A 56,530-nucleotide genomic window follows, 5' to 3' on the forward strand; every position below is an offset into this window, starting at 1 on the left:
CTGAACCCCTGCCGCGTTCCGGTTTGGGAGTGCAAAAGTGCACGGTCGAAAGTTAACTTCCAAACCCATACCCCATCTTTTTCGTTTAAGGCCGCTCAACATTTTTGAGCAGGCTACTTAGACATCAGTTTGGCAAACACTTAGCCTCCGAAAAAATGTTCCAGTGGAAACAAAAAAAGACTCCTGCTACAGGCAGGAGTCTTCGGTATTGCTCATAAACCTAGTTTAGGGCCTGTATGACTCTACATACTGCTGTACTTCCCGAATGCTTGAAGTATACTGCAAGGCTTCATAGACACGGTAGAAGTTCTGGCGGTCAGCAACGCGGGAATACATGAACTTGGCTAGCTCAATCTTATTCCGATCAAAGGCAATGGTAGAAACTAAACGGCGAGCATCATCAGCGGGGAGGCTGGTTTCACGCAATGCTTCGCGGATAATAGCCAGTTTGCCATCATCGAACGATTGGCGCTGAACCGCCTGGAAGAGTCCTTCTACATCGCGAGGCGACATTACATAGGAGTCGGCTGGATAGGCAGGCTCAACATCATATCCTTCTTGGTTGGGGTAAGGGGCATCATAGACGGGAGCGGGCGGAGGCGAAACGGGCGGATAGTTTCCGCGGGGGCCGTTGCCGTAGCCAGGGCCATATCCTCCTCGAGGCAGTGGAGACGCCGACACTTTACGTAGTACAGGAGGGTAGCCATTGCGGGTCACCAGCACGAAGTTCGTTTCGAGGCCACCATCCAGGAAAACCCGGGTGCGGTAATTGATGCTTCGGCCGTATCCGGTAGGAATCAGAAACTGGGCTGAATGGTAACCGGGGGCTAGGCGGTCGAGGTAGACTTGGCGAGCACCATTGCGGGTGAGGGCCCGGCCATCGAACACCAACTGGAAGATCACTCCACGCTCAGACGTGAAGGTGGCATTGGCGGGAGCAGCCTGGACTTGGCCGGCTAGCAGCAAGAAGAACCCAACGCAAAGAAGTAGAGCCTTTTTCATGGCGGTAGTAGATAAGACGCCGGTCATCCGACGGCTGAGATGCTAAAGCCAAGGATTGTGCCAATTCTATATTTACTCCTCTCCCACTCTATATAGAGTAAGCGCTTACGCGACACGTATACTATGAGCGCTCTACTCACTAGGTAGGAGTAGAGGCTAAACCGACGTGAGTGGGGTGCCCACTACCCCGCTAAAAAGCAAAAACCCAGGCTATGCTAGGCACAACCTGGGTTTTACTAGTGCAAGAGCACTTACTCAGCAATCTTGGTCACTTTGAATTCAGTGCGGCGGTTGCGCTGATAATCTTCTTCGGTCTTGGCTCCTTTTATGACGGGGCGAGACTCCCCGTAGCCTTTGGCTGTAATACGCGACTTGTTGATGCCTTTCGAGACAATGTACGCTACTGCCGACTCCGCCCGACGCTGCGAAAGGGCCATGTTGTAGGCGTCTTTACCGCGGGAGTCGGTGTGGGAGCTAAGTTCAATGGTGATTTGCGGATTGTCGTTCAGGGTTTGCACGAGCTTATCCAGCTCCAGGGCTGCATCCGGCCGAATATTCGCCTTGTCGTAATCGTAGAAGATGTTGTCTACGACGATGGCCTTGTTCTTCACGATTTTGGTGAGCGTAAGGGTTACGGGTACCCGAACGTCATTCATAAAATCGGGCAGGGCCTCCTGGGGCGGACGACGCCCGATAGTGCTCAGGGAATTGCGCGCCGTGAAGTAGCCGGCACGGTTTGCAATGAGAGCATACGCTGCCGTGGCCGTATCGAGCTTGAAGCTGAACTTGCCATCGGGGCCGGAAGTGGTTTCCTGCAGCTTCTGACCGGTGCTGCTGAAGAGCGTTACTAGCTCACTGCCGACGGGAGACGTCTGGCCGGTTTTGTCGTTGCGCTCTACTAGCGTGCCATCGGCGTAGAAGGTCACGAACTTGTGCGGCCGCTCACGGAACAGGTACAGGTCGTCGGAGCCTTTGCCGCCGGCGCGGTTAGAAGCAAATACCCCCATCTGTGGGCCCGTGAAGAATGGGGCAAAGTCGTCGCCGTTACTATTAATAGGAGCGGCTAGGTTAACTACTTTTCCTTTCTGCACCTTAAAGATGTCTAGCTTGCCTAGGCCCGGGTGCCCGTCAGAAGAAAAATACAGGGTGCCATCGGGGGCAATAGCCGGGAAGTTTTCATTGCCGGGCGTATTGATTTGGTCGCCTAGGTTCTCCGGAGCCGCAAACCGACCGGGGCTTTCCATGGTGGCTTTGTACAGGTCGTTGCCGCCTAGGCCACCCTTACGGGTAGAGGTGAAATACAGCGTCTGGCCATCGGGCGAGAAAACTGGCGAAAACTCATCGGCTGTACTGCTGTTCACGCCGCGCAGAATTTCGGGCTCCGTCCAGGCGCCGTTCCGGAAGTACGATACCCACAAGTCAACGCTGAGGTAGCCTTTCTTGGAGCCGTCGTTGGAGCGGGCAAACACCATCATCTTGCCATCGGGCGAGTAGGTAGCGCTGGCTTCGTGACGGTTTTCGGAGTTGAAAATGGGTTCCAGCTTCCGCACGGTGCCGCCGGTCAGTTTTTGCTCGTCCTCAAATTTGATAGCGTAGAGGTCATTGAACCCTTCGCCGTTGCCCGAAAACACTTTACCCTCGCGGCCGGAAGCAAATACAAGCTCTTTGGTATCGGGCATACGGGTAGCACTGAACTCGGCGGCCGGCGTATTGATCTGGTCGAGGGGCGTTACCTCGTCGTTGGTGCGCAGGGTGAGCAGCGCCGTAGAGGCCTTGGCCGTTTTGGCTTCAAACTCGGCCTGGTCGGCTAGGGTACGGTTGCTGCCCGCTTGGGCGTAGGCTTCAAACTGGGTAGCGGCTTCATCGGTCTTGCCGGCGGCGCGTAGTGCCTGGGCGTAGCGGAAAGCCGCATCCGTGCTTTTTACTTTTCCATCCAGCGCCGCTTTATAGTACGACTCTGCCTGATCCAGCCGATTGGAAAGCCGAAACGACTCTCCGATGCGGTAATTGGCTTGGGCTATATCCTTGCCTTTGGCCACATCCTTCTTATATAAGGCTATTGCTTCTTCGTATTCGCCTTGCGTAAATCGTTTATCAGCCTTGCTTAGTTTGCCTGATGTAGCACAGCCGCTCAGCAGAACGGTTGAGCCAGCAAGGGCACCTAGTAGTATATAGGTTTTCATGGAGAGCAGGAATGGATGGGTGCAATACCAAAACGAATAACGAACATTTTGGCATCAAGTATATCAAGATAAAACGGCTCGGTGAATTTGCTGCCCTAGGAAGCTACCACTTTGAAGTACTTAGCCAGCCATGTTGAGCTAGCCGGCGCCGGCCAAGCCGTGCGCAGTTGCCCCACTGTACCAATGGTGTTATCGAAATACGGAGTTTCCGGAAGCAGCGTGCCGGCCGCTACGGCTGCCCGCAGCTCCAAGCGGTCGAGCAGCTTCACTTCGTCATTCATCAGAAATGCTAGCTTGGCTTTTTCAAGCAAATGCACGCCTAGGTGTTGCTCTACTTCGCGCACAAAACGAACGGAAGCATCAATGGAGCAGCCGCTGGCATCGGCTACGGCTTCATCCAGCCCAATTACCAAAAACTGCTGGTGCCGTATTTCTGCTGAGGCCGCCAGGGTGCGGCCGTGGCTGGTCCAGTCGGCAGCGAACTGGCGAAGGGCGGGTTGCAGCGCAGTTACCTCAGCTTCGGTGAGCGGGCGTTCGGCTTGGTAAATCCAGAGGCGAGCTGAGTCAGGCAGTTGAGAGAAGGGAACGTACATACAGGTCAGAACAGGAACAGGAAAGCTAGCACTTTACTTCGCAGACGAAGCTAGTGACTACGTATTATCTACAAAGAAACAGCCCCGCCCGGAAGTTCCGGCGGGGCTGTTTCAATAGTTACTTTTAAACGCCGTAGCAGGCTAGGCATTCAGGCCCTCCGCTGAGGCGATCAGCTCGGCCAGGTCAAACACCTGCACGTCGGATTCGCGCTCTTTGTTTTTCACGCCGTCGGCCATCATGGTCATGCAGAACGGGCACGCTACGGCAATAACGCTACCCCCGCGGTTGGAGCCAGCCGGCATAGGCGGCGCGGTGCTTTCCACTCCCTGTAGATTCAAGAGCACATCGGCTTCGCCATCGAGAGTAGCTAGTGCTTCTTCGGCGCGCTCAATGTTAATGTCTTTCTTGCCGGGCTCGGGCTCTTTCCACATCTGAGCACCTCCAGCACCACAGCACAAGCCGTTGGTTTTGCAGCGTTTCATCTCCAACAGGTCGGCGTCCAGCACTTCCAGCACGGCGCGGGGTGCCTCATAGATGTTATTAGCGCGACCCAGGTAGCAGGAATCGTGGAAGGTAATGCGACGCCCTTTGAACGACTCCCCACCCTCGGCCTTCACTTTGCCCTCATTGATGAGCTGCTGCAGGAAGGTGCTGTGGTGGATTACCTCGTACTCGCCTCCTAGGGCCGGGTATTCGTTTTTGATGGTGTTGAAGCAATGCGGGCAGGCCGTTACTACCTTCTTGATGCCGTAGCCATTGAGGGTGGTAATGTTCTGCATGGCCTGCATCTGAAACAGGAACTCGTTGCCGGCCCGCTTGGCTGGGTCGCCGGTGCAGCTTTCTTCCATGCCTAGCACGGCATAGTTTACGCCTACGTGCTCCAGAATCCGGACGAATGCCCGCGTTACGCGCTTGTAGCGGTCATCGAAGGCGCCGGCGCAGCCTACCCAGAACAGTATTTCCGGCGTTTCGCCCCGAGCAGCCAGATCGGCCATCATCGGAACATTTACTTGGCGCTTGGCAGTTTGCTCAGCCATTATATCAGTCGACAAAAGTCAGTTAGAATTGAAATTTGCTAGGGTACTGCCGGGCTTGAACCGCTCTGCCCCCTAGCTAGCTTAAGCTACAGTGGCCGTGGCTTTATCCGCCACGAACAAATCATCAGCCCAGTTGAAGCGGTCGGAAGGCGAGAAAGCCCACGGTGCTCCGTTGTTTTCGATGTTGCTGAACATAACATTCAGCGAGTTGGGAGCAGCCGATTCTTCCAGTACCAGGTAGCGGCGCATTTCTACAATGCTCTCCAACGGGTTAATGTTCACAGGGCAGGCCTCTACGCAAGCATTGCATGTGGTGCAGGCCCACAGCTCCTCGGGCGTTACGTAGCCACGCAGCAGGGTATGGTTTTCTTTATCCAGCTGCTCCTGCTCGCTGTGCTTGGCTTCCTTACCGTACAGGTTCGGGTTGAAAATCAATGGCGAGTTGTACTTCTCCTCTACCCTGTCGCGGGTATCCATGATGATTTTACGGGGCGACAGGAGCTTGCCGGTAAGGTTAGCCGGGCACACTGAGGTGCATCGGCCACATTCGGTGCAAGAATACGCGTTCAGCAGGTTCGTCCAGGCCAGGTCATCCACGTCTTTAGCACCAAAGGGGGTAGGCGCCATGGCGGAGCCATCGGGCTCAGTGGCCGGAGCTGGTACCTGGTAGCTGGGGTCCATCATGGCCTTCACCTCGTGGGTGATGCTTTCCACGTTCGAGAACTGCCCCTGCGGTACCAGCCGCGAGTAGTACACGTTCGGGAAAGCCATAATGATGTGGAAGTGCTTCGAGCTGGGCAGGTAGTTCAGGAACAGCAGAATCCCGACAATATGCGCCCACCAGCCAATGCGCTCCAGCACGTGCAGCGCCGCCGGGCTATCGGGCAGCAGGCCCGTCAGGAACTGGCTAACCGGGAAAGCGCCGGGTAGGCTGTCTCCATGCAACTTCAGGTCGGCCGCGTTCATTGTGAACAAGGCTACCATCAGAATCACCTCTACATACAGGATGATGTTGGCATCAAGCTTAGGCCACGCCCGTAGCTCAGGGCCCGTGAACCGCCGAATGGTGTTCACGTTGCGGCGCCACCAGAAGGCAACAACGGCTAGGACCACCAAGGCACCTAGCACCTCGTTGGTAGCGGTAAGCGCTGAGTACAACGGCCCCAGAAACTGCAGAAACCGGTGCGTACCAAACAGGCCGTCGACCATGATTTCGATGACTTCAATGTTGATGACAATGAAGCCCACGTAAACGATGAGGTGCAGAAAAGCCGGTGTCAGGCGCTTAAACATTTTCTGCTGTCCGAAGGCGACCAGCAACGTCTTCCACAGACGCTCGTTCACGTTGCCGCTCATATCCCGGTCGCGCCCGACGAGAATATTGGCCCGGATCTTCCGCGCTTGCCAGATGAACAGGCCGAAGCCCGCCACTGCCACCAGCAGGAAGAGGAGGTTTTGAATAGAGAAGTGCACGGGAATTGGGTAGGTTTGGGGTTTAAGCCGAAATATAGTCGTTATGCATAACAAATGACAGGATTTGCACTGCTATGTTTCCGGCAGAAAGATTTTTTTGAGATACGTCTTGCAGGTTAAAAATGGTTTATTACTTTTGTGCTCCCCAACGGACAAAGCGCCTAAGGGAACCAAGAGCTGGTAATGTAGCTCAGTTGGTAGAGCACAGCACTGAAAATGCTGGTGTCGTTGGTTCGATTCCAATCATTACCACAGAAAAGCCCCTCAGTAGTACACTGAGGGGCTTTTTGTTGTTTAGCGGTTTTGGTGGCGCAGAGGCCTAGCAAGCACAGTCGTGGTTGGCAATAGCAGAGTGAGGCAAAGGCATTGCGCCGCCTCGCGTCCGAAAGAAGGCATCAACTTCTTGCCGCAAATTGTCAAAGTCATCGTTTTCCAGCTCGGCTACTATCTGGTTCAAATGCGCAATATGCTGTTCCGTGCTAAGCAAATAGCCCGGCTCTTGCACCCAAGAGTAGGCATACAGGTATGCGCCATCAGGAGCCTGCTGCTCATGCTGATAACGGACATCTACAATAGGCGTGAAAGCTGCTTCGGCGGTATTGAGAGGATAATCCCAGGAACGATAAGAAGCTAAACGGATAAAGCCAAGCTGCCGTAGGTAGCCGTCTTTTACATCAGAGGGAAACATAATAAAGCAGCATAGGCACCGAAAGGAATGAGCCCTGCCAGCGCCTGCAAGTTCGGTTACTGTTGAGCATGCGACAAGGAAGGAACAGCCCGATTTGTGACTCGCCTATACCAGACCGTGCACGCTAAAAGAAGGCCCCATTACACAGAAACACCGAAACTCCGGCAACCGCTCCTTCCTTTTGTGACTTATCGCCAGGCTCCTTTGGGTAGGTCAACTGGCATAGGCCTGCTGCAAGCGGCAGGTAGCAGCGCTGGTAAAGCACAAGCTGCACGAGTTGCACAACCCAGTATCAGCTAGGGGCGGCAGGTAGTATCCCGGGCGGCTTCGGCAAACCGATACCCCTGCACTACGGCCCGCCGGAAAAACTCGCAGGCCTCTTGGCGGCTTCCCTCTTGCTGCGCCACCCGGCCCAGTAAAAAATAAACCCTAGCCTGATTGGGATAAATAGCCAGCACCTGCCAGTAGTCGGCGCGGGCGGCGCGGTAGTCCTGTTCCTTAAAATTGACTAGGCCCCGATAAAGCAGCAACCGAGCGATGATGAAGGAGGGGAAAGCTCGAGCATGGCGCAAGCCCGCTTCAAACTCGCGGTGCGCCGGAGCATATTGATTGCTGAAAAGCAGTGTTTCGCCCTTTAGCAACCGCGCCTGCGCCTGTGTAGAGTCCAGCACTAGTGCTTGCTGTACTGCCTGCTGGGCCAACTCCGGGCGTTGCATCGCTTGATAGCACAAACCTATTCTGACCAGCAAGTTGGCGCGCTGCTTAGGCAGAGCGGTTTTGGCTAAGGCATCTATATAATCCGTAACGGCAGCCTGAGGCCGCTGATACCCTAGTTCCTCTACCTCTCCGCGCCGCCAAAACGCCTGCGTATATCCAGAGCGCAGGCGGATAGCCTCCGAAAAAAAGCTGTGCGCGGCACTCCACTCCCGACGAGCGTAGGCACCTAGCCCGCTCTGATAAGCTCGGCTGGCAGCCATCCGGTCAAGCCCTAGCTTCACTACCCAGCCAAACAGTAGCATAGTCAGCACAATGACAGCAATAAGCTGAAAGTCTCGGCGGGTAAATCGGGCCCGTTGGCGCGGAATAGTGCGGTAGTGCCGCTCGTGGGAGCCGGCCGGCCGGCGGGTTCGGAGCGGTGCGGGCGGCGGCATAGGCACTCCGTATACCCGCTGGCCCTGTTGCCGAAACTCCTGCTGGCGCCGTACTTCTGCTGCCCGCCGCACCGCCACTTGCAGCTGAAAGTCGTACTGGGCCCTACGGCCTGGGTCGCTGAGTACGCGGTACGCAGCGGCTACCGCCTTGAACAGTTCTTCGTGAAGCGCACTGCCACCGTGCTTATCCGGATGGTACTGCACGGCCAGCCGCTTGTACGCTTGCTTTATCTCGCGGGCAGTTGCGGCAGCGGATACCCCTAGTACCTGGTAATGATTCTGACTCAAGATATGGCCGTGTGAAGTAAAAGTAAGGCAAATTTCAGACACGATGTCGCCTTTTCCGTAAGAAAGGGCTACCTCAAAAATTAATGCTACCGCAGTTTCATTACTTGCGAACCTGTAACATTGTTCCCTGCAAAAACTCTCCCCTATGGGCCTGTTCTCCACTGAAGACGACGCAACTAAAACGCCTGCTTCCGATTCTCTCATCGGAAATCTGAAAGGCTACCTTGACACGCGCCTGGACCTAGTGCGTCTGGAAGTCCAGGAGAAAGCCAAAACTGCTTTCGTCGGGACCCTGCACGGCGTTACACTGGCTACCATTGGCCTGATGTTCTTCCTGTTTTTGAACATCTTCCTGGGCCTCCTGCTCAACGATGTACTTGACAGTAGCTACTGGGGCTTTGGCATTGTGGCTGGCTTTTATCTAGTGCTACTTATCATCTTCCTTGTGGGAGTTGACAAGAAACTGTTCCAGGGCCTGGCTGATAAGATGCTGAACAATACCATCTATAAATCCGACAAACGTCAAGCCTAACCGTTCTATGGCCGATCTGCATAACCCGCTGTTTGAAGACGAGAAAGAGTTTCTGGAGCACCAGAAACTGGAATATGAACGCGCCTTGCTCGGCGACGTCGAGGAAATCAAAGCCAAAACTCAGGAAGTCGGCAAGTACGTAGCCATTGGTGCCAGTGTACTAGGTGGCATCTGGTTGCTTTCGAAAGCCTTCGGCGGGAAAAAAAAACACGCCCTTAACAACGACCAGGAGTACCAACGCCACCTAGCGCCTAGCCCTAGCCGCCCCCGGCGCCCTACCGTCCCAACGGGTGTGGATACTGCCGTAGCAGATGACCTGGGCTTTGGCACCGGACACTTCTCGCGGATGGAGCGCCGTCCCAAGAGCAAACGCGCTGACATTGCCCCCGACGTGTACCACACCGATGCGGATCCGTTTCAGCCGCTAGGTTATGAGGCCTCCACAGGGCAGCATCCGGTTCAAGCCTATCAATCTGCTAATCAGCCACAATCCGACGCTTCTTCTATTGTAGCCTCGGCCTTCCGGGCGTTTCTGCAGTCAGATACCGGCAAAATGCTGGTGGCACAGGCTTCGGCAGTGTTGATGGCTTATGTAGCAAAGAAGGCCAGCGAGTATTTGCCAATGCTTAAAAATCCCGACCTTGCATCTTCGGCCGCAGTTCATACTGAGCCCGAGACCAAGGATATCGAGTTTACTTATCACCACGACGACGCGGATGCGCCTCACCAGCCTGTATGATGCCCTGAGCAAACGCCGGACGCACGGCCAGAAGTCTCTGGCTGTATTGCTGGATCCCGATACTATCGATGAGGCCAGCTGCCGGCACTTGCTTGGGTTAAGTGAGCAACACGTAGTAGATTACTTTTTTGTGGGCGGCAGCTTGGTGATGAATACGCGCCAAGCTGCCCTCATTCGTTTTATCAAGAGCCACTCCAAGGTTCCGGTATTGCTTTTCCCTAGCCATAGCCTGCATTTAGATGACCAGGCCGATGGAATTTTGCTGCTGTCCTTGATTTCCGGCCGCAACCCCGACTTCCTGATTGGCCAGCACGTTATTGCGGCTCCGTTGCTGCGCCAAAGCAACCTCCAGATTTTGCCCACCGGCTATATGTTGGTAGACACGGGCCGGCAAACCACGGCCAGCTACATGAGTGGCACTACCCCCCTCCCCTACGACAAACCGGCCATAGCCGCCTGCACGGCCATGGCCGGCGAGCAGTTGGGCCTGCGCCTAATGTACCTGGATGGCGGTAGTGGCGCTATGTACCCAGTAGCGCCCGCCATGATTAAGGCCGTTCGCCAAGCCGTAGAAGTGCCCCTCATTGTAGGCGGCGGCATCAATACCACTGAAAAAGCACAGGCTGCCCTTACTGCTGGCGCCGATGTTATTGTAGTAGGCAACCAGATTGAGAAAGCGCCGGAGTTCTTGGCTGAAATGTCGAAGGTCGTGAGCAGCTTCAACAGCGTGCTACTTACCGAATAACAATTACTACCCCTACACCAACAGAAAAGGCCACCTGAGTAGGTGGCCTTTTCTGTTGGTGTAGCTGAGCGGTTTGCGAGAAAACGGCCCCTAGTCTTTATATCTTCTTACAAGATTAGATATTCATGGCAGACTCCCGACGACGCATTTTGCCAGCCGGAATACCAAACATCATCTTGAAGCGACGGCAGAAATACGCGGTGTCTTTGTAGCCCACTTCTTTCCCAATGTCGCGGATGCTCTTTTTGGTGGTGCGCAGCAAGAACACGGCGCGCTCCATGCGCTGGTACTCGATGTAGTCTTGGGGGTTAATGCCAGTCAGCATCTTGAAATACTGGCCTACATAGTCTTCGCTCACGTTAGCCACGCCCGACAGCACCTTGTTTGAGAGGTCGCCACCAATGTTCTCCTTGATGTAGTTGAACAGATCAATGAGGCGTGGATCTTTGAAGTACGTGCTGTTGGTGGCCAGTTGCTCCACAAACATCTTGTTTTTCAAGATGTAGCGCACGATTTCCACCACAATGTTTTCGGTGTAAATCGTGATAAGCCGCTCACGACCGGGCAGCTCCTGCAGACTCTCTTCTACTACCTTGATGACCAGGTTCGCTAGTTTGGAGTTACCGGTGATTAAGAAAGCCGGCACGTCCAGGGAGGCAAAGAAGTTCACCGAGTCGAACACCTTGGCTTCAAAGCTCACAAAGGAGTGGCTCTCCTCGGCATCTCCAATCAAGTCTAGGTCAGAGTTCGAGTGGAAGAACTTGTCCTTATTCGTGATAAGGTCATCGTTGGTGATGCTCTTATTGGAGGTTTCGCCGTAGGTTACTTTGGTAGCCCGACCACCTGGAATGAAGAGCATTTCGCCTTCCTCAACTACCTGATCTTCATCGCCAAACGAAATACGCCCTTTGTGGAGCAGGATAAGGTTATTGCCTACGTCATAGGAATTGCGAACCGTAAACGGCTGTTGCAATACTAGGTTCTTTGCCTTGATGTACCGGACACCCAGGGACTCTATCACTTTATTATAATCTTCCATCTTCGGCGGGCGGTTAGCTAGTACGAGTGTTGCCGGGAAATGGTACCCCGGACTTATCTAATGCAAAATAACATATAAAAATTCACACAAACACAAAACCCAACCTAAAAAAGGCTGGGTTTTGTGCAATACTTCTGACTTTTAGGCAATTCGTTATTTATTTCAGGATTTCCCGCGAGATTACAATTTTCTGAATCTCGGAAGTTCCTTCATAAATCTGCGTGATTTTGGCATCACGCATGAAGCGTTCCACATGGAATTCCTTCACGAAGCCATAGCCTCCGTGGATTTGAACGGCCTCTACAGAGGCCTCCATAGCCGTTTTGGAAGCGAACAGCTTGGCCATAGCGCCTGACTTAGCGTAATCGGCGTGTGCATCTTTATCGGCAGCAGCCTGCAAGCACAGCAGACGAGCCGCATCAATGTTAGTAGCCATATCAGCCAGCTTGAACTGAATGGCCTGATGCTGAGCAATTGGAACACCAAATGCCTTACGCTCTTTCGAGTACTTCAGGGACAGCTCGTAGGCGCCTGAAGCAATGCCCAGCGCTTGCGCCGCAATACCAATGCGGCCGCCAGCCAGCACCTGCATGGCGAACTTGAAGCCGAAGCCGTCCTCGCCGATGCGGTTTTCCTTGGGCACTTTTACGTCGTTGAACATCAGGGAGTGCGTATCAGAACCCCGAATGCCCAGCTTATTTTCCTTCAGGCCTACTTGAAAACCAGGAGTATCCTTGTCCACGATGATGGCATTGATCCCGCGGTGCTTCAGCTCTGGATTAGTTTGCGCAATAACGATGTATACCGAGGCCGAAGAGCCATTGGTAATCCAGTTTTTGGTGCCGTTGATGAGGTAGTGGTCGCCTTTGTCCTCGGCGGTGGTGCGTTGCATGGTAGCGTCGGAGCCAGCTTCAGGCTCAGAGAGGCAGAAAGCGCCGATAATTTCGCCGGAGGTCAGGCGGGGCAGGTACTTGCGCTTCTGCTCCTCGCTGCCATATTGCTCTAGGCCCCAGCATACCAGCGAGTTGTTCACTGACATAATTACCGAGCAGGAGGCATCTACCTTGCTGATTTCTTCCATGGCCAGCACGTAGCTCACCGTGTCCATGCCGCCGCCGCCGTACTCAGGGCTAACCATCATGCCGAGGAAGCCCAGCTCCCCCATCTTCTTGATTTGCTCAGCAGGAAATTTTTGATGCTCGTCGCGCTCGATTACGCCGGCCCATAGTTCAGATTGAGCAAAGTCACGGGCGGCGGCCTGAACGGCTAGTTGTTCTTCGGTGAGCTGAAAGTTCATGCGGTAAGAAAAGGGGGTGGGATGGGAAATGCGCAAAAAATGCCGAGCGTAAATTCGCTGGTGCCTCAAAATTAACCACTGCCATTGCAGAATGCGCAGATAGTACCATTTTTTTCTGGCAGGCTGGCTTAGTAAGGCTTTTGACCAGCTTTTTGTTTCAACTGGAGCTAGTATTCTCTTCTTGATATACAGTGCTAATCTGAGGTTTAGGAACTGAGCCAACCCAGTAAGCACTTGCCATCGGCTACTAGCCCCTGGCTAAAAGCAAACCGCCACCTTAACTAATAAGGTGGCGGTTTGCTGGTTCTCGGTCAAAGGCCGCAACGGTTTAACGACGGTCGCGGCTTCCCATAAAGATGCTGACATAGTACAGCAAGGTAGCCAGGGAGCTAAGCGCCGCTACTACGTAGGTCATAGCAGCCCACCACAGGGCATCTTTAGCCATAGCATGCTCCTGCGTCGTCACGATACCGCGCTTGTCAATCCAGGCCAGGGCGCGCTTGGAGGCGTCGAACTCAACCGGCAGGGTCACAAACGAAAACAGGGTGGTAAGCGAGAACAGCACGATGCCTAGGCCCAGTGGAATAAGCGTAGTGCGAATCATGAGCACCCCGGCTAGCAGGATAAACGGCATGAACTTCGAAACGGCACTGAGAGCGGGCACCATGGCCGACCGGAATTGCAGGGCACTGTAGGCCGTAGCGTGCTGCACAGCGTGGCCGCATTCGTGGGCCGCTACTGCGGCGGCGGCGGCACTACGCTCCGCATATACCGCCTCGCTCAGGTTTACCGTTTTATCAGCGGGGTTGTAATGATCGGTCAGGCGGCCTTCGGTGCTGATAACGCGCACATCGGTAATACCGTGGTCGGCTAGCATTAGCTCGGCAATCTGTTTGCCGGAAAGCCCCGACTGCAATCCGATTTGGCCGTACTTGGTGAACTTGCTCCGTAACCGCCATTGAATTAACCAGCTGACAACCATTGCCAGGATAAGGATGAAATAAATGGGGCTTGAGTTATAGTACATGATCGTGCGTGATTAAGTGAAGAGAGAGGCCAGCAAGTGCAGAAAGAACCAGAAGGTCGGGTAGCACACCTACCGTTTCTCTGCTCTTTCCTTACCGTTCCGTACCCAAAATTCGCTCGACAATACGCGTGGTGCTATAGCCAGCTACTAGGGGTACGGTCAGGACTTGCCCGCCATGTTGTAACACTACCTCGTGGCCTACAATTCCACTAATCTGATAGTCGTCGCCTTTCACCAGAATATCGGGCTTCAGGGCTTCAATCAGAGCTAGAGGCGTTTGCTCGCCGAAGAGGACTACAGCATCTACAAACAAAAGAGAGGCCAACACCCTTGCGCGTGACACTTCGTCTTGCAGCGGCCGGCCGGGCTTAAGGCAGCTTACTGAGGCGTCGGTGTTGAGCCCTACTACCAAGCGGTTCCCTAGGTGCCGGGCCTTCTCCAAATAATCAACGTGGCCCAGATGCAGCAGATCAAAGCAGCCGTTCGTGAATACTACTTTCTCATGGGCCGCCTTCCAAGCTTCCACTAGGGGCAGTAGCTGGCCAAGCGGCAGTATTTTATCCTTCGTCCACATGGGCTCCCTTGTTTAGGTTACGGCAACCTGCTCGACCTTTTTACCCGATTTCGTCATGCTAGCCACGAAGCTAATGCCCCCCATCAGCACCACAAGTAAGGTTTGGGAGCCGTGCACTACTAGGGCATATGCAATGCCAGCCTCTTTGCTGATGCCATATACCAGCAAGGTGCTTTGCACCATCAAGTGAAAAGCACCAAAGCCGCCTTGTACGGGCGCGGCCATACCAAAAGCCCCAAACGTCAGGACTGCTAGGCCCGCCCCCAGCCCCAACCCCGATGTAGCGGGGAAGGCAAAGAAAGCCAAGTAATCCATTAGGTAATACACCAACCAGGTAAAGGCCGTATGGAGCAGAAACAGGCCGGGGTTGCGGAGCTTACGTACGCTAAATACCCCATCCAGCATGCCGCGCACAAAGTTTTCGATCTTCAGAAAGAAAGTCCGCTCGCGCAGCTTCTCCAGATTCTGAAACAATAGGTAGCCTGTTAGGGCCAAGAGCAGGATGGCTACTACCGCTACGGACAACAGCAACTGTTTGTGCTCGGCCACAGAGTTGTAGCGGTCAGAAAACAGACTGACCACAAAGGCCCAGAACTTATGCAAATCCAGCAGTAATGTCAGGCCCAGTAGACACACCAGTACCAGCACATCAATTACCCTTTCCGTAATAACGGCCCCTAGTGATACCTGCACTGGTACTCGGCTTGTGCGGTGTAACACGGAGCACCGGATAACTTCTCCCATTCGGGGTAGTACCAGGTTGGCCAAATAGCCCGCCATCATGGCATGATACACGTCCCAGTAGCGCGGATTCTGGCCGCTGGCTTCCAGCTGCATCTGCCACCGGTGCGCCCGGCTAAAATACCCCAGCGCTGAAAGTACCAGCGTGAAAGCCAGCCAGCCGTAGCTTGCTTGCCGCAGATAGCCGCCAATAAGCGCCAGGTTCTGGCCCCGTAGCGCGTACCACATCAGCAACCCCGATAAGGCTAGTAACAGGCCGTATTTCAGAACGTTTAGCAGTTGCTTCATGCAATAAAGGAATAAGCAGGTGGCTGGTTGCACCGCAAAGCATGGGGCAGCAAGCAGCTGAAACCCTCCTTTCCGGCGCAACCAGCCACCAATATATACCCGAGTCTAGCTGACCCGATTGTGTTGGTCAGGAAAGATAACCGTAGGCTTGTGCGTTTTGGCCTCCGCGAAATCAATTAAGGCATAGGAGATGATGATAATAATGTCGCCAACGGCCACGCGCCGGGCAGCCGGGCCATTCAGGCAAATCATGCCCGAGCCTCTTTCCCCCTTGATAGTATAGGTTTCGAACCGCTCGCCGTTGTTGATATTTACGATGGTCACTTTCTCGTTTTCCACCATATTGGCTGCGTCCAGCAGGTCTTCATCAATAGTGATGCTACCCACATAGTGCAGCTCCGCCTGCGTAACCTTAACGCGGTGAATCTTGGACTTGAGAATCTCGATATGCATGAGCTGAAAAAGCCGGTGAATTTTGGGCCCTAAAGATACGGAAGCCTAATTTGGGAGCCGGTTAAACGAGTTGCACCTTTTCCGTACCTAGTGGCGCTTCATCAACTGCTGCTGATCTGCCTTGGATCTGCCGCTCTACCACTACATTATCTATCAACCGCACGCCCCCTAGGTGCGCCGCTAGGCACAACACCACGGCGCGACCGGGCTGCCACTCCGTAAAAGGCTGTAGCGTTTGGGCATCGGCCACCTCTAGGTACTCTAGCTCGATGGCCGGCACCGCACTTAGGAAATTTGCCACAGCGCTTTTTACTTCATCAACCGTTGCTTGCCCAGTTTGCACCAGCTCAGCGGCTAGCTGCAGGGCACGATACAGATAGGGAGCCACGGCACGAGCATCAGCGGAAAGACGGCGGTTTCGGGAGGACATGGCCAGCCCATCTGCTTCGCGTACCGTTGGAAAAGACACGAGCTCTACATCAAAGGACAGGTCTGCTATAAGCTGGCGCACCACCGCCACTTGCTGGTAGTCTTTCTGCCCGAAATATGCCCGGTGCGGGCGGCTCAGATGAAACAATTTGCTTACTACCGTGGCTACCCCGTTAAAGTGGCCGGGGCGGTGCGCTCCTTCCATTACCTGCTCCAGGGGGCCAAAATCAAAGCGCAATACGGTGTTGCGCCGGTACATCTCCTCCACTGGGGGCATAAAGAGGGCTGTGCAACCGGCGGGACCTAGCAAATCGGCATCTGCCTCAGGTAGACGCGGATAGAGTCGGAAATCCTCGGAGTTATTGAACTGGGTGGGATTCACGAAGATGCTTACCACCACCACATCGCACTCCTGCGCCGCGGCCCGGACCAGTTGCAGATGTCCTTCGTGCAACGCTCCCATGGTGGGCACTAGCCCAATGCGTTTGCCTTCGCGGCGCCAATTCTCTGTTTGGGCTTGCAACGCCGCGGCGGTATTTAGTATCTGCATAGAGGTTAAAGGCCGATTCGACGAGTAGCGGACCGGGTTAGGTTGAAATTTCCCTCAAAAATGTTTAATTTTGTGCATCCCAAAGTGTTGCCCTTTCCTAATCACCCCAACTGACTCTATATGTCCAAGTTGAGAATACTCTACGCTGCCACGGAAATCAACCCGTTTTTGCAGACCACCAAGGTAGCGGAGTTTTTGCGGCGCCTGCCGCAGGGAATGCAGGAAATGGGGATGGAAATCCGCATTTTCGTACCGCGTTTCGGCATTATCAATGAGCGGAAAAACCGCTTGCATGAAGTTGTGCGCCTCTCCGGAATTAATATTGCTGTTGGCGAGGATGAAAAGCCGCTCATTATCAAAGTTGCCTCTATTCCGAACGCGAAGCTACAGGTATACTTCATTGATAACGAAGATTATTTTCACCGCAAGTCCGTGTTGGTAGACAAGAACGACAAGTTCCACGCTGACAATGACGAGCGGGCCATTTTCTTCTGCAAAGGTGTGTTGGAAACGGTAAAGAAGCTAGGCTGGGCGCCGGACATTGTGCATTGCAATGACTGGATGACGGGCCTGATTCCGATGTACCTGAAAACGACGTACAAAAAGGACCCGATTTTCAAAGATGCCAAATCGGTATTTACCATCTACAATAATGAGTTCGACTTCAAGTTTGAAGGCGATATTATTGAGAAGGCGAAAATGCTGGACATTGACGATGACATGCTGGCAGCGCTGAAAACAGCTGACTTCGGTGGCTTCATCAAAGTAGGCATGGAGTACGCTGACACGGTAGTGAAGTCTGATGAAGACTTCAGCGAGAACCTGAAAACCCTGTTTTCGGAGTACACCGGCAAGAAACAAATTGAGCAGGTCGGCGCCGACGACAACCTGCTGACCTCATACTACGCTCTATATAATGAATTGGCCAGCTAGCGCCAGCCGACTCGCTTCGGTTTCCCTTATTGCCGCCTCTTTGCTTGGTATTGCTACCAGCTGTGAGGAAGCCAACGACCTTGGCCTCGAGTTGCCCGGCACATCTCCTATTACATCTCAGTACCTTGATATTCCGGTAACGGCCTATACGGTTCGTCAGCAACCGGTAGAAACAGCGAAGGCAAATCACCTGCTGGTGGGTCGGCTCCGCGATAACCTCGTGGGTACTACCACCGCGCGGGCTTACACGAACATTCAGGTAGAGCCTTATCTGACTACTTCGCTGCCTGATTCGTTGCCGGCCAAGTTCACTAATGTCAAGCTCGACTCAGTCGTTTTCAGCATGGCATTTGATGAGGTATATGGTACCGCCGCGCAGCCATTCCGGTTTGATCTTCATACGCTTCAGGAGCGTATGGATGACCGAGCGGTATTCAACTCTAGCTCATCGGTAGCTACCAGCACTACATTGCTCTCTAACTTTTCGGCCCCGCTCAACCGCGACCGAAAAGTCAAGGTGCCGCTGTCGACCAATACCACTACCACCCAAGATAGCGTACTAGTAACGGTACCAGATCGGGTAATTCGGGTACGCATGCTGAAGTACCCGGGCACGGCAGCACTGGCTAATTCGGTATTTGCAGCCATGCAAGATGCCGGCTTCAACCAGGAAAAACTGAATGCTGTGTGGAAGGGCATTGCGATGACTCCCGCAGCGGACTTCTCCGGCACTATTGTAGGATTCAACCGGACTGTAAATAGCCGGGTAACCTTTTACTTTACTGGAGCCAATAGCGCTGGCAAGACCGGTAAATACCACGTTTACTCGCTTTATTTCGGGCATATTCCCATCCAGCCCCTAGTAACGGATTCAAAGTTCTTCACCCAGCTCACTACTGATTTTAGCGGCTCACCACTTGCCACGCTCACTGACCCTATTCAACAGCTGGCCGCTAGTGCTACCGATGGGTATACGTACATGCAGGAAGGCACTGGCTTGGCTACGCGCATAGAGTTTCAGGGCCTCGAAAGCATCCGTAACAACAACGACTTAGTAGTTAACCGCGCTGAGCTGCGGATTCCAATCAAGCCGCTAAGTAATGGCCTGTTTCCATACCCTAACAACCTCTATCTATATGAGGTGAATAGCAACAACCAAGTGCTGACCCGTACTGTTGGGCCTACGGTATACGAGCGTTTGGTACAGCGAGAGGGCAGTAACCAGGCCGGTCCTATAAGACCTACCAGCGTAGGTGAGCCAACCTCGGCAGTATTTCCAGCTGATCAGGATCCGGCTCAGGAGTATCGCGTTTCAATAACAGAGTATCTGCAGGCCTACCTGCAAAACCGTCTGGATGGGGAACTGCCTACGGGTCTGCTCCTGTCGCCAATCCTGCGCAGTAACTTTGCGCTAACTCTGAACCGAGCGCAGGTTGACGCCAATAAAATCACATTACGCGTATACTACTCCAAGTTACGCTAGCGAGAACAACTTAGTCTTACTTGCTTTTAAGGGCGGCACAGCTTTTGCTGTTGCCGCCCGATTTTCTTTCCTTTTCGGAGGTTTCTGCTCTGCCACAACTAAATAAATTATGTGCGGAATTGTCGCTTACATTGGACACCGTGAGGCTTGTCCTATCATCATCAAAGGCCTGCGTCGCTTAGAGTACCGCGGCTACGATTCTGCTGGCGTAGCGCTGCTGAACGGCCAGCTTAGTGTTTACAAGAAAAAAGGTAAGGTAGCTGACCTCGAAGCCTATATAGCTGAAGAGGATACGCACGCCAATATTGGCATGGGCCATACCCGTTGGGCTACCCACGGCGAGCCAAACGACGTGAACGCTCACCCGCATTACTCTACTTCTGAGCGAATTGCCATTATCCACAATGGCATTATTGAGAATTATGCGGCGTTGAAAACGCACTTGCAGCAGCAGGGCCACCAGTTTCATTCTGATACGGACACCGAAGTTTTCGTTAATCTGATTGAAGAAGTCCAGAAGCAGAACAACTGCACGCTAGAGGAAGCTGTTCGTCTGGCATTGCATGAGGTAGTAGGTGCCTACGCTATTGTGGTGCTAAGCAAAGACGAGCCTGGCCAGCTAATTGCAGCTCGTAAAGGCTCACCTCTCGTAATCGGGGTAGGCAAAGACGAATTTTTCTTGGCTTCGGATGCTACTCCAATCATTGAATATACCAATGAAGTAGTCTATGTAAATGACTATGAAATTGTTGTTATCCGGGATGGTAAGCTGGACATTCGGACCAAGGAAGACGTGCAGCAGACTCCTTACATTCAGAAGCTGGAGCTTGAGCTCGACAGCATCGAAAAAGGTGGCTATGAGCACTTCATGCTGAAAGAGATTTTCGAGCAGCCCCGGTCTATCCTCGATTCGATGAGGGGTCGTTTGGAACTCGAGGCAGGGCACCTGAATATGGGCGGCGTGCGGGCTTATGAGCGTAAGTTTGTTAACGCTGAACGCATTCTGATTGTAGCCTGTGGCACTTCGTGGCATGCTGGCTTGGTAGCTGAATACCTGTTAGAAGACTTAGCTCGTATTCCAGTTGAAGTAGAGTACGCTTCGGAATTCCGTTATCGCAATCCTATCATCACAGAACGCGACATCGTAATTGCGATTTCGCAATCCGGTGAAACGGCGGATACCTTGGCGGCTATAGAACTGGCCAAGAGCCGCGGTGCTACCATCTTTGGTATCTGCAACGTGGTGGGCAGCAGCATTGCGCGTGCTACCGATGCAGGTGCCTACACGCACGCAGGCCCCGAAATTGGCGTAGCTTCAACTAAAGCCTTCACGGCCCAGGTAACGGTTCTGACGTTGCTAGCCATGATTGTTGGCCATAAGCGCGGTACTCTAACGGATACTCGTCTGCGCGAATTGATGGTGGAACTCAGCAGCATTCCAGCTAAAGTTGAGAAAGCATTGCTGTTGAATGATGAAATCGAGAAGATTTCTGAAATCTTCAAGGATGCTACTAACTTCCTGTACCTAGGTCGGGGTTACAACTTCCCGGTAGCTTTGGAAGGCGCGCTTAAGCTGAAGGAAATCAGCTACATTCATGCCGAAGGCTACCCGGCTGCCGAAATGAAGCACGGGCCTATCGCCCTCATTGATGAGAACATGCCCGTAGTAGTTATTGCTACCAAGGATAGCTCGTACGAGAAGGTGGTAAGTAACATCCAGGAAGTGAAGGCCCGCAAAGGCCGCATCATTGCCATTGTAACAGAAGGCGACGATGTAATTCCGGCTATGGCTGAGTTCACGATTGAAGTGCCTGCTACGAGCGATGCGCTGATGCCTTTGGTATCGGTGGTACCGTTGCAGTTGCTGTCGTATCACATTGCGGTTCTGCGGGGCTGCAACGTCGATCAGCCACGTAACTTGGCTAAATCGGTAACGGTAGAGTAACCGTTTGCGAGAATCAAAAAAGGCCGCTTCGAGCAATCGAGGCGGCCTTTTTTAGTTATTGTTTACTGGTACTAGCGGTCAGCATAAACGTTTCGCCCCGCAGATGCATCCTTTTAAGTAAAGAACACGGCTTATAGCGCTGCTCATGGGTATCCTGATATACGCGTTCTAGCGTCTGATACACACGGCTTATTCCAATATAGTTCGCCCAAGTGCATGGCCCGTATGGACTACCTGCCTGCAGCATAAGATCTATTTCCTGGGCCGACGCTACCCCTTCTTGCAGCGCAAAGCATGCCTCATTGATACTTTGGCACACTACGCGGGGTAGCAGAAGCGCCACGCGGTCCTGCACCACGCAATAGCGCGTACCGAGGGAGGCACACACGGTAGCCAGTTGAGTAGCATCCTCAGCACGGTACCAGGCGACCTCCATGATGGGTCGGTTTACTAGGGTGGGCAAACCGCTAAACCCAAAAACAGGCCCGAACGGTGGGGCCTCGTTGTGGAAGAGTTCGGCCAGGCTATGGGAAGTCGTACTATAAAAGAGGGGCTGCCGAGGCTGCTCGTAATGTAGTTCAGGCCACTCACGCAGATCAAAGGCAACATCGGCGGCACCCAAGCGGGTGAGCAGATCGGGAGCCGATGCCAGGCAGAAGTCGTAGGTATGGCCTGGCCCGAACTTGCGCCGGAACTCCTGCTCTAGGTGCTGGCCCTCGACAATAAAGAGATGCATCTTTTTTCAACTTACTTTCGCTGAAAGATACTGGTTCCTCTCCCACCAACGACTTCGCCCTTGCTATGGCCAACTCAATCGTTTATTCCGACCAAGCCCCTGCTCCTATTGGCCCGTACAGCCAAGCTATTCAGGCAGGCAATACCGTGTACGTATCCGGCCAGATTGCCCTAGATTCCACCACCGGTCAACTAGTTGGTGATGGCGACGTGGCGCAGGAAACCCACCAAGTAATGCGCAACATTGAGGCGGTATTGCAGGCCGCGGGCTTCACGTTGCGTGATATCGTGAAGTGCAGCATTTTTGTGAAAGACCTCGGCAACTTTGGCCTTATCAATGAAATCTACGGCAGCTATTTTTCTGCTGATTATGCCCCTGCCCGGGAAACGGTGGAGGTAAGCCGCTTGCCCAAAGATGTACAGGTAGAAATATCCTGCATTGCGGTGAAATAGCAAGGAAAGGCCGCTCGTTGCGGCTTTTCTACTCTTCTTTCTTACCTCATCATTCTACTCCTTATCCTGTATGAAAGAGTTGGGCATATTTCTGTTTCTGGCGGGCCTGCTTTCCATGCTGGCGCCGTTACTGCTGCCGGCTAATTTCCGGTTTCCGTTACTGGACTGGATTACAACCTGGGGCCCGACTATAGCTTGGCTAATCCGGGGCGGCATAACCTTGCTGGGACTGGGGCTTTGGCTTCGTTTCAAGAATCAGGAGTAGATGCGGCGCCCTACCCCTCGCAAGCCGGTTAAGCTCCTGATCAAGCCTAGTAATTTCCCGCCGCAAAACGTGCTCACGCGCGCCATGCCTCCGGAGCTAGTGGGCCAGAAGGAGTTTGAGCACTACCACTTCATTGGGTTTGATTTAAGTCAAGCTGATTTGGCCGGCCGCCTGTTCAGCGACTGCCTATTTGAGAACTGTAACCTAGCGGGTAGCACTATTGCCAACGCTTCGCTTCAGAATGTAGCTTTTGAAGGCTGCAAGCTACTGGGCGTGCAGTTTGAGGTGTGCCGGGATATGCTGTTCGGAGTACATTTCGATAAGTGCCAGCTCGACTATGCCTCTTTCCACGGCAAAGTCATGCCCAATACCCGCTTCGTAGGCTGCTCATTACAAGAAGCCAATTTCACGCAAACTGACCTTTCCGGGGCCGTTTTTCATAACTGCCAGTTGCGCCGCGCCGTGTTTAGCCGGACTCGCCTGATTGGCGCCGACTTTCGAACGGCACAGGAGGTACTGCTAGACCCGGAACAGAACGAGATGAAACAAGCTCGCTTCAGCTTGGAAGGCCTACCGGGGTTGCTCAGTAAGTACGACCTAGTGATTAGCTAAGCAATGCCGCATCAGGAGGTGGAATAGCTCAGTCATTCTGCTTCTGATGCCAATTTTATATCCTATTAGCTCCCCTGCTAATTACCTACCTTTGCGGCGCGTTTCGGACCTGAATCGGACGTGAGAATTAGCTGTTTGTATGGAAAGAGAAGTACGGGTACGTTTTGCACCCAGCCCCACCGGGCCGCTGCACATTGGCGGCGTGCGCACTGCGCTATATAACTATCTGTTGGCTCGCAAGCTGGGCGGCAAAATGCTGCTCCGCATTGAGGACACCGACCAGAACCGCTTTGTACCCGGCGCCGAGGATTACATCCGTCAGAGCCTGGAGTGGTGCGGCATCACGCTGGACGAAAGCCCCTGGAACGGCGGCCCGCATGCCCCCTACCGCCAGAGTGAGCGCAAGCCCATGTACATGCAGTATGCCCAGCAGCTGATTGACAGCGGCCATGCCTACTATGCCTTTGATACCCCCGAGGACCTAGACGCCATGCGCGCGCGCCTCACGGCGGCCAAGGTGCCTAACCCACAGTACAACAGCATCACGCGCGCCCAAATGCGCAACTCGCTTACCTTGCCCGCCGAGGAAGTAAAGCAGCTGCTGGACAGCGGTGCGCAGTATGTCATCCGTTTGAAAGTACCCCGCAAGGAGGAAATTCGCTTCAACGACCTCATTCGTGGCTGGGTGGTGGTGCACTCGTCATCGGTGGATGATAAAGTGCTGATGAAGTCTGATGGCATGCCAACTTACCACTTGGCCAACATCGTCGACGACCATCTGATGGAAATCACCCACGTTATTCGGGGTGAAGAGTGGCTGCCTTCCGCGCCTTTGCACGTGCTGCTGTACCGCTACCTGGGTTGGGAAGACACTATGCCTCAGTTTGCCCACTTGCCGCTGCTGCTGAAGCCCGATGGTACCGGCAAGCTCAGCAAGCGCGACGGCGACCGACTAGGCTTCCCGGTATTCCCGCTGGAGTGGCACGGCAAAGATTCCGAAACCGGCGAGCCAACCGTGAGCAGCGGCTACCGCGAAAGCGGCTATCTGCCCGAGGCTTTTATCAACTTCCTGGCTTTTCTGGGCTGGAACCCCGGCTCGCAGCAGGAACTGTTCACCATGGACGAGCTGATTGAGGCTTTCTCGATTGAGCGAGTGAGCAAGTCGCCGGCCCGCTTCGATCAGAATAAAGTGCGCTGGTACAACGAGCAGTATCTGCGGGCGAAACCGGATGCTGAACTAGCAGGCTACCTCACCGCCAGCCTGCAGGCCCAGGGCGTGGAAGTTGCCGCCGATAAAGCCGAGCAGATTGCGGCTCTGGTAAAAGAGCGCGCTACCTTCCCCGCCGACCTAGCCAAGGAAGCCCAGATTTTCTTCCAGCGCCCCACTAGCTACGATGAGCAGGTAATCAGCAAGAAATGGAATGCCCAGGTGGCCGCGGCGCTTGCCGAGTTTGCCCAGGAGCTGCCCACCACATCTGACACTCCCCCCGAAGGCATCAAGAACCTGCTGACGCAAGTGTTGGAGCGCCAAGGCATCAAAATTGGGCAGGTGCTGCAAGCACTACGCGTGGCCGTAACAGGCGCCGGCGCCGGCCCCGACCTAATGCATATCATGAGCATTTTGGGTACCCAGGAAACAGCAGCCCGCCTACAGCAGGCGTTGGCTCAGTTGCCCGCCTAGGTTCCGGAGTTGTTCTAACTGGTTGTAAAAAGCCTGCCCGACCGTATGTGTCGGGCGGGCTTTTTTGTTGGTGGCGTGCGGTTTAGTATCTGGTTCTAAGCTTCCGCATCAACCGGCTGGCGGGTGGCCTCGTACTATCATCTTCAGGCCTGCTTGTTCCGTGGGCCACCTGCTGTTGAACCGACTATTGCCTATACTATCATGGCCAAAAAACCAGTCAACCCCAAAAAGAAGAAAAACGACCCCGAGAAAAAGGCTCGCGTGCATAAGGAGCTGGAAGGCTTTGAGATTAAAGTAAATCCGCTCGGCGAAATCACTTCCAATTATTCCATCGAGGATATTAACCTGTTTCTGAATCGCCACGTGCGGGATAAGAAACTGGTAAACCGGGATGGGCAATTTGGCGAAAAGGACGAGGAAGAAGACTTCCCGCTGGAAGAAGGCGTGCAGGAGCCCGAAGAGTCGGATGAGGACTTTATGCGTCGCACAAGCCGCGAGGCAAAGAAAAAAGGCCCAAAAGCAGAAGCTGAGCCCGACGTTGACTTACCAAAAGAAGACGACGAGGAGTAGGTTTACGCCCGTTTAATACCTAGTACCAAGAGCCTTTTCTTACCTCTGTGCCCACCGGAATTATTGGGTGCTATAGGTAAGGAAAGGCTCTTTATGCTGATTGGACGGTGGCAGCCGCCCATTTCTATGCGGCTTTTGCTATACTTGGGGGTAGTATTTCATCCTTCATACCTCAGGTCCTTTTATGCAATCCCACGACGTTGACTACAAAATCCTTGGTACGGATATTCAAGTATTGGAAGTAGAGCTTGACCCCAACGAAACCGTTATTGCCGAAGCCGGGGCCATGGTATACATGTCGGAAGCCATTGCCTTCGAAACTAAAATGGGGGACGGCTCCGAGCCCGATCAAGGCCTAATGGGCAAACTTTTCTCGGCCGGTACACGCCTGATTACCGGCGAGTCGCTGTTCATGACGCACTTTACGCACCGCGGTGGCTATGGCAAGGCCCACGTAGCCTTTTCTGCCCCTTACCCCGGCACCATCATCCCCATTGACTTACGCGAGCTGCCGCAGGGCCTGATTGTGCAGAAGGACGGCTTTTTAGCTGCCGCGAGGGGCACCAAAATGGCCATTCATTTCAATCAGAAACTGGGCGCCGGCTTGTTTGGGGGCGAAGGCTTTATTCTGCAGAAGATAACCGGCGACGGCAAAGCCTTTATTCACGCCGGCGGCACCATCATCGAAAAGCGCCTCAACAACGAATTGCTGCGCGTTGATACGGGCTGTGTAGTAGCCTTTGAGCCAGGCATCGACTTCAACATCGTCCGGGCGGGTGGGTTGAAATCAATGATATTCGGGGGCGAAGGCTTGCTGCTAGCCACGCTGCGGGGCACCGGCCGCGTATGGCTGCAGTCGATGCCCGTGAAGAAGCTCATTCAGGCCTTGGCACCTACCGGCGGCAATGCCCGCAAAGAAAGCGGTGGACTATTTGGCAACCTGGTTGGCGGCGTTATGGATCAATAGAAAACCAGGGTTCGGCACCCTGCCTACCCTAGCAAACGAATGGCCCTGCCGGTGGAGCAATTCCGCTGGCAGGGCCATTGTATTATAACAGGCTGACGAATACTAACCGCTGAAGGAAGCTGCAATAACCCCGAGGCTGGCTAGGAGCGCCAACAGCAGCAGCCCCAGTATGCCTACGGCGAAGCTGGTACCGCGCTCAGATTCCTTATCATCGGTTTGTGACCGTCGCCGGCGACGTCTACCGTCGCTGGAACGGTAAGAGGGAGAAGTAACTGACATAGGTGGGATTGTGAGATAGAACGGATGGGAAAAGATAATCTACTTTCTATTAAAAATCCAGTATTTGAAAAGTATTTTTATGCAAATAAGCCAAGCACTGCACTAGCCTATATATGCATGCCCAGTTGGTGGAATAGCCAAATTTTCCAGCCCCAAAAAGCAAACAGCAGCAGCCCCAATCCAATTTGGGCAGCACGCGCGTACTATTTACGATTTTGAACCTTATCTAGATTGGGGTGCGCGGAAGCGGCCTGCACTTTTACGCCTTCGTGGTACCATTCTGAGGGGAGCCGCTGACCGGTTGTTGAGTAGCATTTCCATTCGCCAAACCAGAAAAATCGTGCGCCACTAGGCTCAGCACGGTACCGGGCCTGGCCTTGCTTGGCTAGTTGGTTATTGGGGTGGAAGTAGTTGATGGTTACTAGCCCGTACGGACGGCGGTAGAATTTCTCGGTGCGCTCCAGGGATCCGCTGGGCTGGTACGTGCGCCACTTCCCTGCCGGTAGCCCGTGCCGGTATCGGCCCCGGGTGGCTAGCTGCTGTTCCTCTTTATCATAGTACTCGCGCCAAGGCCCGTGCCGTTGCTCGCCACCACGGTCGAAGCGGTTACGCGACCAGAAACCGACGGGGCCAGACCGCACGTGTACGCATCCGGAGCCCAGCAAGCCTAGTAACAGCAGCATTACAAACGTTACCTGTCTGTTCAGGTAAAGACCAAGGTATCTGTTTAGTACGTGCATCGGAGATAAGGATTAGTTAGCTCCGGAATGTATAACTATTTTTTTAGTTGTTCCAGAATTTCATTCAGCAGCTCCCTAGAATTGCTAAGCCGGGGAACCTTGTGCTGGCCGCCTAGCTTGCCTTTGAAGGCCAACCACCGCTCAAACGTGCCGCTTGGCGCTACGGTGAGTTGCGGCGGTGTAAGAGCAAGGTCGCGGTGGCGCTTGGCGTCGTAGTCGGAGTTGAGTTGGCGCAACGTATTATCGAGCACAGTGGCGAATGCCTGCACATCGGCGGGAGGTTGCGTGAACTCCACGAGCCATTGGTGGCCCCCGCGCGAGGCACCATCATCGGAGGAAAAGTAGATGGGGGCAGCAGTATAGTCGCGGACGGTGGTGCTGGTAGCCAGGCAGGCGGCGGCAATGGCGGCATCGGCGTTTTCTACCACCACTTCTTCGCCAAAGGCGTTGAGAAAGTGCTTGGTGCGGCCGGAAATCCGGATGCGGTAGGGTGCCAATGACGTGAAGCGCACCGTGTCGCCGATCTTATAGCGCCACAGGCCCGCATTGGTGCTGATTATGAGGGCGTACGTTTGGCCCAGCACCACGTCTTCCAGCCCAATGGCTTGTGGTTCGGCTACATCCCATTGGTCGGGCGGCAGAAACTCATAGTAAATACCGTGGTTGAGCAACAGCAGCAACTCCTCGGAGTTGGGTTCGTCCTGCAGGGCGAGGTAGCCTTCGGAGGCGTTGTACACCTCCAGATAGTTCATCTGTGAGCTCGGAATCAGCTGGCGAAATAACTCCCGGTAGGGCCCAAACGCCACGGCCCCGTGCAAAAACAGACCTAGCTTGGGCCATACTTCCAGAATAGAGGCGGCGCCAGCCAGCTCCGTTACGCGGCGCAGTAGCACAATCATCCAGGTAGGTACGCCGGCCAGCACACGCACATCTACGTCCTGCACGTGGCGGGCAATACGCTCAATCTTTTCCTCCCACTCATCCAGCAGGGCCAGCTCCAGCGGTGGCGTACGCACAAACTCGGCCCAGCCCGGCAGGTTCTGCATAATTACGGCCGATACGTCGCCGACCCGGGAGCCGGCATCGGGGGTACGGAAGGGGTTTGGGCTGTGCGTACCCCCTAGTGAAAGGGTTTTGCCGCCCAGAATATTGACCTCGGGGTAGTACAGCGTGGCTAGCGCCGTCATGTCGCGGCCGGCGCGGTAGTGGCCTTCCTGCAACGACTCGCGCGTGACGGGAATAAATTTGCTGCGGGCGTTAGTGGTGCCGCTGCTCTTGGCAAACCATTGCACCGGACCGGGCCACAGCACATCAGCCTCTCCGCGCAGCACCCGCTCTAGTTCCGGGTACAGTTCTTCGTAGCTGCTGATGGGCACGCGCTGGGCAAACTCACGGGCCGTAAGGCCATCTGCAAAGCCATACCGTTGGCCCCATTCAGTGGCGCGAGCGGTGCGCAGCAGACTCTGTAAAACCTGTTGTTGCGCCTCGTGCGGATACTGTCGGATGTGCTCCACGTTGGTCAACCGCCGCTGTACAGCCCAGGTCAGAAGAGTACTAATCACGACGACGTAAGAACAGGTGGGACATAGCGAGTAAGCAAGGATGGGGGTTCTCTCTACCCCAGGCAGCCGAGGAAAGTTACCGTAAATTGGCGGAGCCCGGCAACTTGGGTACTAGCTTCACCACGCAGCCCAAGCCAACTCGCTGACTACTACCCCCGCTTTTCTCTTGAAGCCGATGCTCGGGCTAGTTACTAGCTATACTTTCCGCTTCAACTCAAAATGCTTGCCCAGGTACACGCGGCGTACCATCTCATCTTCGGCTAACTCTTCGGCGGTACCGGCCTTCAGCAGTTTGCCCTCGAAGAGCAGGTAGGCCCTATCAACGATGCTGAGCGTTTCGTTTACGTTGTGGTCGGTGATAAGAATACCGATGTTCTTGTGCTTGAGCTTGGCCACAATGCCCTGAATTTCCTCTACCGCAATCGGGTCGACGCCGGCGAAAGGCTCATCCAGCAGCACAAATTTTGGGTCGACGGCCAGGGCCCGGGCAATTTCGGTGCGGCGCCGCTCGCCACCACTGAGCACGCGGCCCAGGTTTTTGCGCACGTGCGTCAGGCTGAATTCGTTGAGAAGTTCCTCTACCTTGTCGCGCTGGGCCTGCTTTGGCATGTTCGTCATTTCCAGCACCGACAGCACATTCTCTTCCACCGTCAGGTCGCGGAAAACAGAAGCTTCCTGCGCCAGATAGCCAATGCCCAGGCGGGCCCGCTGGTAGATGGGCAAATTGGTAATGTCCCGGCCATCGAGAAATACGCGGCCGGAGTTCGGCTTCACCATGCCCACCGTCATGTAGAACGAGGTGGTTTTGCCCGCACCGTTTGGCCCCAGCAAGCCCACAATCTCGCCCTGCTCCACGTGCAATGACATGTCGTTGACAACGGTGCGCGCTTTGTATTTCTTGACCAGGTGTTCAGCTCGAAGAATCATGCAAGCAAAGGTAAGAAGGTGACGGCGTGAGAAACCAATACGAGCGGAGAGCGGGCCACCTACGAGAGCATGTGGCCCGCTTACTAGCTCCTATCCTTTCAGCAACCCATCCTGCAGCGCTTGCTGCGTAGGCGTGGGGGTAGGCACGGCTTCTACCAGGTTTTTCACTTCAATATCGAACTCGCGAGGAGTGGCTTGCTTTTCCTTCTCGGGACCGGAAGCCGTACTGCGAAACTTCACGCGCACCGGATCGGCAGTTTTGGGCTCTACCAAGGGGCGCAGCAGCTTTTCGGCGGTCTGCATGGTGACGGCCTGCCCATTCACCGCTACAATAATATCGCCTTCATTCAGGCCAAAGGCGTTTTCATCGGCCTTGGTTTTTACGGCCCGGAACTGGTCTTTATCCGCATCGTAGGCAAAACCCAGGCTACCGAACGCCTTCACTTTGGCCTGACCAACGGGAGCATACGCCCACCCAATTTTGCCGAGGTATTCCGCTAGCGGAAGCGGCTCCTTGCCTTGCACGTAGCGCGTGAAAAATTGCTGAATCTCGGGGTTGGTAAGGGTCACGATTTCCGGAATCAGGTCTTTGTCCTCGAAGGACCGAGTGGGGCCGTACTTCTCACGCAGGGCCAGCAGCACGTCGCGCAGGGTTTGGCGGTTCTGGCTTAGCTCCCGGATGCGGATATCGAGAAGCAGCCCGATGAGGGCGCCTTTCTCGTACACGTTGCCATACATGTCTTTGTACGGAGGCTCCAGAATCAGGCGGCTCATTTCCGTAAACGACACGTTTTCAAACTTGTCGGCCTTATCAATCTTGTCCTTGATGCGGTTGCGGAACTCGTCGGGGGTAGTAATTCCGCCCCGCACCTGTACCAACTGCGACACGTACTCTGTTACGCCCTCATACAGCCACAAGTGCTGCGACATTTTGGGGTTGCGGAAGTCAAACTCCCCTATCTCGCGGCTGTGGATGTTCAGCGGAGCCAGCATGTGCAGGAACTCGTGCGAAGCCACTTCCAGCACCATGCTGCGCAAGCGCTCCGGGTCCGGAATTTCGGGCAGGAAGTACAGCGAGGAATAGCTGTGCTCCATGGCGCCATAACCGCCGTTTTTGCTGTTGAGCGGCGAAGTCAGGCTAGGGAAGTAAAACAAGAACTGGTAGCGGGGCACCGGCATCTTCCCGAAGAACTTGGTGAGCGCCTCCGACATCGGCCGCAACATCTGGCTTACGTCCGCGGCTTTCACCACCCCGCTTTCCGACAGCACCGCCACCGAAATACGCGCACCACCCGTGCTGAAGCTGGCCGTATCGGGCTTGGCGTAGAGAATGGGACCGTCGGCCAGAGTCACGTAATCGGGGGCCGTGTATACGTCCTGCGTTGGCGACTCGCGGCGCACCGTGAGGGCCGTGGCGCCGTACAGTTCGGTGGGTTTCTGCACGGTTACCTGGTAGGGCTGCATTTTGTAGCCCTCTAGGTAGCCATAGAACCCGTAGTGGTTGATGGTGAAATTGCGGCCGGCGTCAATGTTGGTGCCGCCAGGCTGGAAGATAAACGAGTCGTCTTGCTTGGCGTCCCAGGTGTCATCTACTAGGTACTCCAGCCGTGCCAACTTCTGGGCTCCATCAATGATAAATAGGTTGGGGCCGCTGTTGCGCACTTTCAGGCGCTTGCCTTGTTTATTGAAGGCTTTGAAATCGGTAACGAAGCGGCCGTAGTCCTTCTTGGAATACGAGCCGGGCACTACTGAGGGAATTACATAGGTAGCTTGCGGCTCCTTCACGTCCGGCGTGTTGATTACCACCCGCACTCGGTCGCTCTGGACGTTCTGTAAGTCGAGGTTAATTTGATAGCCAGCGGGCTGCTGGGCCGCAGCCGTGCCGGCTGCAGTTAGTCCTAGCCCTAGGGCCAGATAAAACGTCTTCATCGAAGCAAAATAGATAGTTGAATGGCAGATAACGCCGCGACCAAGGTACGCATTGCTGCGGGGCCATCGGCTACGCTTATTTGTTAGAAGACCTTGCGTATAGTTGGGCTACCTTGGCACCCTAGGCCCTTCTGGCAATCCAACTGTGCCCTAGCTCACCAGAAAAGATATATGCCTCGCCTCCGGAACATCAGCTGCTACGTATTGGCCTTCCTGTTTATTGGGGCGGGTATCCTGCATTTTGTGGTTCCTGCCGGGTTCCTCCGCATTGTGCCTCCGTACCTGCCAGCGCCCCTGCTGCTGGTGTACCTAAGCGGAGCCGCGGAGCTAGCGGGCGGACTAGGCCTGTTGCTGCCGGCAACCCGTCGGCTGGCCGGCTGGGGCCTGATTCTCTTGCTGATAGCGGTATTTCCGGCCAATGTGTATATGCTCCAGACGCACGGCGCGGGCCTGCCAGTGCCGGTGTGGGCGCTGTGGCTGCGGCTACCGTTGCAGGCAGTGCTCATGGCCTGGGTATGGTGGAGTAGCAAAGGTGAGGTAGCTGATAAAGAGCACGCATAGCCAACACTGGCGCTGTTTTTGTCTCGTGGCCAACTCGACAGTCGTGCTGCGGCTGGCCGTATTCCTCTTCCTTTTCTATATCGTTACATGATTAAAAGAATTTTACCCCTTGCTATGCTGCTGGCCGGATTTCAAACCTCCGTGGCCCAGGTAATTACGGATCAAGCCCGGGCCACCACTGCCCGCGACTCCCTGATGCAAGTTGCGGCAGCTACCCGCGCCGAGCTGTTGCAGCGCACTGGATTTATCGTGAAAGCGCCTCGCATGGGTGCCCGCCGCCACATCATCAGGGGCTACGTGATTCCGGCGTACGCGCAGAATCTCCCAGAAAATCGGTCAAAACGCAATTTGGTCTGGGAGCAGAAAACAGTGTATCGTCGCAATGGCCAAGTGGCAGAGCGCTACGTTGCTCGCCTGAAGGGCCAGCCGGTTCTACGTGAGCGGCGGCTTAACGGCACTACCCTCTGGCTGAGCCTGAACCGCCCCCAGAACCTGGCTGAGGCAAACGGTGCCACATCTAATGCTATTTATGGCACCTACGTGCGCGACGGATATTTCAATTTCGGCAGCAAGCGGTACCTAATAGCCCCGGCACGATAGCCGCTGTTGCGCACCATGCCTAGCCTCATCTGACATCACCTCCTCTAGCGTTGGAAGGGGGTGGTGTCAGTTGTTTTTTAGGGGGTTTGGGTAAAAGGCGGAGCTAGTACCTACGCTCCGTTTCTGGGAACATACCTTACTCCCAGCGAATATCCTTTACACGCAGCTGCAGGTTTTTCACGCCTCGGAACTCGTTCATTTCCACGGTATAGCACACGCTAAAGGGCTGCCCCTGCAGAATTTGCTCGTGGTACTCCCCTAGCCCGAAGCCAATGGCATCCACGGTATGGCGACCATCTTGGGTGAGGGTAAGCTTGAGGTGAGAGTTGCCCACAATCCGCGCTGAGTCGGGGGTAACGTACACCTGCTTGGAGGCAAACACGGGGTTAGGATTTCCGGGACCGAACGGCTCCATCTGGCTCAGCAGCCGGAAAAACGACGGCGTAATATCGCTCAGGTTGATGGTGTAGTCGATTTCGACGGGCGGAATGAGCTGCTCAGGCAAGATGCGCCCGGCTACAATGCGTTCAAACTTCTCGCGGAAGGCCGGCACATTCTCCACGGGTAGCGTGAGGCCCGCGGCGTACATGTGGCCGCCAAACTGGTCGAGCAGTTCCGCGCACTCTTCAATGGCCTGGTGCACATCAAACCCCACCACGGAGCGGGCCGAGCCGGTCGCTTTGCCGTTGCTTTCGGTGAGAATGATGGTAGGCCGGTAGTATTTATCCAGGCAGCGCGACGCCACAATGCCCACCACCCCTTTGTGCCAGTCTTCCTTGAACAACACGGTGGTGCGGGCCGAGCGGAGTAGATCGTCCTGCTCAATCATTTCCAGCGCTTCCTTCGTGATACTCGTATCGAATCCACGACGCTCCTGGTTGGTCTTGTCTACAACTCCGGCCTTCTCTACAGCCTCGGCAGTGCTTTCAGCTAGCAGCATGGCCACGGAGCGCTTGGCATCACCCATGCGGCCAGCAGCATTGATGCGCGGCGCAAACCCGAATACCAAGCTGCTGATGTTGAGCTCGGCCATTTGCAGGCCTGCTAGCTCCCGCAGCGCATCCAGGCCGGGGCGCTGGGGCCGGGTGCGGTCATTGATGAGGTGCAGGCCGTGGTAGGCCAGAGTCCGGTTCTCGCCATAAATGGGTACGATATCAGCGGCAATGCTCACCGCTACTAGGTCCAGCAACTCGTACAAGTCATCTTCGGGCAGGCCTTGGTGCTGCGTAAATGCTTGCATCAGCTTGAACCCCACGCCACAGCCGGAGAGCTCCTTAAACGGGTAGGCACAATCAGTGCGCTTGGGGTCCAGTACGGCTATTGCGGCGGGCAGCTCGGCGCCGGGCAAGTGGTGGTCACAGATGATAAAATCGACGCCGCGCGTGTTGGCGTAGGCTATCTTCTCCACCGCCTTCACGCCGCAGTCAAGCGCAATAATCAGCTGGTAGCCGTGCTCCGCCGCAAAGTCGATACCCGCGTCAGAAATGCCGTAGCCTTCTTTGTAGCGGTCCGGAATGTAATAGTCGATGCGCTCGGGGCCGAAAAACTGACGCAGGTAGCTGTATACCAGCGCTACAGAGGTAGTCCCGTCCACGTCATAGTCGCCAAACACGAGAACCCGCTCGCCTAGGTGCAGGGCCCGGACCAACCGGTCAACGGCACGGTCCATGTCACGCATTAGAAGCGGATCAGGCAGGGTATCGAGGGCGGGGCGGAAAAAAGCGCGCGCCTCCTCGAAGGTGCACACTTTTCGCTGGCAGAGCAGGGAAATGATAGCCTCGTTGACGCGCAGGGCGTCGGCCAGGTGCCGTACTGTTTCAGCGTCGGGCGCAGGCTTGCGAATCCACCGTTTTTCCATAATCTGACAGGTACCCACAGTGGGCTATACCTTCAAAAGTACGAAGAAAAACCGCGTTTGCCGCCGTATTTACCCTCTCATATTCCAATGAATTTATCAGATCGGCTGGGTACTCAGCGGTTTGAATGGCCGTTAAAACCTTGCGTCGGGCGGCTACTTCTAGTAAGCCAGATGCAGGCACAAACTGATAAAGCACGGCCATACTACCCCATTGTGTTGGCTGAAGCTAACTATGCCACTACTTTAATTCACCACGTCGCCGCGCAGCTTGCGGAAGCGTTTGCGGGCTTCGGCCACGTAAATACTGCCGGGGTACTTGGTAAGCACCTGGTTGTAGAGCTGCTGCGCTTTCTCGGAGTCGCGCAGATTTTCTTCCTGAATACTGGCGGCCAGAAACAGCGCGTCGTCGCTGAGCACATCGTATTTCGGGTTGCCGGTTATGCGCTCCAGCGTACCTAGGGCGCCGGTGTAGTCGCCGGTGCGGCGCTGCAACTGTGCTTTCAGGTACCACGCATCATCCTGCAGCGCGTGGCCGGGGTATTTCTGCAGGAGCGCATCTAGCCCGCGTAGTGCTTCCGGAATCTTGTTCTGGAACACCTGCTGCTCTACTACGGCATAGTCGCGTAGGGCCACGCCGGCGGTGTCCATGGCCGTGTTATCGGTGATGAGCAGGCTGAGCTGCATGGCGTCGTTGGCAATTTCGCGGCTGGTTGCCTGCTTCAAAATATCCAGGTGCGACTGGGCTAGCTTGAAGTCGCCGGCAAAGTAGCTCAGGCGGGCATTGCGCAGCTTGGCATCGTAGCCCAGGGGCGTATCCTTGTGCGACTTCTCTACTTGCGAGTACAAGAGTGTGGCCTCCCATGGCTCACTGCGGAGCAGGAAAATATCGGCTAGGTCAATTTTGGCCTGATCCACCACATCAATACTGGCCCGCGGCATGTCAATCACCTCATTCAGAAGCTTGATGGCGGCCTCTTTCTCATCGAGCTGGAATGCCTGCAAGGCGGCCATGCTACGTAGCACCGGCGCGGTTTCCGGCGTCCGGCCCAAGTCAGTTAGCACCTGTTGATATTCCTGCAGCAAACTCCGCAACTGCGCCACCTGCACCGGATAGGTAGTGCGAACCTGGTCTTCCCGGGTTTGCACCAGGCGCTGGCGGGCCAGGGCGTAGAACGGTTTGCCGCGGTATTCGCGCACTACATACTCATAGCCACTGATGGCGCTTTCATAGTCTTTGTTGCGGCGGGCAATTTCGGCCACTTCCAGCACGCGCTGCCCTTCCGAACGCTCTCGGCGGTCGAGGGCTTTGGCTTGCACCAGCGCCCCTGTGAAGTCGCGGCGCTGCACTTGCAGCCACAGCAGCAGTTCACTGTACACGGTGCGCTCGGGGTTTTTCTGCACCAGCCCTAGCAACTCCTTCTCCAATACGGCAAAGTCCTTGTCGTCTTGCAGGCTGTTCTGGAGCATGTTGCGCACGAAGGGCAACTGCTGCTCATCCTGTTGCACCAGGCGCAGGGTTTCGGTCATGAGCTTATCGTTCTGCCCGCTTTGGGTGTAGAGCTGAATAAGCTGGGTTGCAAACTCATGGTCGTTTTTGGCCAGCTCACGCCCCCGCAAGTAGGTGCGCGTTGCCCACTCCGGCAAGTTCAGCTTCTGAAACTCTGTAGCAACCTGTACCACCTGGGCGCTGGTTAGCTGAGCCAAGGCTTTTTCCCATTGCTTTTGGGCGTTGCTTTGTTCACCGGCTTTGGCATACACCTGGCCTAGCATCACTCCTAGTGCGGCATCATCGGGGCGCTGGCGTTGGGCACGCTTCACTAGTTTCTCTGCTTCCTTATCGCGCTTGAGGGCCTGCAATGCGGCTACATAGTCGGGCAAGATAGTGGCCGCTACCTGCTCATCGGCGCGCAACCGCCCAAACAGAAAGGCCGCCTTCTCGTGCTCCCCCTGCCGCTCATACTCGCGGGCCAGCTTAATGCTGCTATCTTCATTTGTCTGTGCTAGGGCAGGCGCAACCTGCCCCCCTCCAACTAGCAGTAGCGCCAGGCTGCCTAGGCGCACAACCGAACCCAACGATTTCTTCATAAGCGGATAACGGAAAAACCCGGGGCAGAGTGCCGGAGGCAGAGACACTAGAAAGATGAGTTTGATGCTTAGCAGGACCTAGTGAGATAAGCGAAACAACAATAGCTGTTACTTAGCTAGCCCTCAGGAGCACAAAAAAGGACCGCACCCTAAGGTACGGCCCTTTTGCATTTACTAGGAGGCCGCGCGGCTTAGAAGAACTTCGTGCGGTTGTCCTTGATGTTGGCTTGCTGCTTGATGGCTTCGTAGGTGAGGCCGTCGGTGCGGGCTACGCGCTGAGCGGCCAGCTGCTGACGCACCGCTTTCACATCGGTAGCGTTGGTAGCAGGCTGCACGCTTACAGGCTCCACAATCAGCACGCCTTGCTCACCGGCAAATGGCGCCGATTTCTGACCGGGCTTCAGGCCGAAGGCTTTGCCAACAGCTACGGGCTCATTGCCGAGGCCCGGAATCAGGCCCTGACCAATGGTAACGCCATCAGCAGTTTTTACCTGTGCACCGTTGCCGTACGCCTGAGCAATCTGCTCCAGCGTGCCCTTCGATGCGTTTAGCTTTTTCATGATCTGCTCGGCCTTGAGTTCGTTGCGAACCAGGGCCGTGATTTCAGGCTTCACGCTGGCTACATCGGCGGTGCCTTTGCTCCGCTCTCCAGTCAGAACCGCAATTACGTACTGGTCACCGATTTCAAACACCTCCGAAACGTCACCTACTTTGGTAGGCGAGCCTTCTGGGTTGATGCCGTAGGCCCAACGCACCAACTGGCGAGCACCTTGCAGGTTATTTACAGCTTGGTCGCCGCGGCCCAGGCCTTTGGCTTCTACTTTCTGCAGGCTCTTGTCTTTCGCTACAGCGCTGCGGAACGAGGCCAGATCGGTAGCGGCGCCTTTCAGCTGCTGGGCTTTCTGGTAAGCAGCGTCGCGGGTAGCGTCGGTGGGCTGAATGCTCTTTTGCACGGTAGCCACCTGGTAGGTCTGTGCAGTTTTAGGAGCCGTGATTTTCACAATGTGGTAGCCAAATGAGGTCTTCACCAGGTTTGGCAGCAAGCCGGCCGAGGTAGCCCCGAATACGGCTTTCTCAAACTCCGGCACCATGCGGCCCTGCTGGAACCAGCCTAGGTCGCCGCCGGTAGCCGTAGTACCATCTGTACCGTATTGGCGTGCCATTTCCGCGAAATCAGCACCGCCTTTGATTTTGTTCAATACCTCCGTTGCCTTGGCTTTGGCCGCGGCATCGGCCTCCGGCGTAGTGGCATCCGCCTTAATTAGGATGTGGCTGGCACGAGCGGCAGCCTGAGCACCGGCTTTCTGGCTCGATACTTTGTAAAGCGAGTAAGTGCCGTTTTCGGCGTAGGGGCCATACACTTTGCCTACCTGCAGGGGCAGCTGAGCACGCAGCTTCTCAGGCATATCAGCCGGCGAAAGGAAAGCGGGGCTGGCAGGAGCATCCGAGTTCAGCTTCACGAAAACTGAGTCAACCGGTGCCGAAGCAAACTGGGTGGCTAGCTCGTCAACCGTTTTCTTGATGGTAGTGCTGTCTTCTACGGAAGCCGTTACCGGAATCGAAACGTACTCAATGCTCCGGCCATCCTCTACTTGGTAGCGGCTTTTGTTTTTGTCGAGGTACGCCTGCAGCTGCTCGTTGCTCACTTTCACGCTCGAATCAGAAACCGAGAAGTACGGCACGATCAGGTAACGCACATTCGCGCGGGTGTTCTGTGCCTGATCGAAACGCTTGGCTTCAGCCGAGGTAACGTAGGTGCTCAGCTTGAGCAGGTTGTTGTACTTCACAGCCAGACGCTCTGGGCCCAAGTTGGCTTCAAAATTCAGGAAGGCGGCCTTGGCCTGCGGATCTATCTTGTCGAGGTTGCGCAGGTACTCAATTACTTTGGTGCGGTTGAACTGCCCGGTCTGGGGGTCCGTGAAGGCCTGCCGAATGCTGGGGTGAGGATTTTCGCCCTGCACCATCTCCGTCAGCTCCTCGTCCGACACTTTCAGACCCAACCGATCAAACTCTTTCTGGAAGGCAATGCGGTAGATGATCTGGTTCCAGGCCTGGTCGCGCAGGTAGCCTTGGGCTTGATCGTCGGGCTGGCGCTGCTGCTGGGCAACAAAGGCTTGCTTAGCCTGCTCCAGGGTGTTGTTGAACTCATCGTACTCCACCTTTTCACCAGCTACTTCGCCAACGGTCATATCGTTGCTGTTGAAGATGCTGCTACGGCCATACAGGAAGTCGCCTCCCAGCATAAAGAGCAGCAGGCCGATGATGATGGCCCCGACCGCCCAGCCCGATTTTTCTCGAATCGTGTTGATTAATGCCATTTACTTGAAGAAAAGCGCAGTAGAAAAGTGGAAATGAGGTGCAAAATAACCAAAAAAGATGGGCATTAGATAATGAAATGCAAAGGGCTTAAGCAGATAGACTTACCTAGGAGCAATGAGTTTCATCACCGAAGTGCGCCTTTGGCTACCTCCTGCATCGTTAAGAACCACAAAAGACCTCCCGGTTCCGAAGCAGCCGTCCGGTTCGAACAGCTGCCCAGACGCAGAAGGTCCTTCGGTTTGAGCCCGTTGGAGGGCTAGTATTCTCTAGCGTTTTTTCTTGGGCTTGGCGGGTTTCCGGGTGGTGGCCTGTGTTGCTTTGCGGGCAGCTTCGGCTTCAGCAGCAGCCACTTTATCGCGCCAGCGCAGGTAGCGCAGCCCCATAATAAAGCCGAAGGAAAGCATGTACAGGGGGTAGTTGGCATATAACCCTTCCATGCCGCCCGTGGCCAGCGTTTGGTAGGTGGCAATGACAAAGGTCACGACCCCCAAGACGAAAAGAATGGTGCGGCTGATGCCGGGGTCCCAGAATCGTTTCATGGTGTGATGGTTAGCGGCTAGGTGGTGCGGGAGCAGCCGTCGGTGCGTTTTGCAGCGTAAACACACCGGTAGGCGTCAGGATACGGTAGCGCGAGAAATCCTGGTTGGCTGTGAGCCCGCGGCCGGTTAGCACTTCCGTAGGGGTAGTAACCCGAATGGCCGTTTGCTCTTTGGTGTAGATAGAAGCTTTCTGCTTGTCATAGAAAGCTTCCTCCGTGTTCATGCGCTGCTGCTTGGGCACATTCATTACCTGCACGCTGCCACGCATGGTATACAGGTTTTTGGCCTTCTCGAACTTACCGTAGTTGCCGCTGATGGTGTTCACCACCTCCTGTCCGTCTTCTCCCAGAAAAGTCAGCTTCACCCCTTTCGGGTACACCATATCGCCGCTTTCAAACTGCTGCTCCAGGGGGGCCGTCAGACGGATACGTAGTTTGGCTGAGTCACTGACCAGCATCAATACGTTCTGAGTTTCAACCAGCGGCCCTTTGTAGGTGATTTTTTTGGCCACCAACTTTTCATCTTCCTGTTTATGACAACCGGCTAGCGCAACTGCCCCCGCAAGAGTGGCAGCCAGAAAGGAAAAGGGCATCACCTTCATAGCAGCGGTACTATTCGATACGACGCTTGATAAACCACCGGTTGTTTAGGCTCACGCCTAGCTGCATCCGTACGTAGTTTTCTTGCACGTTGCGCTCCGTTACGCCGCTAGGGAGTTGCTGCACATCCGTGTTGCCGCGCTTACCATAAGTAAATGCTAGGTTAATGGTTGTAGCATCCAGCGGGGTGGCGGTAGGCAGCGGTAGCGCAAAGCCCCAGCTAATTGAGCGGTCGTAGAGTGTATTGCCTCCGGGGCGGTAAGGCTGCTGCGCGGCACTCAGGCCAACGCGGTAGGTTACGCGCTTAAAGTAGTTATCTACGGAAGTAGCATCGGGAGTTAACTCCCCTCCTATTCCGCCGCGGTAGGTATCACTAAGCAGCACCCCGGCGGTACCGCCCTGATCCCCGAAGGCCTGGAACTTCGACCACTGCTGATGCGACCCTTCCAGGTTAAGGCTCCAGCTGCGGTTATTGTCGAGGCTGATACCAATTTGGGTGAGAGCTGGCACGCGTGCTTTACCACCCGTTTCAGTTTCTAGCGCAATAGAGGAGGTTTGCACACCCGTTGCGTCTTGGCGGAGTAGGTTTATGTCCCGTTCGCCGTCGAGGTTAGAGCGGAAGCTGTAGGTGCCACCCAGGTTATAGTTGAGCTTATCCGTGAACTTACCCCGGTAGTGCGCTCCGGCCCGGAAAGCAAAATCGGAGTAGCGCACGTGCTGCTGATAAATATCGGAGTTGGCAATTTCCAGTGCAGTGGCGCTAGAGGCGATGCGCGTTCCTGCTTCCTGATCGATGCTGCCAAATATGTAGCCCGCTGAAACACCCGCTGAAAAGCCTTTGGCCAACCGGACGGCATGGCTCATATAAGCTTCGGCTAGCCCGCCACTACCCTTGTACGTCTTCTCAACCAACGCCGTAGGGTCACCAACTACGCTGTTGTCGCGCGTTACGGATTCGTAATCGACGGTGCTGTAGGGTTTCAGACCAATGGCGCCGGCCCACCGCCGCGTGATGGGCACGGCTAATGCTAGGTAGCTCAGGTTTGCCGAGCCCGTCCGCTGGCGGCTAACCGAGTTGCTGAGAGTTTTGAACTGAGCAGAATAGCCGCCTTCAAAGGTTGTCCGGACGGTGTAGTACAGCAACGCCGGGTTCATCTCGTTTACGTTTACACTGTTGGGGGCTGCCACCCCCACGCCACCCATGCCCATCTGCCGCACACCGCCGGTGTTGAGGCTGGCATCGCCGAGGCCGAGGCGTGAGTAGGGCGAGTTGCCGAGGCCCTGCCCCTGCACAGTTGGCGCAGCCGCCAGCAAACCCAGCAGCGAAAGACCACCGGCCAGGCCGGTGAAGTTAGGTTGAGACATGGTGTACTAAAATTCGATGGAGCCCAATCAGCACGAGCTCCGGAACAACAAAGATAGGGCCTTTCAGCCGGGCTTGGAAAAAGCGGGCGTCGCCACCGGCCAGCACTACTGCCAGCTGCGGAAACTGCGCCTTATACTCGGCCAGCATACCGTTTACTTCTGCCACCGCGCCGTTCAGCACGCCGCTACGAATAGCCGCCTCAGTAGTATCGCCGGTAAGCGGCAGAGTAGCCGCTGAGGCGCCCTCTGGCATGGCAACTAAAGGAAGCCGACCCGTAAACGTATGAAGCGCCTGAAAACGCATGCCTAGGCCCGGCGCAATACTTCCTCCCCGGAAAACAGGTTCGCATTCTACTAGGTCACACTTGATGGCCGTACCGGCATCTACAATAACTACGTCGCGGCCAGGCAAGAGCCACGCGGCTCCCACGGCGGCAGCCAGCCGGTCGGCGCCTAGGGTGTGCGGCGTAGCATACCCATTGCGAATAGGCAGCGAAGTGCTAGCCGGCGCAAACTCCAGAACCGTCCCGGGCACCATACTGCGCAGTTTTGTAGCCCACGCAGCTGTTGGTTCGGCCACCGAAGCTACTACCCCGTGCTGAGGCTGCAACCGTGTTACGGCTTCCCACACCTGCTCCGGCGTTTGGCCCACTGCTGACTCTAAGAGTACATCCGCCTCAAAGCAGCCATACTTAACTGCCGTGTTGCCAATGTCAAGAGAAAGTGTGCGCACGAAATAAGGGAGGGTCAGGTAGAGAAGTGCAAGGTAGGAAGCAAAAAATGATGAGCTGTACTAGAGTCAATGACCAGCAGCTCATCATTTTTTGCTTACGCCGTACCGCTAAGAGCCGCCCGCTAGGCGGGCGGTTGCGTTCCTACATAAAATACTTCAATCGAATCACTTCCTTTTCATTGAGGAAGCGCCATTTGCCGCGGGGCAAGTCTTTTTTGGTCAGGCCCGCATACTGCACTCGGTCTAGGGTTACTACATCGTAGCCCAGGTGCTCAAAAATGCGGCGTACAATGCGGTTACGGCCAATATGGATTTCTACACCCACGAAGTGCGGGTTACCGGCCACTACGGCCACGTCATCCACTTCGGCTTTGCCATCTTCCAGCTCCACACCGGCCGCAATCTGCTTTAGGTGCTCCTCTGTAAGCGGCTTGTCCAGTTCTACCTGGTAAATCTTTTTGTTGCGGTGCGACGGGTGCGAGAGTTTCTGCGCTACCTCTCCATCGTTGGTGAACAGCAACAAGCCCGTCGTGTTGCGGTCGAGGCGGCCTACCGGGAAAACGCGCTCCTTAGAAGCGTTCTTCACCAGTTCCATTACTGTACGGCGGCCTTCCGGATCATCGGTGGTGGTCAGGTAATCTTTGGGCTTGTTCAGCAGCACGTACACCAGCTTCTCCCGATTGAGGTTGGTCTTGCCATACTGCACCGTATCGGAGGGCTGCACTTTGTAGCCCATTTCCGTCACTACCTCACCATTTACTTTAATCTCACCCGCAGCAATCAGCGAGTCAGCTTCGCGGCGGGAGCAGATGCCAGCGTTAGCAATGTAGCGGTTCAGCCGTACTTCGTCGGCGCCTCCTTCTTCCTCTTCCCGACGGCGCTTGTTACCACGGTTTTTATCCTCCTCGTAGAATTTGAGGTTCTTGTAGTCAGGTGCGACCCCTTCCACTTCACCATATTTGCGCTTGCCAGCTTGGTTCGAGTTCGGGGCCTGCTCACCACGGCCTACAAACTCATCGTGGGCCCGACGAGGGCGCTCCTGAGCACCACCGCGGCTGTCCCTACGGTCAGCGCCGAAGCTGCGCTTGTCGCCAGCGCCACTTTCCCGGCGGTCGGAGCCGAACGAGCGGCCCTCACGCTTATCTCCGCTAAAGGAACCGGGGCGTGCAGTACGCTTCTCGCCGAAGCTGCCACCACCAAACCCGCCTTCGCGGCGCTCGCCACCAAACCCTTGGGGCTTGCGGCTACCAAACTCGCGCTTCTCTTCCCGGTCATCGCGGAAGTTGCCTTCGGGGCGCGGAGCACGCTCAGGACGTTGATCTTCCAAGCCTTCGGGGCGGCCCCGGAAGTCGAACGGACGAGCTGGTCGAACCTGCCGGTCGCCTCCAAAGCTTTCGCGCTCCGGGCGTTCCTCGTTGTCGCGGGGGCGGAAGTTGCTGGGGCGCGGCTGTTCTGGCTCGTTGGGATTCTGCTTTATAAACTTACGGTTCCGCTCGCCGGGCAAGCCGCGAGGAACGGCTGGCCTACCCTCTTGACCGCGGTAAGGCTGACCACCCCAGGTTTGCTTGTTTTCGAAATTCTGAATAGGACGTTCATCACGACGCTCTTCCCGGCGTTCATCTCGGCCAAAGCCCGATGACCGACGGTCGTTACGGTCATCAAAACGACGCGATTCGTTGCCGCCGAAGTCGCGGCCACCACGCTGGCCAAAGCCACCGGGACGGCCTTCGTTACCACGGGCAGCACCACCACCAGTAGCTCCAAACTTCTTAGGGCCGCCAAAGCCGCCGGCGTTGCCGAATTTCTTGGGACCACCAAAGCCGCTGCTGTTGCCAGTACGCCCAAAGGATGGACGCTCACCACGCGCATCGTCATTGCCGAAGCGGGGGTTGCCGCCTGTGCGCTCGTTGCGCTCACGGCCAGGCTGCGTAAATTTGCGGGGGCCATCAGGCCCATTGAAGTTGCCGGATGGACGGCCCGTAGTACGGCCGCGGCGGTTTGGCGTGTTGTCGCCGGAAGAGTGTTGCTTGCCCATGTGGATTAAGCGTGTGTGCCGTATCGCTACGGTACGGTTAAAAAATCAGGATGTACTAGGGGGTTCAAAGCAGCAAACGACCTAGCGCTGAAAACAGTGCCCGGACCAGCAACACGGCCCCAATTGTGGGAGCCGGCTACAAGTCCGGGCAGTAAGCAAGGCAGCGCGGGTTTAGTCGCGGCGAGCCATTTTGGCTTCAATGGAGTGCTGGGTGTGCGGTACTGCACGCAGGCGTTCCTTCGGAATCAACTTGCCTGTACCAATGCACACGCCGTAGGTACCATTCTTGATACGAATCAGGGCATTCTCGAGCTGCTGGATAAACTTCATTTGGCGCGAGGCCAACTGGTTTAGGCTTTCCTTTTCAGCCGTATCGGCACCGTCTTCCAACACCTTCGAAGAAGAAGCCGTGTTATCAGTACCCGTATCGTTTTTACGGCTTAGCGTCTCTTTAATGAATGCCACTTCCTTGCGGGCCGCGGTGAGCTTGTCTTGAATGATTTGCTCAAACTCCGCGAGTTCTTCCCTGGAATAGCGTAGGGATTCTTCACTCATGTTGGTGCAGGGAAAGGTTAATATGAATTATTGATTGGCTAGAATGCCTGCTCTCGAAAAGTCCAAACATTACAGTTAAAACCCAACAGCCTGTCGCGCAAATAAGTTTATCTCATTGAGCGGGCTGCCTTTGTGGATGCTCCCAGTTATGCTTAGATACTCTTTTCCTTCAGGCTATTTCGGGCGCAAAGCTACAGTTTTGTCTGATATTCAATACCAGGTGCAGTTAGAAGTCGCTTTATGCTCAGCAGATTGCTTATTTAACCGCCTTGGCTTACGGCTGGCGGGTACTATCACTGGCTGTTTGCGGAGGGTTTAGCTTCCCAACCTGCCTAGTACTGGCACCTCACGTCTGATAGTAGTGGTGCTAGAACCCGAGCATATGGATGGCTGCTACCGCGCCCTCTACCCCTTTGTTGCCATGCTTGCCGCCGGCCCGGTCCCAGGCCTGTTCCAGCGTGTTAGTCGTTACCAGCCCGAAAATAACGGGCTTGTTGTACTTCAGCCCCACGTTAGTAATACCGCTGGCTACGGCGTGGCAGATGTAATCATCGTGCTTGGTTTCGCCCTTGATGACAACCCCTAGGCAAATGACCGCATCAATTTCTTCGTGTTGGGCCAGCAACTGGGCACCCAAGGTTAGCTCGAAGCTGCCGGGCACGGTGTTGCGGAAGATATTCTCGGGCTTGGCGCCGTGCTTAATCAGGGTTTCGTAAGCGCCCTGGGCCAGCGTGTCGGTTATTTCTCTGTTCCACTCGGCTACTACCAAGCCAAAACGCTTGTCAGCTATATCGATGAAGTTATCAGAGGTGTAGTCACTTAGGTTTTTGAGGGAAGTGGCCATGAACAGGAAATTCGCTGGTGAACGCGCTGGGTGCGCCTAATACTGCGAGCAAAGATACGGGCTTACGCCACTCTGCTCCTGCCTGAAGTAAACAAGAAGAGGCAGCCTAGGGCTGCCTCTTCTTGTTTGTGCTACTAGCTGAAACACTTGATGGCTATTTGCCAGTTAGTGCTTCGGCGCGGGCTTTGTATTGTTTGGCTTCGTTAGCCTCTGCGGACACCGGATACTCTGTGAGAATCTTGTCGTAAGCAGCAACGGCTTCGGTATACTCCTTGGCTAGTTCGCGGGCTGTAGCTTCCTTAAGCAGGTAACCGGGCGAGAAGTACTCGTTTGCTTTGTAGTTAGCAGCCTTGCTGTAGAAGTCAGCTGCTTCCTTTGGCTGGTTCAGCTCTAGGTGCGCATCGCCTAGCAGCGAGTATGCCCGAGCCTGTACTAGGTAATCGTCGGAGGTGAAGTCCTCGAGGTAATCAATAGCCTGCTTGAACTGCCCTTGCTTTAACGCGGCCGCGCCGGCATAAAAGTTGGCTAGGTTGCCGGCATGGGTACCACTGTACTCCGAAGCTACGCGCTCCAGACCAGGGTTCCGGCCGTCGCCTTTCATGGCCTTCTGCAGCGAGTCGGCTTCCCAATAGTTCACGGCCTGTACCAAGGCAGCCTGGCCTTTGGTGTCCTGCGAGTCGCGCCACAGGTAGTAGCCGAAGCCACCTACCACTGCCAGCACTACCACTGCCAGCAAGCTGAGCAGAGCAGTTTTGTTACGACGCACAAAGTCTTCCGACTCCACCAGGCGCGTGGCCAGGGCATCGGGGTCTTCCAGCAGCGGATGCTCGGGGTTGTAGGCTTCGGCCGGTTGTAGCGGATCCGAGGATACTACGCGCTGCTGTTGCTGCTGGCGGGCCTGAGGACTTTTGCCCGTGAAAGGAATCTTCGACATGGAATTACTCTGGTAGAGGCCCGTATTTGGCCGGGTATGCTTCCGCTAGGTTAGTCGCGGATGTAGGGGTAGTCCTGCTGAACGTACACGTCCTTGTACAACTCATCGGCTGTTGGGAAGGGCGAGTTCTCAGCAAACTCAACTGACTCCTGTACCTGCGCCTTGATCTTCTCATCAATTGCTGCCAGCTCCTCTTCCGTTGCCATGTTATGGGTCAGGATGGTGTGCCGAACAGATTCGATGGAGTCGCGGGAACGGTAATCCTCCAACTCCTCTTTGGTGCGGTACTTGGCGGGGTCACTCATGGAGTGGCCTTTGTAGCGATACGTCTTAAACTCCAGGAACGTGGGGCCTTCACCAGCACGGGCACGCTCGGCGGCACGGGCTACGGCGTTGTGCACATCTTCCACGTTCATGGCATTCACCGGCTCCGATGGCATGTCGTAGCTTTCACCCATAGTGTACAGCTCCGTAACGTTGGAGCTGCGCTGTACCGAAGTACCCATGGCGTAGCCGTTGTTCTCTACCACGAATATCACGGGCAGTTTCCACAGCATGGCCATGTTAAAGGCTTCGTGAAGCGCGCCCTGACGGACAGCACCGTCGCCCATGTAGCAGATGCACAGGTTACCGGTTTTATTGTACTTCTCAGCAAAGCCAATACCAGCGCCCATGGGTACCTGCGCACCTACGATGCCGTGGCCACCAATGAAGTTCACTTCTCTATCGAAGATGTGCATGGAGCCCCCTTTGCCTTTCGAGCAGCCGGTGGCTTTGGCATACAGCTCAGCCATGATGGCGTTCGGTGAGGTACCTAGCGCTAGAGGGTGGGCATGGTCACGGTAAGCGGTAATCCACTTATCGTCTTTGGTCAGAGCCGATACAGCTCCGGCTACGCACGCTTCCTGACCAATATAGAGGTGGCAAAATCCTTTGATTTTCTGCTGGCCATAAAGCTGGCCGGCTTTCTCTTCAAATTTACGCATGAGCTGCATTTGCTCATACCACTGCATATAGGTCTCCTTCGGAAATTCCGGGTTGGCCGGAGTAGTTGCTTTAGGAGCGCCGGTAGCTTCCTTGGCCTCGCCATTGGCGGGGGGTAATACCGGATCAGGCTGTTTTACCGTATCGGTAGCAGCCTTGCCCTTAGAGGCAGCTTTCGGTGCCGACGATTTTTTCGTCGAATTGGAAGCCTTCGGGGCAGCCTTTACTTTCGTCTCCGCCATCTTGCTTTCGGTTGTTCGCGTTTGGGATGCGAAAGTACGTAAAAGGATTGCAATTCCGAACCCAAAGCATGATACTAGAAACCCTTCACCTGCTCTTCTTTAAAAACTACGAAGAAGCCAATCTGGGACTCTCGCCGCATATCAATTGCTTTATCGGGGATAATGGCAGCGGCAAAACCAACTTGCTGGATGCCATCCATTATCTCTCGCTCACGAAAAGCGCTTTCACGTCTTCCGATACTCAGACAATAAAGCAGGGAGAAGAATTCTTTGTGGTGCGAGGTAAATTCCGGACGACGCCTGCTGAGAAGGCTGAAGCCATCCAGTGCAGCCTGCGCCTAGGCCAGAAGAAAGTAGTAACCCATAACAAGCAACCCTACGACCGAGTCTCGGACCACATCGGGCGATATCCGGTGGTGCTCATTTCTCCTTACGACACGGACCTGATCCGGCAGGGCAGTGAAGAGCGCCGCAAGTATTTCGATAGCCTGATCTCCCAGCTCGACCATGAGTACCTAGAGAACCTTATCCGGTACTCGCATCTATTAAAGCAACGCAACTCCGTTCTGAAGCTTGCCGCCGACCGCCAAGCCGGGTACGACCGTGACTACCTCCTCGTGTTAGATGAGCAGTTGGCTCCGGTTGGTGAGCAACTCGTAGCTAGGCGGCTGGCTTTCCTGGCGGAATTTGAGCCCGTGTTCCAGCGCCACTATGAGCAGTTGGCCGATGCCCGCGAGCAAGTGACGCTTACCTATAAGAGCGACTTGCCGGGCGCCGACTTCCTTAAGCTGCTGCGCTTACAGGAGCGCAAAGACATCACGTTGCAGCGCACCACCATGGGGCCGCACAAAGATGATGTCACGTTCCTGATGGATGGCTTGGCCGTGAAAGGCTACGGCTCGCAGGGACAACAGAAGTCGTTTGCCATTGCCCTGAAGCTGGCCCAGTTTGAAGTACTAGCCCACCACAAGCAGCACAAGCCCCTGCTCCTACTCGACGATATTTTCGACCGCCTGGATGAGAAGCGTATTACCCGCCTGATGCAGCTAGTAGCCAACCACACCTTCGGACAGATTTTTCTAACGGATACGCATCTGGAGCGAACTGACCGGGTATTGGCTTCCTTGTCAGAAGATATCCGCCGGTTTCGGGTCGATTCTGGGGTAGTAACGCCGCTTTAGCTGTTGAGGTAGGTACCTTTGTATCTACTTACCAATAGCGAGTTTCTTCGCGCGTTAATTACGGCAATGGCGATAAAAAAACCTTATTCTTCCGAAAATTCGCGTAAGTCTGATATTGTACCGCTTAAGGATGGAATTACTGCCTTGCTCCGCACCTATCGGCTGCAGGGTAAGCTAAACGAGGTGACGGTAGTGGCCAGCTGGGAGCGGATAATGGGCAAAGCCGTAGCCATGAAAACCCAGCAGATTTACGTGAGCAATAGCAAGCTATTTGTGCGCTTGTCCTCAGCGCCCTTAAAGCATGAGCTAGTAATGGCGAAGACGCGGGTGTTGGAAATCCTTAATGCCGAGGTAGGAGAAGATATTATTCAGGAGGTAGTATTCCTGTAGGCTCACTTGCCTTTTGCGGCTTTAACACTTGTCTGCCCATAGGCACTTAGCGCGTGTTGCTCCTCCTTGCTGTTGCGAAAGCAGTTGAACACCGTTTATCTCTGAGAAGCCCATCTGTATCCAGGTTCAGCTAAACGATTTCTTGGTGCTCTAGCATGAACCTCATCCAAGGTCATGTCATAGGCACTACCTCGGATAACCCAATCCTTGGGCATTGGATTGACTCTATTGCTTACGTTGTTCGATAGACCTCCTTGCTTGTTGTGGAAGTACTGGGTTTGCTCTGCTCTTTAAAGGCAGGCCCCATCTAGCCATCCTTACTACCGCTACTCAAGCAGAGGCTTGAGTGCCCCTCATCCCTCTTCTTGCCCTTAGTATCCTAGCTGGCAACGCTCGTCTTGTAGCAGATGCAGTTGTTGCTCTGTGGCCAGCTCCGTCCTAATAGTATCGAACTCCAAGCGGTACTGCTCCTTGAACTCCCGACGCTTGATAGCTTCCACAAAGCGGCGCGTATCATCCGGAGTTTCCAAGAGCAAGCCGGGCACTCTCGTCGGCTTGCCGTTATCATCCTTGGCCACCATAGTGAAGTAGCAGGTGTTGGTGTGCTTCACTATTCCGGAGCGTACATCCTCCGCAATTACTTTGATACCTACGAGCAGCGAGGTGCGGCCCACGTAGTTCACGGAGGCCAGTAATGACACCAGTTCTCCTACCTCCACTGGCTGCAGAAAATTAACCCCATCTACACTTACTGTCACGCAGTAATTACCGGCGTGTTTGGAGGCCGCAGCATAAGCCACCTTATCCATCAGAGAAAGCAAAATTCCGCCATGGATCTTACCACCAAAGTTGGCGTACGACGGTATCATAAGCTCGGTAAGAGTAACCCTTGAGTACGACACTGCTCGGAAATCTGGGAGGCTAGTATTGGTCACGATAAGGGTAGTTGTGGTGAATTATGAGAGCTATGGTCTGACTTCTACCCTACCCTCCCATGGCCAGCTTGGTTACGGTACCTGGGCCGATAGATCGGTGTTCTAATTGCCTCTCTCCTTTTCAAAAAGCTCGACTGTTCACATTTGACTTAGGTGTTCAGTGGAGGTTTACTAAGGGTGACCTAAAGGCTCAGGCGGCTACTTACTAGCGAACAAAAATGTTTCACGTGGAACACTTTTGTCACTTAGGGCCATACACTTTTAATAAAAGCTCATTATAAGCCTCTAAAAGGGCAATATACTTCTGTTGAAGAGCCATGAGCTGCTTTAACAAGTCGGGTTCTGTTACAGCGGACACTGCGTTACGTGGCGTTACAACACGATCAGGCGTTACAGATACAACATTTGTAACACTGTTGCTTGTAAATTGTAAAGTTGCCTGCTGTAACACAGTAAAATCTTGAGAAAAATCGTGTGATATAATTTCACCTACCCGCTTTACAAAACCGTAATCAAGTATCTCCTCTTTGAATTTACGGTAGATGGTAGGACGTGTAATACCCAGCTCTTCCACGATACGCGTAATAGATATTCCGCTGTTTTTAATGGCTTCCTGCAGTATTTCGCCCTGATGAGACATATAGCAATGAGTAACATGAGATGGGTCTGTAAATATAAGAATGTGTCACATGTAAGCAATAAAGATGGTGTAACTGATACAAAACATACTAGCCGTTACACTCAGTTCATTGTAACTATAATACACTTTACGCAGGATACACATAATTACATATTACACATTGTATCACGAAATTTGTAACACAAAACATTGTGAACATTGTACACTGTAACAGACACAGGTATCTATGCTACTATGGATATCTAAAAGACTAGGCAAAGCAGAGTAGCAAACCGCAGCTCCGTACAGACATGATGATACAAGCCACAACAGCAGTTGCAGCTTGTATTATGGTAAGTAGCACGATGAGCTAAAGGAGCCGAAGCGCCAGCAGCCGATCGGGGAAATCAGTGGTAATACCCGTGGGGTTGTAGGACAGAATACGGAGCAGATCGGCAGGTTCATTTACCGTCCAGGGAACTAGGCCCACGTCTAGGCGCTGCAACTCGGCCACCAGCTCAGGGGTGAGCAACCGGAAGTTTGGGCCGTAGATGGAGGGGTGAAATCCAAGCTCAGAAATGTGAGCAGACAGAGGCCGCTGGTCTTCTACCAGAAGGCAAATGGGAAGCTGCGGCACGACCTGCTTTGCTACTTGGAGTACACGGTTATCAAAGCACAATAAGGTAGTGCGAGGCAAGGCGCCTATAGCCTGCAGCTCGCCTAGTACTAACTCCAGGAAAAGAGCAGGAGCAGGATGGAAAACCCCGTCAGTGGAAGGTTCGCTTTTGAGCTCTATGCTGTAGCGAATAGGAGCTCGACCAAGCGTGTGGGCTAAGGTGTCAGCAGCCAGAATGACCTCCCGGAGCAAGGGTTTGTAGGCCGGCTCAGAAACTTGCTCGGGGTAAAGCGGATGACGTGTGAGGCCGCAATCAAACTGGCGGATTTCAGCGTAGGGCAAGGCGTAGAGGTTGTAGTGGCGTTGCTGCTCCGTTGCAATGGGCAACCCTGATGGCAACCGGCAAATAGTAGCCGACATCCAGGGCTCATGCGATACGACGACCTGATTATCGGCGGAAATCACGACGTCCATTTCTAGTACATCAACCCCTAACCGCACTGCATGCAGGAAAGCTGGCAGGGTGTTTTCGGGCCGGAGCCCGCGGCAGCCACGGTGGCCATGTACTTCCGGAAAGCGAGAGGATGTTATCATACAAAGCGGGAAACCAACGTACAGAGACAAGCGACGGCGCGTGGCATGATGACACGAGCATCATCTTTGCTTTCCACAGATCACCATCCGTTTTACCCGTCTACGGCATTAGCCTACTTACTTCTGCATACCATGAAAAAAACCATCTTGGCGCTGCTCTTGCTTGGGCTGGCGCTAGCCGGCTACCTCTACTACCGTAAGCTGAGCACCGGACCCGAGTACTCACTTCTACAAGCCGCCAAAGCTGTGAAAGACCACGACGCGGCCACCTTTGAGCGCTACGTAGATGTGAGCAGTGTAACCCGGAACCTAGTAGACCAAGTGATCGAACAGGAAGCGGTACTTGGGTCACTGGACCTAGGAGGCTTAGCCCTTAAAGGAACCCTAGCCCTGCTGAAGCCGCAAATAGCCCAGGCTGCCCGCGCAGAAGTGCGGCGCTACGTTGAGACAGGCTCAGCAGAAGCCGCCGTGGCAGCAGCTCCGAACAACCTACTGGGTGTTTCGGTGCTGGGGCTGGCCGGCAAGGTAGTAAGCTCCGACAGCAAGTTTAAGGGGCTAAAGTATACCCGTGAGGAAGGCGAACAAGCGTTCATCGGGCTGGAGTTTACGCAGCCTCGCTACGACACTACCCTGGTGCTGGAAGTGAAGATGCGCAACCAAGGCGACCACTGGCAGGCAACAGAAATCACCAATACAGCCGAGATTCTAAAACACGTAACTCGGCTAGAGAAGCGGCGACTGACAGGCCGCTAGAATTTACTAGGCCAGCTTATAACACAAAGCCCCGCTACTCATCGTGAGCAGCGGGGCTTTGTGTTATTAACAAATGGCTTGCTTATCTCCGTCCGGAAAACAGGAAGTAGATGATGGAACCACCGAAGGGGAAGAACCAAATGATCAGACCCCAGATAATCTTTTTGCCGATTGACCAGTCTTGCTTAATCAGGCTTAGAAAAGCAGCTATTGCTACGATTAAGTAGATAACACCAAATATGGATAGTGAGCCGTTAGCGCGACGACCACTACCACAGGCTGTCAAGAAAGGCATGGCCAGCAAGGAGAGCATGATGGCCACAGATGGTATCCGATTCGAAAGGGCAAGGAGCTTATTCATGGTGCAGGGAGTGTGTAGAATGGTGGAGAGTAATGCCAATCTGTACGCACATCGCCTGAAATGGATATTTACTCAACCCTTACATAGTCGCAAGTGGCTGTTAATCAATATCTTAATTAATATATTGCTGGATTTGATCCCAGAAAAGAGGCGCTGCTCTTGGCACTAGCAGCAACGTGACGACAACGCCATACATCGCACCGTAGAAGTGGGCATCGTGGTTGATATTATCGCCGCGGCGCCGGCCCATGTAGTAGGAATAGGCCAAGTACAGGAAACCGAAGATGAAGCCTGGGATATCAACCGGAATAGGAAAAATGCGAATACCACCAATGGGGTTGAACACGATGGCAGCGAAGATGACCGACGCTACCCCTCCCGAGGCGCCCAAGCTCCGGTAGTTGGGGTCGTCGCGGTGGCGCATGTACGTGGGGATATCAGATACCACAATGCCCCCGATATAGAGCAGTAGGAAGTACAAGATGCCCGTGCTGTCACCAAACTCACCCCGAAAGATGGACTCTACTACCTGGCTGAAGGAGTAGAAGGCAAACATGTTGAAGAGCAGGTGCCCCCAGTCGGCGTGCAGAAAACCGGACGTGACGAAGCGGTACCAGTCGTTGTTGCGCTTTACGCGGTAGGGCTCCAGAATCCAGCTGTCCATTAGTTGCGGATTCGACCAGGCGTACATGGAAATGGCGCAGGTCAGGCCGACCAGCAACAGGATTGGGCTTAAAGAAAACATCAAGGGAGAGGGTAAAAGAGAAAACGAAACTGACCGGGTGATACACTCGGTCAGCACTAGTATACCTATTGCCTGACAACCAAGGCCAACTCAGCCGGGCTATTGCTGCCGATCGAGGAGTTGCAGAGCCAGTTCGCGAAGGGGCGTTTTACGCATTTCGGGGGCCTCTACACGATCCAGATGCTGCAAGGCATCCAAGAAGTAGTCATTGATGAGAGCCTCCGTCTGAGGGCGAATTTCGAGCTCATCGTAGATAGCGCGCACTGCTAGCACCTTGGCCTCGGCATCGGGCACGGTTTGGCCGATGTGGCGGGCTAGTACGGCGCGCTGCACTTCGCTGGCCTGTGCCTGGGCCGTGAGCAGCAGAAAGGTTTTCTTATCACTCACGATGTCGCCGCCTACGCGCTTGCCGAAGGTGGCCGCGTCGCCGTACACGTCCAGCAGGTCGTCGCGGAGCTGAAAGGCTAGGCCAATACCAACTCCGAACTGGCGCAGATGGTCGGCATCAGCACGCGAGGCGCCACCGAGCAGGGCACCTAGCTCCAAGGCAAAGCCCAGCAGCACGGCCGTCTTCAGCCGAATCATATCCAGGTACTGCGCAATGCTTACCTCGGTTTCCGTCTCGAAGTTCATGTCCCACTGCTGGCCTTCGCACACCTCGGCGGCGGTCTGGGAGAAGCGGCGCAGCACGTGGGCCAGCAGCTCTGGCTTCACATCGAGGAACATCTCATAGGCGCGCACCAGCATCACGTCGCCGCTCAGAATGGCCACGTTAGGGTTCCACTTCTCATGCACGGTGGCCTGGCCGCGGCGCAAGGGCGCTTGGTCCATTAGGTCATCGTGGAGTAGGGTGAAGTTGTGGAAGACCTCAGTAGCCAGTGCAGGCTTTACGATGCTATCCAGCTCGTCGGTGAAAAGGTGGGCGCCAAGTAGCGTGAGCAGGGGCCGAATGCGTTTACCGCCCAAGCCCATGATATAGCGAATGGGCTCGTAGAGGGCCTGGGGCTGCTCGCCGTAAGAAAGGCCAGCGAGGCCGGCCGAGAGTATATTGCTGAAGAAAGAAAGGTCCACAGAAACGGCTAAAGGTTCAGGTAGGCAAGGTACGGAGGAGCGAGTTGGGAAGGCAGCATACTGCTTGAACCAGTACTAGCCCCGCTAGAAATACAAAGCCCCTGACGAATGTTCTACCGTCAGGGGCTTTGTGGTTTTAATGAGGCTAGCGAAGGCGCCAGTAAAAGACTAGGTCTTCCCAGGGGCCAAACCTCTGGTTACCGGCGGCGCTTCTCGCGGCCACCGCCGGGCTTGCCGCTGGTGCTCCGCTCGGGGCGGTAGCCACGGCGGCTGGTTTGCTGCTCCTGCTCGCGACGCTTCACAAAATCGGGGCGGTCGTCTACCAGCTCGAAGTCGATGGTGCGGTCCAGCAGGTTGGCCGATTTCACAATCACCTGCAGCTCGTCGCCGAACTGAATAAAGCGCTTTGTGCGCTGGCCCACGAGGCGGTAGTTGTCCTTATCGAGCTCGAAGAAGTCGCCCGGAATGTCGGCTACCCGAACCATGCCTTCGCATTTGTTCTCCTCAATCTCGACGTAGAGGCCACGCTCCGTCAGGCCCGAAACTACCCCCGTGAAGGTGTCGCCGATGCGGTCCTGCAGGAACTCTACCTGCTTGTACTTGATGCTTGCCCGCTCAGCGTTGGCGGCCAGTTTCTCGCGCTCCGAGGAGTGCTTGCATTCTTCTTCGATAGGCTCAGCCTCCATGTTCTTACCACCTTCCAGGTAGTGTTCCAGCAGGCGGTGCGCCATCATGTCGGGGTACCGGCGGATGGGCGAGGTGAAGTGCGAATAATGCTCGAAGGCCAGGCCAAAGTGACCGCGCGGATCGGTGGTGTACGTGGCCTTCGCCATGGTCCGAATGGCCAGGTTCTGGATAACGTTCTGCTCCGGCCGGCCTACCACTTCGCTGCTCAAATCGTTGAGCTCGGTGCTCAGCTTCTTCGGATTCGTGAGGTCGAGCTGGTGGCCAAACTTCAGGGCAAAGAGGGCAAAGTTCTGCAGGCGCTCCTCGTCGGGGGCGTCGTGCACACGGTACACCATCGTGAAGCGCGGCTTCCGATTCTTGAGCTTGAACACGAACTCGGCCACCTTGCGGTTAGCCAAGAGCATGAATTCCTCA

The 56,530-nt window shown here is 54.9% G+C and carries 55 protein-coding genes and 1 tRNA gene (1 of these 56 cut by a window edge); 18 read left to right on the top strand and 38 right to left on the bottom strand.

Going from position 1 to position 56,530, the window contains the following annotated elements:
• Window positions 1–225: 225 nt before the first annotated feature.
• The 5 genes from ACYVGU_RS13490 to ACYVGU_RS13510 form a co-directional block, all read right to left on the bottom strand.
• On the bottom strand, window positions 226–1,002 hold the full coding sequence (locus tag ACYVGU_RS13490) for a DUF4476 domain-containing protein (protein ID WP_460622508.1): 777 nt from the start codon (window positions 1,000–1,002) through the stop codon (window positions 226–228).
• A 251-nt stretch (window positions 1,003–1,253) separates the two neighbouring features.
• Window positions 1,254–3,185, bottom strand: a complete 1,932-nt coding sequence (locus ACYVGU_RS13495) for an OmpA family protein (protein WP_460622509.1) — start codon at window positions 3,183–3,185, stop codon at window positions 1,254–1,256.
• A 95-nt stretch (window positions 3,186–3,280) separates the two neighbouring features.
• Window positions 3,281–3,778 carry a hypothetical protein gene (locus ACYVGU_RS13500; protein WP_460622510.1) on the bottom strand — a complete coding sequence of 166 codons (498 nt, stop codon included), beginning with the start codon at window positions 3,776–3,778 and terminating at the stop codon, window positions 3,281–3,283.
• Between the two features lie 141 nt (window positions 3,779–3,919).
• On the bottom strand, window positions 3,920–4,774 hold the full coding sequence (locus ACYVGU_RS13505) for a (Fe-S)-binding protein (RefSeq protein WP_460614300.1): 855 nt from the start codon (window positions 4,772–4,774) through the stop codon (window positions 3,920–3,922).
• Window positions 4,775–4,897: 123 nt separating this feature from the next.
• Window positions 4,898–6,289, bottom strand: coding sequence for a (Fe-S)-binding protein (locus ACYVGU_RS13510; protein WP_460622511.1), 1,392 nt, complete (start codon window positions 6,287–6,289; stop codon window positions 4,898–4,900).
• 179 nt (window positions 6,290–6,468) lie between these two features.
• Between ACYVGU_RS13510 and ACYVGU_RS13515 the strand changes: the two genes are divergently transcribed.
• A tRNA-Phe gene (locus tag ACYVGU_RS13515) sits at window positions 6,469–6,541 on the top strand.
• Between the two features lie 67 nt (window positions 6,542–6,608).
• On the opposite strand, the gene ACYVGU_RS13520 is transcribed toward ACYVGU_RS13515, so the two are convergent.
• A complete protein-coding gene (locus ACYVGU_RS13520; RefSeq protein WP_460622512.1) occupies window positions 6,609–6,977 on the bottom strand; it encodes a hypothetical protein in 369 nt (122 codons plus the stop codon).
• A gap of 296 nt (window positions 6,978–7,273) precedes the next feature.
• Window positions 7,274–8,416: a J domain-containing protein gene (locus tag ACYVGU_RS13525; protein WP_460622513.1), complete on the bottom strand. Its 1,143-nt coding sequence runs from the start codon at window positions 8,414–8,416 to the stop codon at window positions 7,274–7,276.
• Window positions 8,417–8,561: 145 nt separating this feature from the next.
• Here ACYVGU_RS13525 and ACYVGU_RS13530 point away from each other — a divergent pair, with 145 nt between their 5' ends.
• From ACYVGU_RS13530 to ACYVGU_RS13540, 3 genes are read left to right on the top strand one after another with little or no spacing between them, the layout of a single operon-like run.
• The gene (locus ACYVGU_RS13530) at window positions 8,562–8,948 is read left to right on the top strand and encodes a phage holin family protein (protein WP_460613145.1); all 387 of its coding nucleotides are present in this window, start codon (window positions 8,562–8,564) and stop codon (window positions 8,946–8,948) included.
• A gap of 7 nt (window positions 8,949–8,955) precedes the next feature.
• On the top strand, window positions 8,956–9,687 hold the full coding sequence (locus ACYVGU_RS13535; RefSeq protein ID WP_460622514.1) for a hypothetical protein: 732 nt from the start codon (window positions 8,956–8,958) through the stop codon (window positions 9,685–9,687).
• Window positions 9,665–10,432 carry a geranylgeranylglyceryl/heptaprenylglyceryl phosphate synthase gene (locus ACYVGU_RS13540; RefSeq protein WP_460622515.1) on the top strand — a complete coding sequence of 256 codons (768 nt, stop codon included), beginning with the start codon at window positions 9,665–9,667 and terminating at the stop codon, window positions 10,430–10,432. Before ACYVGU_RS13535 ends, ACYVGU_RS13540 begins: the two co-directional genes overlap by 23 nt.
• Window positions 10,433–10,547: 115 nt before the next feature.
• Here ACYVGU_RS13540 and ACYVGU_RS13545 read toward each other — a convergent pair whose 3' ends face one another.
• From ACYVGU_RS13545 to panC, 7 genes are all read right to left on the bottom strand, one after another.
• Complete coding sequence (locus ACYVGU_RS13545; RefSeq protein ID WP_460613148.1) at window positions 10,548–11,471, bottom strand: helix-turn-helix domain-containing protein; 924 nt, start codon at window positions 11,469–11,471, stop codon at window positions 10,548–10,550.
• A 157-nt stretch (window positions 11,472–11,628) separates the two neighbouring features.
• Entirely contained in the window at window positions 11,629–12,768 is a 1,140-nt protein-coding gene (locus ACYVGU_RS13550; protein ID WP_460622516.1) for an acyl-CoA dehydrogenase family protein, read from the bottom strand.
• 328 nt (window positions 12,769–13,096) lie between these two features.
• Entirely contained in the window at window positions 13,097–13,795 is a 699-nt protein-coding gene (locus ACYVGU_RS13555; RefSeq protein ID WP_460613150.1) for a zinc metallopeptidase, read from the bottom strand.
• Window positions 13,796–13,886: 91 nt separating this feature from the next.
• Window positions 13,887–14,369 (bottom strand): nucleotidyl transferase family protein, encoded by a 483-nt coding sequence (gene rfaE2 / locus ACYVGU_RS13560; protein WP_460622517.1) that lies wholly within the window; start codon window positions 14,367–14,369, stop codon window positions 13,887–13,889.
• Window positions 14,370–14,381: 12 nt separating this feature from the next.
• Complete coding sequence (locus ACYVGU_RS13565) at window positions 14,382–15,398, bottom strand: lysylphosphatidylglycerol synthase transmembrane domain-containing protein (RefSeq protein ID WP_460622518.1); 1,017 nt, start codon at window positions 15,396–15,398, stop codon at window positions 14,382–14,384.
• Window positions 15,399–15,503: 105 nt separating this feature from the next.
• Complete coding sequence (gene panD, locus ACYVGU_RS13570) at window positions 15,504–15,851, bottom strand: aspartate 1-decarboxylase (RefSeq protein WP_460613153.1); 348 nt, start codon at window positions 15,849–15,851, stop codon at window positions 15,504–15,506.
• Window positions 15,852–15,912: 61 nt separating this feature from the next.
• Complete coding sequence (panC, locus tag ACYVGU_RS13575; protein ID WP_460622519.1) at window positions 15,913–16,830, bottom strand: 4-phosphopantoate--beta-alanine ligase; 918 nt, start codon at window positions 16,828–16,830, stop codon at window positions 15,913–15,915.
• Window positions 16,831–16,950: 120 nt separating this feature from the next.
• Between panC and ACYVGU_RS13580 the strand changes: the two genes are divergently transcribed.
• The 3 genes from ACYVGU_RS13580 (at window position 16,951) to glmS (ending at window position 21,191) form a co-directional block, all read left to right on the top strand.
• Entirely contained in the window at window positions 16,951–17,763 is an 813-nt protein-coding gene (locus tag ACYVGU_RS13580; RefSeq protein WP_460613155.1) for a glycogen/starch synthase, read from the top strand.
• Entirely contained in the window at window positions 17,747–19,246 is a 1,500-nt protein-coding gene (locus ACYVGU_RS13585; RefSeq protein ID WP_460622520.1) for a DUF4270 family protein, read from the top strand. Before ACYVGU_RS13580 ends, ACYVGU_RS13585 begins: the two co-directional genes overlap by 17 nt.
• A gap of 109 nt (window positions 19,247–19,355) precedes the next feature.
• Window positions 19,356–21,191 carry a glutamine--fructose-6-phosphate aminotransferase gene (gene glmS / locus ACYVGU_RS13590; RefSeq protein WP_460622521.1) on the top strand — a complete coding sequence of 612 codons (1,836 nt, stop codon included), beginning with the start codon at window positions 19,356–19,358 and terminating at the stop codon, window positions 21,189–21,191.
• Between the two features lie 55 nt (window positions 21,192–21,246).
• Here glmS and ACYVGU_RS13595 read toward each other — a convergent pair whose 3' ends face one another.
• The gene (locus tag ACYVGU_RS13595) at window positions 21,247–21,927 is read right to left on the bottom strand and encodes a 3-hydroxyacyl-CoA dehydrogenase family protein (protein ID WP_460622522.1); all 681 of its coding nucleotides are present in this window, start codon (window positions 21,925–21,927) and stop codon (window positions 21,247–21,249) included.
• Window positions 21,928–21,992: 65 nt separating this feature from the next.
• On the opposite strand from ACYVGU_RS13595, the gene ACYVGU_RS13600 reads away from it, so the two are divergent.
• The 6 genes from ACYVGU_RS13600 to ACYVGU_RS13625 all read left to right on the top strand — a co-directional run bounded on the left by ACYVGU_RS13600 (window position 21,993) and on the right by ACYVGU_RS13625 (window position 26,474).
• On the top strand, window positions 21,993–22,379 hold the full coding sequence (locus ACYVGU_RS13600) for a RidA family protein (RefSeq protein ID WP_460613159.1): 387 nt from the start codon (window positions 21,993–21,995) through the stop codon (window positions 22,377–22,379).
• A gap of 70 nt (window positions 22,380–22,449) precedes the next feature.
• A complete protein-coding gene (locus tag ACYVGU_RS13605; protein WP_460622523.1) occupies window positions 22,450–22,644 on the top strand; it encodes a hypothetical protein in 195 nt (64 codons plus the stop codon).
• The gene (locus ACYVGU_RS13610; RefSeq protein WP_460622524.1) at window positions 22,645–23,256 is read left to right on the top strand and encodes a pentapeptide repeat-containing protein; all 612 of its coding nucleotides are present in this window, start codon (window positions 22,645–22,647) and stop codon (window positions 23,254–23,256) included.
• 139 nt (window positions 23,257–23,395) lie between these two features.
• A complete protein-coding gene (gltX, locus tag ACYVGU_RS13615) occupies window positions 23,396–24,937 on the top strand; it encodes a glutamate--tRNA ligase (protein WP_460622525.1) in 1,542 nt (513 codons plus the stop codon).
• Between the two features lie 201 nt (window positions 24,938–25,138).
• Window positions 25,139–25,507: a hypothetical protein gene (locus tag ACYVGU_RS13620; RefSeq protein WP_460622526.1), complete on the top strand. Its 369-nt coding sequence runs from the start codon at window positions 25,139–25,141 to the stop codon at window positions 25,505–25,507.
• A 184-nt stretch (window positions 25,508–25,691) separates the two neighbouring features.
• Window positions 25,692–26,474, top strand: coding sequence for an AIM24 family protein (locus tag ACYVGU_RS13625; protein WP_460613164.1), 783 nt, complete (start codon window positions 25,692–25,694; stop codon window positions 26,472–26,474).
• Between the two features lie 482 nt (window positions 26,475–26,956).
• On the opposite strand, the gene ACYVGU_RS13630 is transcribed toward ACYVGU_RS13625, so the two are convergent.
• The 4 genes from ACYVGU_RS13630 to ACYVGU_RS13645 all read right to left on the bottom strand — a co-directional run bounded on the left by ACYVGU_RS13630 (window position 26,957) and on the right by ACYVGU_RS13645 (window position 31,911).
• Window positions 26,957–27,436 (bottom strand): toxin-antitoxin system YwqK family antitoxin, encoded by a 480-nt coding sequence (locus tag ACYVGU_RS13630; protein WP_460622527.1) that lies wholly within the window; start codon window positions 27,434–27,436, stop codon window positions 26,957–26,959.
• A 92-nt stretch (window positions 27,437–27,528) separates the two neighbouring features.
• Window positions 27,529–29,055, bottom strand: a complete 1,527-nt coding sequence (locus ACYVGU_RS13635; RefSeq protein WP_460622528.1) for a GH3 auxin-responsive promoter family protein — start codon at window positions 29,053–29,055, stop codon at window positions 27,529–27,531.
• A gap of 195 nt (window positions 29,056–29,250) precedes the next feature.
• Window positions 29,251–29,982: an LPS export ABC transporter ATP-binding protein gene (gene lptB / locus ACYVGU_RS13640; RefSeq protein WP_460622529.1), complete on the bottom strand. Its 732-nt coding sequence runs from the start codon at window positions 29,980–29,982 to the stop codon at window positions 29,251–29,253.
• Window positions 29,983–30,072: 90 nt separating this feature from the next.
• Window positions 30,073–31,911, bottom strand: a complete 1,839-nt coding sequence (locus ACYVGU_RS13645; protein WP_460622530.1) for a M61 metallopeptidase family protein — start codon at window positions 31,909–31,911, stop codon at window positions 30,073–30,075.
• Between the two features lie 171 nt (window positions 31,912–32,082).
• On the opposite strand from ACYVGU_RS13645, the gene ACYVGU_RS13650 reads away from it, so the two are divergent.
• Both ACYVGU_RS13650 and ACYVGU_RS13655 read left to right on the top strand, forming a co-directional pair.
• A complete protein-coding gene (locus tag ACYVGU_RS13650; RefSeq protein WP_460622531.1) occupies window positions 32,083–32,472 on the top strand; it encodes a DoxX family protein in 390 nt (129 codons plus the stop codon).
• Between the two features lie 87 nt (window positions 32,473–32,559).
• Window positions 32,560–33,072: a hypothetical protein gene (locus ACYVGU_RS13655; RefSeq protein WP_460622532.1), complete on the top strand. Its 513-nt coding sequence runs from the start codon at window positions 32,560–32,562 to the stop codon at window positions 33,070–33,072.
• A 136-nt stretch (window positions 33,073–33,208) separates the two neighbouring features.
• On the opposite strand, the gene recJ is transcribed toward ACYVGU_RS13655, so the two are convergent.
• The 12 genes from recJ to pdhA all read right to left on the bottom strand — a co-directional run bounded on the left by recJ (window position 33,209) and on the right by pdhA (window position 47,951).
• Window positions 33,209–34,930, bottom strand: a complete 1,722-nt coding sequence (gene recJ, locus ACYVGU_RS13660; RefSeq protein WP_460622533.1) for a single-stranded-DNA-specific exonuclease RecJ — start codon at window positions 34,928–34,930, stop codon at window positions 33,209–33,211.
• 243 nt (window positions 34,931–35,173) lie between these two features.
• Window positions 35,174–37,015, bottom strand: coding sequence for a tetratricopeptide repeat protein (locus tag ACYVGU_RS13665; RefSeq protein ID WP_460622534.1), 1,842 nt, complete (start codon window positions 37,013–37,015; stop codon window positions 35,174–35,176).
• A gap of 191 nt (window positions 37,016–37,206) precedes the next feature.
• Window positions 37,207–39,333 (bottom strand): SurA N-terminal domain-containing protein, encoded by a 2,127-nt coding sequence (locus ACYVGU_RS13670; RefSeq protein ID WP_460622535.1) that lies wholly within the window; start codon window positions 39,331–39,333, stop codon window positions 37,207–37,209.
• 267 nt (window positions 39,334–39,600) lie between these two features.
• A complete protein-coding gene (locus tag ACYVGU_RS13675) occupies window positions 39,601–39,873 on the bottom strand; it encodes a hypothetical protein (protein WP_460622536.1) in 273 nt (90 codons plus the stop codon).
• 10 nt (window positions 39,874–39,883) lie between these two features.
• A complete protein-coding gene (lptC, locus tag ACYVGU_RS13680) occupies window positions 39,884–40,465 on the bottom strand; it encodes an LPS export ABC transporter periplasmic protein LptC (RefSeq protein ID WP_460622537.1) in 582 nt (193 codons plus the stop codon).
• 19 nt (window positions 40,466–40,484) lie between these two features.
• Window positions 40,485–41,837, bottom strand: coding sequence for a hypothetical protein (locus tag ACYVGU_RS13685; protein ID WP_460622538.1), 1,353 nt, complete (start codon window positions 41,835–41,837; stop codon window positions 40,485–40,487).
• The gene (locus ACYVGU_RS13690; protein WP_460622539.1) at window positions 41,824–42,570 is read right to left on the bottom strand and encodes a type III pantothenate kinase; all 747 of its coding nucleotides are present in this window, start codon (window positions 42,568–42,570) and stop codon (window positions 41,824–41,826) included. The genes ACYVGU_RS13685 and ACYVGU_RS13690 overlap by 14 nt, the downstream gene beginning before the upstream one ends.
• Window positions 42,571–42,712: 142 nt before the next feature.
• Entirely contained in the window at window positions 42,713–44,605 is a 1,893-nt protein-coding gene (locus ACYVGU_RS13695; RefSeq protein WP_460622540.1) for a pseudouridine synthase, read from the bottom strand.
• Between the two features lie 171 nt (window positions 44,606–44,776).
• Window positions 44,777–45,160, bottom strand: coding sequence for a TraR/DksA family transcriptional regulator (locus ACYVGU_RS13700; protein ID WP_460613179.1), 384 nt, complete (start codon window positions 45,158–45,160; stop codon window positions 44,777–44,779).
• Between the two features lie 367 nt (window positions 45,161–45,527).
• Complete coding sequence (ribH, locus tag ACYVGU_RS13705) at window positions 45,528–46,004, bottom strand: 6,7-dimethyl-8-ribityllumazine synthase (protein WP_460622541.1); 477 nt, start codon at window positions 46,002–46,004, stop codon at window positions 45,528–45,530.
• Window positions 46,005–46,158: 154 nt separating this feature from the next.
• Window positions 46,159–46,938 carry a tetratricopeptide repeat protein gene (locus tag ACYVGU_RS13710; protein WP_460613181.1) on the bottom strand — a complete coding sequence of 260 codons (780 nt, stop codon included), beginning with the start codon at window positions 46,936–46,938 and terminating at the stop codon, window positions 46,159–46,161.
• Between the two features lie 50 nt (window positions 46,939–46,988).
• Window positions 46,989–47,951, bottom strand: coding sequence for a pyruvate dehydrogenase (acetyl-transferring) E1 component subunit alpha (gene pdhA / locus ACYVGU_RS13715; protein WP_460623396.1), 963 nt, complete (start codon window positions 47,949–47,951; stop codon window positions 46,989–46,991).
• Between the two features lie 281 nt (window positions 47,952–48,232).
• Here pdhA and recF point away from each other — a divergent pair, with 281 nt between their 5' ends.
• Together recF and ACYVGU_RS13725 are read left to right on the top strand one after the other, a co-directional pair.
• Window positions 48,233–49,345 carry a DNA replication/repair protein RecF gene (gene recF / locus ACYVGU_RS13720; RefSeq protein WP_460613182.1) on the top strand — a complete coding sequence of 371 codons (1,113 nt, stop codon included), beginning with the start codon at window positions 48,233–48,235 and terminating at the stop codon, window positions 49,343–49,345.
• 66 nt (window positions 49,346–49,411) lie between these two features.
• The gene (locus ACYVGU_RS13725) at window positions 49,412–49,735 is read left to right on the top strand and encodes a DciA family protein (RefSeq protein ID WP_460622542.1); all 324 of its coding nucleotides are present in this window, start codon (window positions 49,412–49,414) and stop codon (window positions 49,733–49,735) included.
• 371 nt (window positions 49,736–50,106) lie between these two features.
• On the opposite strand, the gene ACYVGU_RS13730 is transcribed toward ACYVGU_RS13725, so the two are convergent.
• The 3 genes from ACYVGU_RS13730 to ACYVGU_RS13740 all read right to left on the bottom strand — a co-directional run bounded on the left by ACYVGU_RS13730 (window position 50,107) and on the right by ACYVGU_RS13740 (window position 52,499).
• Window positions 50,107–50,604: an acyl-CoA thioesterase gene (locus ACYVGU_RS13730; protein ID WP_460622543.1), complete on the bottom strand. Its 498-nt coding sequence runs from the start codon at window positions 50,602–50,604 to the stop codon at window positions 50,107–50,109.
• A gap of 307 nt (window positions 50,605–50,911) precedes the next feature.
• Window positions 50,912–51,310 (bottom strand): helix-turn-helix domain-containing protein, encoded by a 399-nt coding sequence (locus ACYVGU_RS13735; protein WP_460622544.1) that lies wholly within the window; start codon window positions 51,308–51,310, stop codon window positions 50,912–50,914.
• A gap of 349 nt (window positions 51,311–51,659) precedes the next feature.
• The gene (locus tag ACYVGU_RS13740; protein ID WP_460622545.1) at window positions 51,660–52,499 is read right to left on the bottom strand and encodes a glycerophosphodiester phosphodiesterase family protein; all 840 of its coding nucleotides are present in this window, start codon (window positions 52,497–52,499) and stop codon (window positions 51,660–51,662) included.
• Between the two features lie 132 nt (window positions 52,500–52,631).
• Between ACYVGU_RS13740 and ACYVGU_RS13745 the strand changes: the two genes are divergently transcribed.
• Window positions 52,632–53,252: a hypothetical protein gene (locus tag ACYVGU_RS13745; protein WP_460622546.1), complete on the top strand. Its 621-nt coding sequence runs from the start codon at window positions 52,632–52,634 to the stop codon at window positions 53,250–53,252.
• Between the two features lie 82 nt (window positions 53,253–53,334).
• On the opposite strand, the gene ACYVGU_RS13750 is transcribed toward ACYVGU_RS13745, so the two are convergent.
• The 4 genes from ACYVGU_RS13750 to rnr all read right to left on the bottom strand — a co-directional run.
• Window positions 53,335–53,613 carry a PLD nuclease N-terminal domain-containing protein gene (locus ACYVGU_RS13750; protein WP_460622547.1) on the bottom strand — a complete coding sequence of 93 codons (279 nt, stop codon included), beginning with the start codon at window positions 53,611–53,613 and terminating at the stop codon, window positions 53,335–53,337.
• Between the two features lie 112 nt (window positions 53,614–53,725).
• Window positions 53,726–54,358 (bottom strand): rhomboid family intramembrane serine protease, encoded by a 633-nt coding sequence (locus tag ACYVGU_RS13755; protein WP_460622548.1) that lies wholly within the window; start codon window positions 54,356–54,358, stop codon window positions 53,726–53,728.
• A 99-nt stretch (window positions 54,359–54,457) separates the two neighbouring features.
• Window positions 54,458–55,429, bottom strand: a complete 972-nt coding sequence (locus tag ACYVGU_RS13760; protein WP_460622549.1) for a polyprenyl synthetase family protein — start codon at window positions 55,427–55,429, stop codon at window positions 54,458–54,460.
• 197 nt (window positions 55,430–55,626) lie between these two features.
• Window positions 55,627–56,530: the final stretch of a ribonuclease R family protein gene (rnr, locus tag ACYVGU_RS13765; protein WP_460622550.1), read on the bottom strand. It continues 1,598 nt past the right edge of the window; 904 of the gene's 2,502 nt are visible here — the last part of the coding sequence; the start codon falls outside the window, past its right edge; its stop codon occupies window positions 55,627–55,629.

It is taken from the genome of Hymenobacter tenuis (assembly GCF_054780495.1).

Coding starts and splice junctions, on each gene's coding strand:
- ACYVGU_RS13490 (WP_460622508.1), bottom strand. CDS start 1,002: ATGAAAAAGGCTCTACTTCTTTGCGTTGGGTTCTTCTTGCTGCTAGCC.
- ACYVGU_RS13495 (WP_460622509.1), bottom strand. CDS start 3,185: ATGAAAACCTATATACTACTAGGTGCCCTTGCTGGCTCAACCGTTCTG.
- ACYVGU_RS13500 (WP_460622510.1), bottom strand. CDS start 3,778: ATGTACGTTCCCTTCTCTCAACTGCCTGACTCAGCTCGCCTCTGGATT.
- ACYVGU_RS13505 (WP_460614300.1), bottom strand. CDS start 4,774: ATGGCCGATCTGGCTGCTCGGGGCGAAACGCCGGAAATACTGTTCTGG.
- ACYVGU_RS13520 (WP_460622512.1), bottom strand. CDS start 6,977: ATGTTTCCCTCTGATGTAAAAGACGGCTACCTACGGCAGCTTGGCTTT.
- ACYVGU_RS13530 (WP_460613145.1), top strand. CDS start 8,562: ATGGGCCTGTTCTCCACTGAAGACGACGCAACTAAAACGCCTGCTTCC.
- ACYVGU_RS13535 (WP_460622514.1), top strand. CDS start 8,956: ATGGCCGATCTGCATAACCCGCTGTTTGAAGACGAGAAAGAGTTTCTG.
- ACYVGU_RS13540 (WP_460622515.1), top strand. CDS start 9,665: ATGCGCCTCACCAGCCTGTATGATGCCCTGAGCAAACGCCGGACGCAC.
- ACYVGU_RS13545 (WP_460613148.1), bottom strand. CDS start 11,471: ATGGAAGATTATAATAAAGTGATAGAGTCCCTGGGTGTCCGGTACATC.
- ACYVGU_RS13550 (WP_460622516.1), bottom strand. CDS start 12,768: ATGAACTTTCAGCTCACCGAAGAACAACTAGCCGTTCAGGCCGCCGCC.
- ACYVGU_RS13555 (WP_460613150.1), bottom strand. CDS start 13,795: ATGTACTATAACTCAAGCCCCATTTATTTCATCCTTATCCTGGCAATG.
- rfaE2 (WP_460622517.1), bottom strand. CDS start 14,369: ATGTGGACGAAGGATAAAATACTGCCGCTTGGCCAGCTACTGCCCCTA.
- ACYVGU_RS13565 (WP_460622518.1), bottom strand. CDS start 15,398: ATGAAGCAACTGCTAAACGTTCTGAAATACGGCCTGTTACTAGCCTTA.
- panD (WP_460613153.1), bottom strand. CDS start 15,851: ATGCATATCGAGATTCTCAAGTCCAAGATTCACCGCGTTAAGGTTACG.
- panC (WP_460622519.1), bottom strand. CDS start 16,830: ATGCAGATACTAAATACCGCCGCGGCGTTGCAAGCCCAAACAGAGAAT.
- ACYVGU_RS13580 (WP_460613155.1), top strand. CDS start 16,951: ATGTCCAAGTTGAGAATACTCTACGCTGCCACGGAAATCAACCCGTTT.
- ACYVGU_RS13585 (WP_460622520.1), top strand. CDS start 17,747: ATGAATTGGCCAGCTAGCGCCAGCCGACTCGCTTCGGTTTCCCTTATT.
- glmS (WP_460622521.1), top strand. CDS start 19,356: ATGTGCGGAATTGTCGCTTACATTGGACACCGTGAGGCTTGTCCTATC.
- ACYVGU_RS13595 (WP_460622522.1), bottom strand. CDS start 21,927: ATGCATCTCTTTATTGTCGAGGGCCAGCACCTAGAGCAGGAGTTCCGG.
- ACYVGU_RS13600 (WP_460613159.1), top strand. CDS start 21,993: ATGGCCAACTCAATCGTTTATTCCGACCAAGCCCCTGCTCCTATTGGC.
- ACYVGU_RS13605 (WP_460622523.1), top strand. CDS start 22,450: ATGAAAGAGTTGGGCATATTTCTGTTTCTGGCGGGCCTGCTTTCCATG.
- ACYVGU_RS13610 (WP_460622524.1), top strand. CDS start 22,645: ATGCGGCGCCCTACCCCTCGCAAGCCGGTTAAGCTCCTGATCAAGCCT.
- gltX (WP_460622525.1), top strand. CDS start 23,396: ATGGAAAGAGAAGTACGGGTACGTTTTGCACCCAGCCCCACCGGGCCG.
- ACYVGU_RS13620 (WP_460622526.1), top strand. CDS start 25,139: ATGGCCAAAAAACCAGTCAACCCCAAAAAGAAGAAAAACGACCCCGAG.
- ACYVGU_RS13625 (WP_460613164.1), top strand. CDS start 25,692: ATGCAATCCCACGACGTTGACTACAAAATCCTTGGTACGGATATTCAA.
- ACYVGU_RS13630 (WP_460622527.1), bottom strand. CDS start 27,436: ATGCTGCTGTTACTAGGCTTGCTGGGCTCCGGATGCGTACACGTGCGG.
- lptB (WP_460622529.1), bottom strand. CDS start 29,982: ATGATTCTTCGAGCTGAACACCTGGTCAAGAAATACAAAGCGCGCACC.
- ACYVGU_RS13645 (WP_460622530.1), bottom strand. CDS start 31,911: ATGAAGACGTTTTATCTGGCCCTAGGGCTAGGACTAACTGCAGCCGGC.
- ACYVGU_RS13650 (WP_460622531.1), top strand. CDS start 32,083: ATGCCTCGCCTCCGGAACATCAGCTGCTACGTATTGGCCTTCCTGTTT.
- ACYVGU_RS13655 (WP_460622532.1), top strand. CDS start 32,560: ATGATTAAAAGAATTTTACCCCTTGCTATGCTGCTGGCCGGATTTCAA.
- recJ (WP_460622533.1), bottom strand. CDS start 34,930: ATGGAAAAACGGTGGATTCGCAAGCCTGCGCCCGACGCTGAAACAGTA.
- ACYVGU_RS13665 (WP_460622534.1), bottom strand. CDS start 37,015: ATGAAGAAATCGTTGGGTTCGGTTGTGCGCCTAGGCAGCCTGGCGCTA.
- ACYVGU_RS13670 (WP_460622535.1), bottom strand. CDS start 39,333: ATGGCATTAATCAACACGATTCGAGAAAAATCGGGCTGGGCGGTCGGG.
- ACYVGU_RS13675 (WP_460622536.1), bottom strand. CDS start 39,873: ATGAAACGATTCTGGGACCCCGGCATCAGCCGCACCATTCTTTTCGTC.
- lptC (WP_460622537.1), bottom strand. CDS start 40,465: ATGCCCTTTTCCTTTCTGGCTGCCACTCTTGCGGGGGCAGTTGCGCTA.
- ACYVGU_RS13685 (WP_460622538.1), bottom strand. CDS start 41,837: ATGTCTCAACCTAACTTCACCGGCCTGGCCGGTGGTCTTTCGCTGCTG.
- ACYVGU_RS13695 (WP_460622540.1), bottom strand. CDS start 44,605: ATGGGCAAGCAACACTCTTCCGGCGACAACACGCCAAACCGCCGCGGC.
- ACYVGU_RS13700 (WP_460613179.1), bottom strand. CDS start 45,160: ATGAGTGAAGAATCCCTACGCTATTCCAGGGAAGAACTCGCGGAGTTT.
- ribH (WP_460622541.1), bottom strand. CDS start 46,004: ATGGCCACTTCCCTCAAAAACCTAAGTGACTACACCTCTGATAACTTC.
- ACYVGU_RS13710 (WP_460613181.1), bottom strand. CDS start 46,938: ATGTCGAAGATTCCTTTCACGGGCAAAAGTCCTCAGGCCCGCCAGCAG.
- pdhA (WP_460623396.1), bottom strand. CDS start 47,951: ATGCAGTGGTATGAGCAAATGCAGCTCATGCGTAAATTTGAAGAGAAA.
- recF (WP_460613182.1), top strand. CDS start 48,233: ATGATACTAGAAACCCTTCACCTGCTCTTCTTTAAAAACTACGAAGAA.
- ACYVGU_RS13725 (WP_460622542.1), top strand. CDS start 49,412: ATGGCGATAAAAAAACCTTATTCTTCCGAAAATTCGCGTAAGTCTGAT.
- ACYVGU_RS13730 (WP_460622543.1), bottom strand. CDS start 50,604: ATGATACCGTCGTACGCCAACTTTGGTGGTAAGATCCATGGCGGAATT.
- ACYVGU_RS13735 (WP_460622544.1), bottom strand. CDS start 51,310: ATGTCTCATCAGGGCGAAATACTGCAGGAAGCCATTAAAAACAGCGGA.
- ACYVGU_RS13740 (WP_460622545.1), bottom strand. CDS start 52,499: ATGATAACATCCTCTCGCTTTCCGGAAGTACATGGCCACCGTGGCTGC.
- ACYVGU_RS13745 (WP_460622546.1), top strand. CDS start 52,632: ATGAAAAAAACCATCTTGGCGCTGCTCTTGCTTGGGCTGGCGCTAGCC.
- ACYVGU_RS13750 (WP_460622547.1), bottom strand. CDS start 53,613: ATGAATAAGCTCCTTGCCCTTTCGAATCGGATACCATCTGTGGCCATC.
- ACYVGU_RS13755 (WP_460622548.1), bottom strand. CDS start 54,358: ATGTTTTCTTTAAGCCCAATCCTGTTGCTGGTCGGCCTGACCTGCGCC.